Origin of the sequence: Myxosarcina sp. GI1 (assembly GCF_000756305.1) — a bacterium.
Taxonomy (GTDB): Bacteria; Cyanobacteriota; Cyanobacteriia; order Cyanobacteriales; family Xenococcaceae; genus Myxosarcina.
This window is the reverse complement of sequence record NZ_JRFE01000034.1, coordinates 1-57,671: the sequence shown is the minus strand read 5'-3', so window position 1 is coordinate 57,671 and position 57,671 is coordinate 1. Positions and strand designations below refer to the sequence as shown.

Below are 57,671 nucleotides of genomic sequence, written 5' to 3'. Positions count from 1 at the left end.
CCTGATGTTGTCAAAAAGCCAGTAGCTACCAAACCTCCACAACCTAAAAATACTCTAGTTACTTCATTAGGTGAAGCTACTCCCGAAGATATTAGATTGGGTTTAGAAACTAAGTTAGAGCGAGGTGCTATAGCAGCCGACGATCCTCTAGTTTTGGCTGTAGCTGAATGTATTGCTTTAAGCTTGAACGATACTCCTTTAAAAGAAGCTGCCCGTTCCTTCGAGCTTCCACTTTCACTATTAAGCGAACTGGGAAAAATTGGTTTACAAGAAGAAACCAGACGCAGATTGATGCCCTTAGAAACTGAAGATTTTAACTCTAGACAATACTAATAGTGTAAGGAGTTAACTATTATGTCCAGCTTTACCTATGTCTTTGGCGATCTCCTCGAACAGCTAAAAGATCCCAATCTACTGTTATTAATAGGCTTGCTATTTATCTTAGCGGTCGCCAATCTCGGAGGAGAGAAGAAAAGTCAGTTAACCAGGGCTACTTTAGCTAACAACAGGGTAAAACTTCGCACCGTTAAAACTGCTATAGAGCAGCTAAAGAGTAATCATATCAATGAAATTTGTCTTTTTTCAGGCTCTTTTCGACGGTGGCAACTCGACTGGTTTATGCCTTTTTGTAAAATTTGGCTTACTGGATATCCACCTAGTTTATTTATTCCTAATGCCAATCAGTCAATGGAAGTTGTCGGTCGTCCCAACTGTGGAAAAACTTTTAGCGTAATCGATCGGGTATTAGGCAGCGCGATCGCACAAAATTATCCTATATTTCTTTACGACTATAAAGGTGGACCACATGGACTTGGAGGACAAATACCTTTTGTTGGTGCGTCTGCGGTACGCCGAGGATATAAATTACGAATCTTCGCTCCAGGTCGAGACTATAGCTGCGTAATCAATCCTTTAGATTTCATTACTGATGATGAGGATATGACTACTGCCGAAACTTTGGCTAAAAATTTTCATGCCAATCTCAGAGGCGATACTGGTAAAACGGATGGATTTTTTGGTCCTGCTGGTAAAAGAGTTTTATTTGCTTCCTTTCTTCTTGCCAAAAATACTATTTATCCCGATTTGGCTATGGCTTTTTGTCTGTTGCAACTGCCTGATTTTGCCAAACGTTTGAAGTATGCAGCAACTCAAAATCTGAAGTATTTTTCTAAATGGGTTCAGATTGGCTTCAAGCAAATAATATCAGTAGCCGAAGCTGAAGAAACTAGTAGTGGAATTTTAGCTGGCGCACAGGATATTATTACTACCTTTATGCAGCACGATCTATTAGCTAGTTTTTTAGGCGAGACTAACACTTCGTTAATTTTAGAGCGAAAAGAAATTTTAATCTTTCAAAGCGACATCTCGCGCCAGCAAGTCGTCAATCCTTTACTTGCTGCCACGATCGAAACTCTCATCAATCAAAATTTTGCTTTTCAAAGAGAAGTTCCTTTGATTTGTAGCTTTGACGAACTAACAACTATCAAAATTGAAAATCTGCCTACTTATGCTAACGAACATCGCTCTAAAGGTTATGTCGGTATTTATGGCTATCAATCTATCGAACAACTAGAAGACTCTTACGGTAAAGGTCGAGCCAGTATTTTACGCAGTCCACTAGGAACTCGCTTCTGGTTCAATCCAGGTAATTTACAAACTGCTCGTGATTTTTCAGCTTATATAGGTGATAAAGAAGTAGTTGTTAAAAACAAAACCACTTCTCGTAACTTAGGCAGCATTGGCGGACAGAGATCTATTAACGAACAAACTCAACTTACTCCTATTCTTAAATCCGATGACTTTACAAGTTTTCGCAAAGGTGAGTGCGTTTACATAAACAGTGCCTCTGAATCGGAAACAAGAGGAGATATTCCCTGGCATTTACGCCGCATAAAAATTCCCAGAAGAGATAAAAAAGATGAAACCAAGTGTAAAAAATTGTGGTCGGAGCAAATTATTCGTAATTTGACTAATCGAGAAATAGCTTCTCGAAAAAATCGCGATTTAGATTCAGAAATCGAAAAAAGAGAAGCTCTAGCAGAAAAACTTTTTCCTTTACCACCAAAATCAGAATCTAATTCTGCATCTGTACATAATGATAAAGAACGAGAGAAAGCAGAAGAATTTAGGTCTTTTATGTAATTAATACTACGAAATCATGAGTTTTGAAACATTACAACTATCAAAAGTAATTCGCAATTGGCAGCTTGCCGAATCGACTAAAAAATCGATTATTGCCAATCCTCCTATATTAGAATATTTAATAGAGCAAAAACAAAAATACCCTTTTCCCTGCAATTATCTACCCAATCTAATAGAAATATATTTTGATGAAATTTGCGTTTTGAAGTACCAAGACGAGCGAACAATTTATCTTAACCAAGACTCCTCAATTTTTTCAAATACACCTAAATTTACTGAATGGAAATTCGATTGCGAATGTGCCATTTTTCAATATGGTTCGGAGCTTATAGTAGACCGTACTAAGTATATTAGCCTAAATTTGAATATTCTTGAAAACTTAAAGTTTACTAATTAAAGGCACAATGAGCGAGCCTCAACAAACAGAACCAAAATTATCCCTTTTATCTACTGCTCGATATTTAAATCGTGAATATGCAACTTTGTTCGCCAAAGCAAGAGAAAACTTCGAGCAAACTAGCAATATTGAATTGAGAAAACCAGTTTTTAATAAAGAAATGTCAAATTCCCCAAATATTTTCGTTCCCGAACAAGAATCAAATATGTACTCGGCTTTTAAAGATCTGATTGCTACTTTAGACGATAAAGTCGAGGGAGTTGAAAATGTTGACTCTCTAAGTGAAGAAAAGTCGGCTAACGAACAGCAAAATGAGCTTGAGTATCTAAATAATGCCGTAGAGAAAAATATCGAACCAAAAATAACAACCGAAGATTTGGTAGTAGATCGACAACAAAACACATTGGTTGAAATCGCTCTAAATTTGACCGAACCCGCAAGAGAAGTTTTACAAGATACGGAGCTTAATGTTTCCCAAATTGGAGACTACCAACTCTGGCGCGATCGCGATGACATAGCCCTGATCGATGTCAAAAACAACGAGCTTATAGTTTATTCACAAACAAATGTAAATATTTTTCCCGAAACCGCTAACTCCGAACGTCTTCAAGAGTTAACTGGCAATTCTAATAGTCTCTGGCAAAAAATTAAAACCGAACATCCAACTCTCGACACTAATTATCGAGCAGAAGCAATATCTTCTGCTGCTAGCAAATTTCAACCTTTAGACCCTACTACTAAAACACGTTCTCAACTCGAATCCCAACAAGTTCCTTCGCTTTCTTCAAGCGAACGACGTTCCCTCGAACAAACGCTTTCACTAGTTAAAGAACAAGTCAATAAAATTCAGGAGCGATATTCTCAAACTAAAAATTGGCTTGGCAAGATATCGGAATCTATTTCACAAAATGTCGAACGCGATCGACATAAAGCTAAAACTTGGTTCGATACTCAAACCCAAAAAATAGCTGCCTACGTTACGACCAAACGTCTGATCGAACACGCTTACCATAAATACCAAACTGGCGAACGAAGACTTGGAGATAATAAGTATAGCGTTGGTGACTACAATATAGAACGAACCAAATCTGGAGAATATCAGATAAGAGATCGCCAGAATAAAACCATAGCAGCTTTTAAAGAACTAGAAGGTAGTATACTCTCAAAGAATCGCTTAACTTGCACTGCTTACAACTCAAATCTTGACGAGCTACAAGGAGCGATGAAGGCATTTAAAGATCCATCTTTAACGGCTAAAGGTACTCAAAAACAAGAAAATACCTACGAACTTCAACTAAACCAAATTATTAAACAAGTTGCAAACAACGACAGGGAAATTTCTCAAATTGGTATGAGTAAATACTCCATCGAGCTTCATAGCGATCGTTTGATTGTTAAAAAGGACAATAAAAATATTATTGAAGCTAATGCGACAGGCACTTTCAGCCAGATTGGTATTTCTGAAATAGATGAAATCAAACGAGAGTTAAATAAAGAAAAACAACAAAAAAGAGTAGATACTATTGCCCCAATACTCTCAAACTATCTAAATCTCAACCAAACTCACAAGGTTGATAAAGCGAGTGTTCTCGTAGAGTACCTGAGCGATACTAAAACTATTATTTTTAGAGACAAAAATAATCCAGAAGAATCTCTAGAAGCTACCTGGAGTAATGGTCGCTGGAACGATTCGGGGAACACCAAAATTAGCGAAGATAAAGAGATTTATTTTGTCTCTGAAGTAGCCCCAAAAGTTAACAAAGCTCTTTCCGAACAGCAACAGATACAAAACCACAGCCAGCAAAAGTCTCAACGTCGAGGAATTCGATGAATAACAATCTTCAAATTGCCGATACTGCCGAGCAACTGGTACAGTTTCTCAATCAAAGAAAAATTATTTCTCATTCGGGGAAGAATTTTACTATTGAGTGGGATGACGCTACAAATATAATTGCTGTATTTGACAATAGTACGGGAAAAAGAGCTTTTTCAGCTTTATGGAACTCTGAAAGCGCGGAGTGGCTAAACACGGGAACGGAATTGTCAGAAGAAATTTTGCAATATGCCGCGCAGCTTCAAACTCTAACAAGTGAATCAGAACCAATTGTTAACTCCCTTCATCAACAAAAACCCATTCGGCAAAATTGCCCGAAACTCCGTTTGAAACCCTAGCTACCATTTAAATTCATGTATACTAGAAAATCGACTTTTCTTGCCATCTTCACCTTTCTAGCTTTAGTAAGCTATGGTACGAATTTTCTTGCTGCTAAAGCTCAATCAAATTCTTCAGTCACCTATGAAATAGAACCTCCTCCCGATTGGCAGCAGCTTTCTTTTGCCGATTTACAAGGTGTAAATGAATCTGGTGCAGTTGGGGATGAATACAATGACTTAATCGGATATGATTTTGAACGAGTTTGGAATGCAGGTGATACACCAGATCGCTTTTTAAAGCTAGGAGATTTGGAAAACTTTCTCGCTCCACAATCTTTTACCTTAGAAGAAATAGCACAATCTACCAAATCCTCAGAAACAATCGATTTTGACAGTCTTCCTCTATCTGAACTCCCCTTATTAGGAGAACAAACTCTATCTTCTTTAATTGAAGCTATTCCAGATTTAAAAAGCTACAGTGCCGAAGAAATAGCTCCAATTGAAGAGCTATTGTCCCAAAATGGATTGTTTACCTCTCGCCAGCAACTAGGACAGTTACTTTTATTCAATCCTAATTTAGGAAAGTTAGAACTAAATAATATAGATCTGACTCAATACAGTGTTTCCTCCATCCCTAACTTAGAAAAAACGAATCTCTCAGAATTTGAAGGTTGGCAAAGTAGCTTTGTCGGCGAGATTCCAGGATTGAGTGAAGTCCCTTTAGACGATTATCCCAATTCCATATCCGACACTGGTTCGATTATTGCCAGGGCTGACTTTATTTGGGGAACTTCTGAAGTTAACCGTCAACACACTATTAGCGGTTCTTATTTAGAGGGTTTTTCCGTTCCCTGTGAAGTTAATTGCGCCAACATCGAATTAGACGATTTTGAAAACATGGGACAAAGCGTTCAGTTACCTTTTGAGGGCAGTCAGTGGATTTCAGGTAAATACCAACAAGTTCTTGGAGGTACGGGGTGTTCGATCGGATACGAACCTACTGGCATTCATCCGTTTGGCGATACTTTTAAAGTCGTCCTTTGGGAAACCTATGAAAATACCGATACCGCAGAAAACATGATTTTTTTCAATTTCCAAACACATTGCGGTGAATCACCCTACATTATTGGTCCTATTCCTAGTCCTTTAGGTTCGATAAAAGTTAATGATTGGATATTTGTAGGCAGTTAAATCAAAAAATTGGCTGGCAAACTTAGTTTATTTATCGAGATTAATTAGTTGAGGTGTAAAGCTATGACTGGTAAACGAAAAGGCAAACTTTCTTTTATGAATAAATACGATACTAATGGAACAAAACAAACTGAACTACAAGAACGTTCGACCATTTATTTGAAGTTTACAACTATAGCTTGTATCTTAGCTTCTATTCTAGCGAATCTAGCTATGATAATAATATTTGTCAATCAATTTAATAATTCTGATAAATTGCTCGATATAAATCTCAAAGAAGAATTACTTAAAATACAACTAGAAAAACAGGATAAAAATGCCGAGTAATAAGAGACTTTTTTCAAAGTCAAATAAAATTTCACCTCCTTCCAAACAAACGATGAAACTTGTCAACTACGCTCGTTTGGGATTAGGAGTTTTTGTCGCGATCGCTATGTTAATACGTTTGGGATTACAGTTTAAATCAATTATGTAAACAAAACGGCTATGTCCGAAATTTTCACCCAACAAGCACTCGAAAAACCAAAATTATGAAATACCGAAAGTATACTACAATCGAGTTTTAGAGCGAGTTTTTCTTTGATAAAGAATCTTTGATTCTTTTCTTTATCTTTTTGAATTCACAAAATATTTTAAAGTTTGCCAAGTGAGCGAAAAAATTCCCTATACTTTAAGAAATTATCAAAAAAAAGCAGTTTCAGATACTTACAATTTAATTCGCCAATCGGTAAAAAGAATATTATTAGTATCTGCTACGGGTTCGGGCAAAACGCTGATCGCAACTAAAGTGATCTTCGACGCGGTAAGTCGAAATAAACGAGTTTTGTTTGTGGTGCATCGAGATATCTTAATTGCTCAAACCTATAATAAGTTCGCTGCGGTCGGATTAAATTGTGGTTTTTTTAAGGCAGGTTGGGAAGAAAATATCGATGCGAACGTCCAGATTGCTTCAGTGCAAACCCTGCCAAATCGTCAGAAATGGAAAGAATGTAAATTCGATTTGATTATTTTTGACGAATGCCATCTTGTGGCGTTTAGCAGTATCTGTCAGCAAATAATGCAAATATTTTTTCCTGATGCTATTTATTTAGGTTTGACTGCTACGCCCTGGAGGTTATCAAAAAAAGAATCTTTGGGAGATATTTATTCAGCGTTAGTATGTACCCCCATGCCCAAAGAACTTATTCAGTCTAATTTTTTAGTTAAACCTTCTTATTATGGGTTAGATTTCGACGTATCTTTGGATGAGATGGAAGTAACCAACGGCGATTACAATGTTCCGCAGCTAAATACCGTTTGCGATCGCCCCGAACTAATACAGCAGCTTTGCCATAGCTGGTTTGATTTGGGCTACAAACGTCGTAGCGTTGCTTTTGCGGTGGGAGTAAAACACGCAGAAAATATCGCCAAAGCGTTTCTAGAACGAGGGATAGAAGCAGCGGTAGTGACGGGAAAAACGCCAATATCCGAACGAAATCAGCTTTACAAACAACTTGGTAGCGGCAAACTTTTAGTTTTAGCTTCCTGTGGAGCTTTATCAGAAGGATTTGACGTACCTGAAGTAAGTTGCGTTATGCTAGCACGTCCTACAAAATCAAAAGCTTTATATTTTCAACAGTTAGGTAGAGGGTTGCGTTTAGCACCTGCCAAACATGACTGTTTGGTATTAGATCAGTCTCAAAACGTTATCGAACATGGTTTTATTGAAGATTTAGAGGAAATTGAATTGAGTTTGAGTGAAGAAGAAAAAAATAAAATTCAAGGGAAAGCTCCTCTAAAAATCTGCCCGACACTTGATGGAGGTTGTGGAGTCTATATTTACGCGACCTGTTTACGCTGTCCTCACTGTGGATATAATTTCGATTTGAAAAAACTCGTAAGTGTTCTGGGTACAAACCGATTGGCAATTGCGACAGATAAAGAAAAGCTGGTTTTATATCGCGAGCTTTTAAGACACGCTTACAGTAACGGTTATGCCCCAACCTGGGCAGCAGTAAAATTCAAAGAAAAATATAATTTTTTTCCACCTTTTGATTGGGGTAGGGGAGCAGTTTTCAACCACCAAAAAACAGACTCTTTATTCGAGCTTTATCAAGATTATTTAGGCAATGCTGCTAAACGATTGAATAAAGACCTAGATTGGGTCAAAAAATATCTTTATTTGGAATTTGGTCACGATCTAACGTTAGAGATGTCGCTCGCTCGGTGAACTACCAAAGCGCGATTCAATTTAACAAAAATTTTTTCAAGTAGAAAATAGAATGAATAAAAAAAAAATCAACAGATATCTAGCAAGATCCGCTGTTTCACTAGAAGCAGCAGAAAAGTATTTGGCTTTGATGCACGAGCGATCGCTCCTTCAGAAGAGAACGATTTTCCCTTTTCTCTACGGGTTTTCGCCAAAATCTCGCAACAGTATTATTCGCTATTGCCAAATAGCGACCAACAATTCTCTTAATGCTTTACTACTAGATGCCAACTACTTAGTTGGGTGTGACTCTAGCAACACTCAAGAGCGAGAGCTTCCTGCCTGGGTAGCCGAACATATAGCAGAGATCGAGCAATTGTCTTTTATTTGCCAAAATTCAACTTCTCTTTCGGAAACTGCCGAACTTTTTGTTGCGGTGCAAAAGTTTTTTATCTTTGCAGTAAAGAAAGTCCGTTCTCTTCCTGGTTGGAAACCAGATTAATACATTAGCTCGCACTACTGACAATCTTAACTAGCAACTCCCATGCTCGACACAACACAGCGAAGCAGGGTGGGGTAATCATTTATTATTGTAAGAGATTTTTCAATGGCTTATGTCTCGACTAGAGCGAAGTTCCTTGATTAGCTTAGAAAATATTTCTTTTTCTCGGTTTTGAGAATTCATACATCTTACCATCGAAATTTTGCTAGAAAGAGCGATCGCCCGTAGGCAATCGCCCTTTTTTCCTCTAATATTGCCTAGATTGGCTAGATTCAATAATTAAATTTCTACATCAATACCAAGAGCGGGATTATTTTCGTGTTTTTCTAAAACATGGGCATAAATTGCCGTTGTCTTGGGATCGCTATGCCCCAAAAGTTCCTGCTTTCAATCCCAAATAAGTATTAGAAATAATTTACCCAGTAGCAGCTTGAAAATTAAGCACTAACTGAATTTCAGGTGCTGTTTGCGCGACACTGTTATTTTTTTGCCTTTTCTTTTTAGGTTTTGCTTTCAATCCCAAACTGCCCGAATTATCTGGGGCGCGGTTGTCCTCAGCTAAAAAATTAGTTGCCAATCCAGGTATGGTAAGAGTTTGAAAGGCATTGAAATAGAGATTGTTTTTACGTACCTCTCGTTTCGCGCACTGCTGGGTTTTTCTTCTATTTTTTCTATTAGTTTTTTCCTCATGGGAAGGGATTGTGAGCGCATCACGCCCAAGTTCTACAATTGTAGATTCCTCCTGCACTGAAGTGCTATGCACCTCCTTCAGAGGCTTAACATTCCCACCTAAAGGCAGGTAGTTTCCTAAGAAATCTGCTTTGGCTCTGATGCAGATTGCGGCTGCTACATCTCTTGGTGCAACATAATTGCACCCAATGTTACTGCATCTATGTGTACGCTGTGATAAGCTTTTTTTCTGGCGCGTGCCACACTTCGGGCAATCCTGACTGGTAAAGTTCGCTTTGACTTTGATAAATTCTCTCTGATGCGCTTTAGCTTTAGTTTCAATCATCGTCAGCAGTTGCCCTAGACCAGCATCGGCAAAGCTTTTATTCAAGCCCGATTTAGCTTTGGCGTTGTTTTTCTCCCATCCCTTACCATCTTCGCATTTTTTGGGTTTTGGTCGTCGATTGAGATTGGCTATTTTAATGTCCTCTACGGCAATCGCACCAAATGTTTTTACTAAATAGCTTGAGAGTTTGTGATTGTATGCTCGTCGCTGACGCTTGGTTCCAAATGTTTTTACTAAATAGCTTGAGAGTTTGTGATTGTATGCTCGTCGCTGACGCTTGGTTCCAAATGTTTTTACTAAATAGCTTGAGAGTTTGTGATTGTATGCTCGTCGCTGACGCTTGGTTTTTTCATGCAGTTTGGCGATTGCCTGTTTGGTTTTGATACTGTTTTTAGAATCTTTCTGTTGTCGGGTTAACTTTCTTTGAAACTTTCGCAATCTCTTTTGTGAGGCGCGATAATAGCGCGGTGGTTTTACTTGTTTACCGAGATCGTCAGAATATATATACTGTAAGCCAACATCTAAGCCACACGCTTTTTGGCTTGGTTTTTCGGTTTCTTCTGGTAAATTGCCGCTTAGCTGAAGATAGTATTCTGATGCCGTTTTAACTATCTGGAGGGTGCGTGGTTTGATTTCTTCTTGCCAACGCTTTTCGAGATTTTTGTTGAGTACTTTTAATTTGCCGAGAACGCTAACCCCAGGACAGGCAAAGGTATTGTGGTTAATGTGTAGGGTTATATTCTCAGGCTGTATACAATAGAGGCTCTTTAAACGGTCGCCTCTCAGTTTACTTTTGAATTTTGGTTGGTGAGCTATGGTACGTTTTTTATCTTTGTATGCTTGCCACGCTTCGGCTAAGTGTTTTAAAGTTCCCGCGATAAACTTGGCAGGAATTCCTTTTAAATGGGGACAATCGGCGTAATTGGTTTTAGTGATATACCCTATAAGTCCTTTAAAGTTGTCGTATTTCAGACGCGGTTGGGGAACGGGTAAAGGACATACAGGATGGGGAGTTTTGCCAACTGAAATCGGACAGCTAGCGGCATACGCATTGGTCTTAGAAAATTTTAAATAGCATTTTCTAAACTCTCGATCGCGTGAAATCACTGAACGGTCATCAGCGCGAAATGAATTCGCGCTTACGCCCACTAATTTTTTCTCTAGCCAATTGTAGTATTTTTGATGGTGAAATTCTAAAAGCAGTCCCAATCCTTCATTCCAGACCCAGCGCAAAGATTCAAGCCAGCTATCGATAGTCGCTCGCTGTATTTTATTAAGTTTTAGCTTGAACTCTACTGTTTTCACGATTTATTAGGCGATCGTTCTGAACGAATAGACGGCTGGTCTGATAATACATTAGATCTATATCAAAAATCAAGAGCTTTTATTATGGTGAATCGTATGTTAAGGTGCGATACAGCAGTATGAATCTCGTTACAGGGTGAAGTTTCGCGGTTAAAAATTTGCCTACGATAGATTTTGAGAAATATAAGAATTTCTGAGAAATTGAGCTTTTAGTTATAAAGATTTGGCAAAAATTTAGCGTAAAGAGCGCGTTCTAGCTCTTGTGGTTATTGCTGTAAATATAAGGCTGAGGTTATGACAAAGAATATATTTGTATTTTTTGTATGCTGCGATAACTTATGGCTACTTTTCAATACAAGCTATTAGACTGAGCGATCGCAAATCGGAGCTAAAATTCTTGCAAGAGATACTTTTTTGAAAATCAACTTTAAAAATATGGATTGTAATTACCAAACTAAGACAAAATTGAAATCAACCGAACCTACAAAAACCAAACAACTTGTTGTTGAAGCCGAACTATCTCCCACTCAAAAAATGCAGCAGCTTTCGTCAGAATTAGAAAGTTTACCAAAAATTGGTAAGCGATTGGCTATCCATCTCGAACAAAACGCCAGAACTAAATTGACTACCTGCTGTAACCAAAGAGAAATTACTCCAGAAACTTTTATTGAAGCAGCTATAGTATTGCTTGAAAATCATCCAAATTTAAAAGAAGCAATATTAAATGAAGCCGAATCTAGGTTGCGTTTGCGAAAACGAGCGGGGTACTTACGTCGAACTATTTCTATGATAGAAGGAGCGTAAGACTAAAGCTAATTCAATCAGACCAGAGAGCGGCAGGATTATGCTCCCAGCGATCGCCAACATGAACGTAGACAGCAGTAGTACGCAAATCGGCATGACCTAATAAATCTTGTACCTGACGCAGTTCTGCTCCCGCTCTGATAGCTAATGTTCCCGCAGTGTGTCTGAGACTATGAGTTGAAAGCGTTCTTCCCGCTTTAATTTTTAAACCACTTTTCTTGAGATAGCTCGTTACTAATGTCCGAATTTGAGAACGAGAAAGACGACTGCCACGACTACGATTGCCTACAGATACGAGTAATGGGGAATCAGTATCGAGCTTTTGTCCCACTAGTTTTCTAGCTACCAAATAATTTTTTAATAGCTCTGCCAGTGAGTGAGTTAGAGGTACGATTCTCAGGTTGCGCTTGCCAAAAACTTTAATTCCCAAATTGTCTCCCTGACGGACTATATCTCCTAAATTGGCACGATGCAGTTCTACCGTTCGCGGACCTTCACGCACCATAAATTCGACGATAAATAAATCTCGTGCTTGCTTGAGTGGGTTATCGATCGCTACCTTTCCTTGAGGTGCGCTCGAAGCTACTATCTCTAGTAATTCATCTACTTCAAATTTTTCTAAAAAAGCAATCGCCGAACACGGATCGGACTGCATCGACGGTGGTTTAATACCGATTGCGGGATTGTGCTTCAGCAACCCTGCCTCTATAGCAGCATCGTAAAATCGCCTTACTGTCGTTAGCTTTAGAGCAATGGTGCTACTTTTTAGCCCTCGTTCCCGATGCAAACTACGACGATAGGCTTTAATTTCTTTTCTACCTGCTAAAGCTGGATTGACTCCAACTCGCTCGCACCAGATTAAATATTGCTTTATCTGGGTAACATAAGTACGTATCGTGTCGTCTGCTGCCGCACCACTTCCCACATCGTGAATTAAAAAATCCGACCAAGCATCCATAAAAGAATTGGGAGCGAGATGGTTTGGGGTAGATGGTGGAGAAGCAACTAACATTACTCGATCTTTCAATTGACGATAAGCGTAATTATCGATTATTGAATTATTGTACTTCTTAACAGGTAACAATTTTCCTTTTTTCAAAAATGCACTTTTAATAAACTGCATTTTTACTCGTTATCGTTTATTTAGAGGCAAGGGCTTTTGCTTATAAAACCTTTTTGATAGCGATTGCCATCGGCAATAGGCTGCGCGACCAATTGCTCTGAAAAAAGAGCTAAAAACGGTACAATTACCACAACTATCTTATTCTTTCAAAAGGCGCAATCGTGGGTAAGTGGAGGAGCAAATACAGAAGAAAAAAATCTAGTTCCAGCAAAAATAATATTGTCGGGGTGAATAGTGCTTTTAGTTCCTTAAGTGCCGAAGAACTTGAACTACGCGCCACTTTGGAACATCAGGTAACAAGCAGCTTTCATACTTCGGGTATGGCACTAGCTAAACTCAACGAACTCCGTCTCTATCGTAACACCCACTCTAATTTTGAAGAGTTTTGTCTTGATGTTTTTGGCTACAGTAGCGATTACGCCTACCTTAAAATGGCGGCAGCTAGAATCTATCAAAATCTATCGGACAATTTACCGACCAATGGTCGGCATTTCCCACTTCCTACCCGACAGCGACAGCTAAGACCGATTGTTAAAGCTAAGTTAGATAAAGATGCCCAACTCGAAGTGTGGCTCGATGCCATAGCTTTAGCAGAAGGGAAAATACCGAGTTATGCTATTGTCGCTGAAGCCGTTCGTCTCTATCTTGCCAAAGATAGCGACAGAGAAAATCCTTTTGTCGAACGTGAGGTTTGTCGCATTGTAGTTAAAGGCAATTCCAAGCTCAAAGGTAAAGGAGACTGCTGGTGTATCGTCAGTCAGGTTCTGGCAAATAGCTGCATGGTAGATACTTGGGCTGAAGATAATATTGAAGTGCCGATTGAGAATTTAGAATCGATGGGCTTTAATAAACGCGAATACAAAAACCTTGAAGATATTGGCGTGCGGATGACCAAACTCCACCAAACGGGTTCTTTAGATGAGGCGGCTTTATGGGTTCTCAACGGACTCTCCAAACTCGATCGCTCCTATTTGACTCCTTTGGAAGAGAAGCTATTACAAGTACTAGAAGCATTCTACGTACAAAACTAACTATTAATAAAACCACACTCAACTAGTAAAGCTCTTTCAATCTGGCTCCAATATTTGTTTTCAATTGCACCAATTTTATTTCTAAATCTAGCCATAGATACAGAACGAATTTTGCTCAAATTTAATCCTCTTTGGCGATCTAGTCCATTTTGCTTGGAAGAAAAAACATTGACGATGAATGGATAGTCTCCCGAAGCCAAAAATGGAACTATGACAGTTGTATCTCCATACTTATTGCCAATGTCGTTTTGTAATACTAAGCAAGGTCTGGTCTTCTTGGTTTCCGAATCTTCAGCAGGATCGAGTCGAACAAACCAAATATCACCCCGTCTAATCGTCTTCGATACCATCCCCTAAAGTTATCTCCCATAAACGATCTTCTTCTTTCATTTGCGAATTATTTTTCTGAGCTAAATATCCTTCGCGCATTTTTTCCTCAAACTTAGTAGCACGATCTTTGGCAATTAAATCATTAATATACTTACTGCGATTGGATACTTGGGAGTTTAGATAACTCAAATTTTCATCATCAACGCTGATACTTATGTTGGACATGATAATATTTAGTATTATTATTACATAATATTATTTTATAATATAACAAACTAATAAAATAGTTCAAAACGAGTTGGCGCAAGCGTATCGAGTGTGCGAATAGGTATAACAACTTTTTTCCAATTTGCTAATGAATCATCGCAACTCGACAATCTGTAGTGTTATTTATTACTTTTTTAGGTAAAAACAATAGTAAGCAAAATGGTAGCAATTGGCGATTGTGTAGCAAGTTTTTGAACTCAGCCAGCACTATGCACCCCATAAGCTGATGCTGCCAGTATTAGCGAATCTAGAGAATCGCTTGAGCTTAAAATTTCTATCGAAGTTTTGCCTTCAAGTCGATAATCTGCCGTAACAAAAAACCTCAATTTATCCCAATTAGGAACTAAATTTTCATCTAAAATTGCTAAAACTTTCTCTAATTCAGGCAAACGCCAGATGAGCTACCAAACCTAAAACTTCAGTCTTTAGTTGCCAGTCATCGGGAGGCGAGAGTTCGGTAACTAATTGGTTGAGGAATGTAACACCCTATCGCCTTCCCGATTCGCTACGCCGACTAGCTTGAATAGTAGAAAAATTAAGTGCGACGCGCCCTTTTCTGCGGGCGATTGCGCTACCGCGCACAGGCTTGCGCCAATCGCTGCTGTAATTAGCGCATAGACAACTAACTTGCTAGCCCTCTTCATCAATATCGAACCTCATATCAGTGGGGCTTTCTCTAGTTCCATTGTTCCCAGGCAACTAAAATTTCTAATCGAGCGACATTTGAAGTCAGCCAGTAAAACGTCTCAAGTCATCAGCAGCGAAGGACTAACAACCAAACATGAAGCATTTTAATTGGCTGCATTTGAATTGTTAGACCGCATCGCCCTCTATAGTAAGTCGGATTAACTATCAAGCCCTACACCAACAATTGGACTTTGTTGCCCTTTCTTGAAAAGGTGTTGAACCGAGTGACCTCTATACTTTTGCCGAATAGCATCCCGTGCAAGATTCCCAATAAATTCCCAACGTTTAGCAGAATGCTGTTTCAACTCTTGTCGATCTCTAGTCTGGTAAAATGTTGAACCAGCCTGGTGCCAACTTTCTATTTCATAAACCTCTCTAATGATACCTGCATAGACAGCCATCGCATAACGCGCATTCTTTCTTCTCGAACCTATAACCCAAATTCCACGAGTTGATTCATATAGTTCTAGTTCACTTATTCCATACCAATACCTCTTATTGATACGAATTAACAGACATGGCTCCTGGATCTCAGCCTGAGTTGGAGCGAACTCCATAAGGAAATCATCTAGGGGTTTGCGGAAGTACTCAACCGCATCTTGCCCACGTATCTGATTTGTAAGATTTTTGATTCCAATTAATTCTATTAGAGCAGTCTCAACTCGCTTCGCTTCCATGTCATCACGTAGATTGTAGGCAATCATGTCGATACGCGGTTCCATGCCACATGCCTTAATATCTGCTATACGAGCAACTTTCTTGGTTTCTTCTCGGTCATTTAAGTGAGATGTTGCTCGCGATCCTGTACCCTTGCCAATATAAAAAATTTGACTATTTCTGGGATCTACATAAGCATAAACGTAATACCCAAGAGCGTTGGCAACATCTGGTGTAATTTCCATACTAACCTCTGCAAACTAGCTATTAACTATCCTTACTTCCAACGTACCCACCGCATATTGCTCTTTTAACAGTGCGTTGCGGAGCTATGCCGTAGGCAAGCTCGCCCTTTCAAGACCAACTATTAGCTATGATTTCCGAACTTACTAGCTCGTTTTCTACCCTTGAAAGAAGATAAAGAGTCGAGAAAGGCATAGAGTTCGTTACCTCGAACAATTTCGACGGCAAAGAAAAGAGACTGACGACAATTAGTACCGAGGTGAGGCATCATACCTTCAACTGCGTTTTTAATCTCTTCAATTCCCGAAGACATAAAATAGTTATCTTGTGAGTCGTGGTAGATAGTTATGGTGGGAAGAGTTTCTATATCAATGTCAGGATTTTGAAGAGTTCTGATTTCTACCATTAGTAATTTTTGAGTCATATTGAGGGTGAAGAATTAGGTTTCTCAAGCCCACGCTGTATTTCAGAGAAATTAGCGTTTGGTATTTGACGGTATTTAATTGACTGTGAGTTCCGAAAGGCGATCGCCCTTTGTCGCTTTGAATTCATCCTACCATTGAAGTCAATGGTAGTCAATGGATGTCTATGGTATAGTTATAGATAGATGTAAGCTAACCAAAGGAAAATCTATGGATGATTTTATTAGTGGAAAACAGACCAAGGGACGAACAGGGACGTTTTATGGAGTCCTCTAACTTAGATGAAAAGATAACCAGCGCAAGACTTCATAAAGGTTATAGACAAAAACTGACTGACATAGCTAAAAGCATGAACATAACTACAGCACAGTTGGTCAGACAAATATTAGAAGACTATGTTCGAGAGTATGAAAGAAATCGAAACCATAGCGATCGATCTTAAAAGCTCATTCCTGATTTATTAATTATTTATTCGTTCGAGTACCAAAAATGATTTCAGAAAATTTAGTATTCGTTCAACTAGCTCAAACTAATAGCTACATCTGTATCATTGAACTAGCGATTGCTTTGGAAGCTCCTGTTTCAGAAGTCCGACAGAGACTACACGATTTGGGCAATCGCGTCGAACAAAACGATAACGATGAATGGCGAGTAGTCAGACAAATCGTTCCAGATAATCTGCTTACAGAATCAGAAAGACAGGAAAGGAACAATCTCGAAATTACCGTTCAGCAAGCCTTTTTTGTTGCTGGTCAGGCTCTCAAACTACTACGCGACAAGAGACTCTATCGGGAAACTCATGCTACTTTTGAAGCTTATGTGCGCGATCGCTTCGACTATACCAGACGTGCTGTCGATTATTTAATTCTTGCTGCTGAAGTAGTTGAAAATCTCAAACGAGAACAAATTGTTCTCAAAACTAATGTACTACCTACAAAAGAATCACAATGTAGACCGTTAGCTAAGTTATCTCCCGAACAACAGAGAGAAGTCTGGCTTACTGCTGTTGAAAAAACTGGAGGTAAAGTACCTAGTGCCAGAATAGTTAAAGAGGTTGTCAATCAAAACAATTCCGATCTAGACATCGAACCTCAGCCAATGAGCAAAGAGATAATCTACAAGCCTGGAACTGGTATCGACTATGTGGTGCATTTGGATGAGGAAACCTACAGATTGCTAGAGGCTTATCAAGATAGAATAGGGACTGCAACGAAAAACGGAGCTATCAGAAGATTATTAGACGATGCGACATAGCACGAGCAAGCAAAAACAAAAAATAGCCCTAAATTTACTGCATCTACTCTTTATTAATAAACTGCGGTACAACGAGAAATGGGAATGCTGGACGGGATATATCGTTAAAAGCGAGGATAAATGGGGAGAAATTCCCTACAAGCAGTTGTTAGACATTGCCGCTCTAATTGCTTCGGGACTGACCAAACAGAGAGCTAGCATTGAGGAGACTAAGATTTTACTCCAGCAGATCGAACGTTGGGTAACTCAGTCTAATGGAAAATTAGTCGAGGTTAGAGAGTCGAAGCGTCGTACCAAATGGTATCCTGCCTGTCTGGTTGAAGCTGCTGTGGATAAGGAATTAAAGATAGCGTAAGAATTAAATATTGGGGCATCTTGTAAAGCCGATGCCGTGTTGACTAAAACCGAAATTGTCGAGAAAACTGTTTTGGTTAATGCTCAAGGTAGGGCGATCGCCAGCTACCAAGAAATCTCCAAAACCAAGCTAGCTTAACGTTATGGGATGAAAAAAAACCGCAGATGTCGTCGCTTGGTTACGTTCTATCGGCAAGGAAAATTTACTAGAATCGGGATTAACGGCAACACCATGTCAATATGTTTCAATAGAACATTTGTCCGAACTTGATATTTTATGGGCAAGCAGATGTGGTCCGCGCCAGTTCCTGCTTGGAGAGTGAAAAAACAAGTGCAATATCGCAACCTTAAATTGACCTTTTTTCTCAACTGATGTTAGTATTAAGAGTAACAACACCTCCCACGCCTCTCAATGAAGCGCACCCAGGGAGGTTACTATTTTTCAGGCTATACCGTGCGGTTTGATAAACCCCATAGAACCTTACAGCAACAATTATCTCTTCTGCAACATCGTGGTTTAATCGTACAAAACTTAGAAGTAGCCGAACGTTACTTAGGGCATCTTAACTACTATCGTTTGAGTGCTTACTGGATTCCTTTTTTAGAAAATCGTCAAACAAATCGCTTTAAAAAAGGCACGAAGTTTGAAGATGTTTTAAACTTATATATTTTCGACCGAGAACTTCGCTTACTAGTTCTTGATGCGATCGAACGAATTGAAGTTTCTATTCGTTCCAAATGGGCGTATTACTTGTCTCAACAGCATGGAGCGCACGCTCATCTTAATGGTGCGTTGTTTAAAAGCACTAAAAAATGGAAACACGAAACCGCAGTAAATTAACTGAAAAATAAAGTGTCGAAAAGTCAGGAAGATTTTATCGTTCATTTGCGTCATAAATATGATGAGCTTCTACCTCCTCTCTGGGCTATGGTAGAAATTATGACGTTTGGAGAACTTTCTCATTGGTATGAAAATTTGAAACATAGACAAGATCGTAACGCTATTTCTCGCCTATACGATATGGACGAGAAAAATTTAGTTTCTTTTTTGCACCATTTAAACTTTGTTAGAAATAAATGCGCTCATCATAATCGACTTTGGAATCATAATTTTACGATTACATTAAAGCTTCCAAAGCAACGTCCTCTTAAAGTAGTTGCTAGTTTGAATCCTAATGCCGAGCGTAAATTGTATAATACCTTGGTAATTTTAGAATACTTACTAGAGATCGTTAGTCCGAATAATCATTGGAAAAATCGTTTATTCAGCTTGCTTCACCAGCATCGAATTGACATTGCACAAATGGGTTTTCCTGAAAATCACCAGAGTTTGGCGGCATGGGTGTAACAAGTCAGATTTTGCTTGAGGAATGAATTATACGAACGGTGTGAAGCGGCAGCAAAAGCAAAGCTTATTGGTACGCGGAGACACCGTAATCTGTTTGTAACCCCTTACTATTTAACTAGCGAACCATTTTTTAGTTAAGTGATTGTGTCTGAGAAAACTTTTAAGAAAAAACTGCAACGAACTAAGGTAAGATTCGATTGGTAAATAGTTTATATAACTATTTTAAATAAGCGTCTCGGCGACACTACTATGGTAAATTCTTTATTTAGTCTTGGTAATATCGACGGTAGCAACGGTTTTGTAATTAACGGTATAGATAAATACGATCGCCTCGGTTCTTCCGTTAGCAATGCAGGAGATGTCAACGGCGATGGGTTTGACGACATAATTATTGGCGCACCTGGTAGCTATAACAACAAAACTGGTGGTTATGGAGAAAGCTATGTCGTGTTTGGCGGTAGCGAACTTGGCAGCGAAGGCAATGTCGATTTAGACTCCCTGAACGGCAGTAATGGTTTTGTTTTAAAAGGTGTTAATAAAATAGACTACTTAGGTAGCTCGGTCAGCAATGCAGGAGATATTAACGGCGATAGTATCGACGATTTAATCGTTGGCGCGCCTGCTGGCATCACTTATTACGGGGAATTTAGAGTAGGAAAAAGCTATGTGGTGTTTGGCGGAACAGAAATTGGCAGTGATGGTAATGTCAAACTAAATTCCATCGATGGTAGTAATGGCTTTGTAATAAACGGCACCGAGGGAAACGCTCGCTCTGGCAATTCTGTCAGCAATGCAGGAGATGTCAACGGCGATGGGTTTGACGACATAATTATTGGCGCACCTAATGCTGCTGGCGTACCAATTTACGACCCTTCTTACGTCGATCGCACTTACAAAAATGGAGAGGGTTATGTAGTATTTGGTAGCACTAATGTAGGCAGTGATGGTAGTTTTGAACTAAGCACGCTTAATGGCAGCAATGGCTTCGCACTCAAAGGTATTGGAGGAGATATCGCTTATCCCGACTTATATTTCGGTCTTGATTACGCTGTGGCTCGTTTTGGTTATTCAGTTGGCGGCGGGGGAGATATTAACGGCGATGGTTTTGATGACGTAGTTATTGGCGCACCTGGTAAAGTATCATATGAGGGGTTCGTTGGTAATCGCGGAGAAACTTATGCGGTATTTGGAGGCAGCGAAGTCGGCAGCAGTGGCGCAATTACTGTAGACACGCTCAATGGCAGTAAGGGTTTTGTGGTAGACGACTCTTCTGAAAAAGATTTTGGTATTTCTGTAAGCAATGCGGGAGATGTCAATGGAGATGGCTTTGAAGATCTGTTTATTGGAGCGGCTTTTAGAGAAGTTTCACGATATGTTCTAATAGAGTCGGGATTAGGCTATGTAGTCTTTGGCGGCAATGAAGTTGGAGATAGAGGTAGTATAAATCCTAATGCGCTCGATGGCAGCAACGGTTTTATTCTAAAAAGTAGCGAAGAAGGAGATCTTTTAGGTCGTTCGGTAAGCAGTGCAGGGGATGTTAATGGCGACGGCTTTGACGATTTGATTATCGGTGCGCCTAGTGATGGCGGAAATTATTATTATTATGAGCCTGGTTTGAGTAAGAGCTATCTTGTGTTCGGTGGCGAGAAAATTGGCAAAGATGGCACGATAGAGGTAGACAAAATTGATGGTAGTAATGGCGTAGTTTTAGAAGGCATCAACAATTTTAATGGTACTGGTTTTTCAGTTAGTGGCGCGGGAGATGTTAACAACGATGGCATTGACGATCTGATAGTCGGTGCGCCTGATGCTGGTAATCCAACTTCTCTTTCTGGTCGTACCTATACCGACCGTCAAGGAGAAAGCTATATCATCTTTGGCAACGCTGCACCCCAGTTAGACATCAACGGCGAAGATGCAGGCATCGACTTGACTACTACCTTTAGCGACAGTTCCGTTTCAATTGTCGATCGCGACAACCTAATTCTTACTGACTCAAATTCTAATACTCTCTCTCAAGCGACAGTAGAAATTGCCAATCCTCTCAATGGCGAGAATGAGTTTCTTGCTGCCGATACGGCTAATACTAAAATTGTGGCTGATTACGATGCCGTTACTGGTACGCTCTCTCTTACGGGCAAAGACAGCATCGCTAACTATCGTCAAGTTTTAGAAACCCTTACTTATAACAACAACGCTGAAGTTGTCTATAGGAGCGATCGCACCATTGAATTTACAGTAGATGATGGCGCGGCTTTTAATAACACCAATGCTGTGGCTACAACTAAGATAGACTTTGACTTCAATACCAATATTTCAGATCGTGGCGGTCAAAATACTTTTACCATCAAAGCTGGTAGTGGCGAGATTACTATTGCCGACTTTGGCGGCGTGGGTACTGGTATTCGTTCTTCTAAGGCAGTTGTTGAAGAAGTCGATACCCTAAAGTTTGCTGGTTCGCAATTAACTGCCGATAATCTGATTCTCACTCAGAAAGAGCGCGATTTAGAACTTACTTTTGATGGGGTAGCCGATACTAAAATTATTCTGTCGGATTTCAACTTAGAACAACTAGATAACTTACCATCTGGTATCGGTAATATCTTATTTAACCGACAACAGACAATTAAAGATAGCTTTGATGTATTTGATGCCGAACAAATTCGCTCTCGCGTGTTTAATTTCAATACGGCTACTTTTTTAAACGATTTAGATAATACGCTCCAAGGATTTAACAACTCTGACGATGTTATTAATAGTCAAAGAGGCAATGATGTCTTGCTCGGACGTTCGGGTAATGATACCCTGCGGGGTAATGGTGGGGATGACCTATTGCTCGATGGCGGTAAGGGTAAGGATCGCCTTGACGGTGGTAAAGGGAATGATGGCTTGTTTGGGGGTGCTGGTGTTGATGGGTTTGTGTTGAGAAAAGGTCATGGAACGGACACGATTTTTGATTACGATAGATTTAATGATTCGCTGGTGTTGGCTGACGGTTTGGAGTTTGAAGATCTGGCAATTACGGGAAATCGCGATCGAACGGAAATCAATTTGAGTGAGACTGAGGAGGTTTTGGCGATTTTGATTGGGGTCAATGCTAACTATATCAACGAGTTTGTTTTTTCGTAACTAATTGCTCGTTTGGATTTGTAGCAGCAAATAGTTCATAAACAAAACTACTCGAAACGACAGAGAAAGTGCCAGTAATCGTCGGATACTGGTTCGCTAGTCAGAGTTAAAAGAAAAAAAACGCCAGATGAACCGCCAAACCTAAAACTTCTATCTTTAGTTGCCAGTCGTCGAGAGGCGAGGGTTCGCGCTTTTTAACGGTCGATCGTTCAAACATCCTATCGCTCTCCCGATTCGCTACGCCGACTAGCTTGGAAAGGAGAAAAGTTGAGGGCGACGCGCCCTTCTTTGCGGGCGATCGCTGTTGATAGTCATGATAAACTTGCCAAATAGTATCGTAGTTCTCTGTTTCTTGTAAGAAATGATTATTTAATTAGTGTTTTTCAACTTAATATCGGCTAACCTCAAACAAAGGTAAAAGCAGGATCGCTCAGTTTCAAATCGACAGAAACGTTTTCTAATAGAGCGATATTTTCCGAACCAGCAGTAGTGTTAGCGTCATAAACTAGCTTGGCATCAACATTACTCGAACCGTTGGGTAGAAAGAAAAGAAGATATTCATCTACAGAACCTGATAGCTGCACCTTATCTTGTTGGGGATTGAAATCTTTCAGACGCGCAAAATTGGCATCTCCCGATGTAAAGTTATCGCGATCGTCGTAAAAGACACTAGATTTGTTACCCAAAACAAAAATATCGCTACCCGCACCACCAGTTAGAGTATCTTGTTCGCCAGCACCCAAATTACTATTAAGCGCGACACCAATTAATCTGTCGTTGTCATCGCCGCCGTCAAGCAAATCGCTATTCTTACCACCGACTAAAGTATCGTCACTATCACCACCGTTAAGAGTGTCGTTGCCATTGCCGCCATAGATACTATCTTTGCCTAAATCTCCCAACAGGCGATCGCTTTCCGACTCGCCGCTAAGGGTATCGGCACCAGTACCGCCAACGAGAGTATCATTACCAGCACCGCCATTGAGACGATCCGAGCCATCATTGCCGTTAAGAATGTCTCGATCCGCACCAGCGATAAGAGTATCTCGACCTTTTCCACCAACAAGTTCGTCATCACCGCCAAGACTTGATAGGCTATCGTTGCCAGCCAGACCAATAATAAGATCGTCTTTTTCAGTACCTGTAAGGCGATCGTCTTTTTCGGTACCAGTAAGTATCGATGGCTTAAAACCATAGATAACATAGGCATCATCTACAAATTGAGAATAATCTGAAGGTGCGCCAACTATTAAATCGCTCAGACCATCGCCATTGATATCGCCTGCATTGCTAACCTCTCTACCGAATAAATGGGAGGGTTTAACACCTTGGAACGTAAAACCTTCAGTGACATCGAGATCGGCTATATCGAGCGCGGGGTCGAAACCCTTGTCACTACCAAAAACTATGTAAGCTGCACCGAAGTTATTAGAATCGTCACCATAAGTATAATTATCAAAAAAAGGCGCGCTCACAATTATATCGTCAAAGCCATCGCCATTGACATCACCCGCACTGCTTACCGCACTACCCAATTCATCTGAAATATCTATGCCTTGAAGTTTGAAGCCATTACTACCGTCGAGTTTGTTGAGATCGAAACTTACATCAAAACCACTTTTCCGACCAAAAATGACATAGGCTTCACCGCGATAACTATTACTATTGCTAGAAAAACCATCTCCATCAGGTGCGCCAATGATTATGTCATCGAAGCCATCACCATTAACGTCACCCGCGTTACTTATAGCACTACCTAAAAAATCACGTTCGTTTCGACCACTTACCGTAAAACCATTATTGCCGTTAAAATTGTTTAGATCGAAGTTGGCACTAAAACCATCTTTACCAAAAATGATATAGGCTTCTCCTTTATAACTATATTTACGACCAGCTTCAGCATTAGGTGCGCCAATAACTAGGTCGTCAAAACCATCGCTATTGATATCCCCTGCATTACTTACCGCTTGACCCAAACTATCGCGTCCGTTTAGACCTCGAACTGTAAAACCGTTGTTGCCATTAAGATTGTTTAGATCGAAATTGGCATCAAAACCTTCTTCGCGACCAAAAATTACGTAGACCTCTCCCGCACTCACATTATCGCCAACCTTGACATTAAATGCTCCAACAATCAGGTCGTCAAAACCATCACCATTAACATCACCTGCATTGCTTATTGCGAAACCCAAGCGATCGTTTTTATTAATGCCTTGAATTGTAAAACCGTTTTTACCGTCAAGACTTGCTAGATCGAAATTAAGATTAAAACCATTGGCTCGACCGAAAATGACATGGGCTTCGCCGCGACTGTCGTTAATATAAGAGGTGCTAACGATAAAGTCGTCAAAGCCATCACCATTGATATCTCCCGCACCGCTTACTTCTTGTCCTAAGAGATCGCGTTCGTTTAGACCTCGAACTATAAAACCATTATTGCCATTGAGTTTGTTTAGGTCGAATTCGGCACCAAAACCTCCTTCTCGACCAAAAGCGACATAGGCTTCACCGCGACCATCGCTAAGATAATAGATCTGACCATATTCGTCGTAACTTTTTAAAGCTAATCCCGCACCAGGTGCGCCGATAATAAAGTCATCTAAACCGTCACCGTTGATATCGCCTGCATTGCTAACGGCTTCACCCAAACCATCGGAATTAAAAAGTCTGTCTAAACCAGCGAGCGCAAAACCATTGTCGCCGTTTAAGTCATTTACATCAAATAAAGTATCTACCAAGTTATTTTCTCCGATTGCTATTAGATAATTAACAAACGCTGCTCTTTTTAGAGTTTCATCGGTAAATACCGACCGTACTTAGCTTAGCCTTCAAATTTCAAATTGACACTCAATAATTCTCTTTTGTTCGACCAAACTACATTGGGGTATATCGCCTCAAACCGAGGCAAAATCTATTTAAAAAAGTGACCAAATTAGTTTGGTAAAGATTCTAAATGAAAAATGCGATTAAAAAATCATGCTGTTTGTTAAAGCACAATCAGCAATAGCTGGTTGCAAAGCTAAGGAATTTAAAGCCAGAATTTTTAGGGAGGCAGAATCTAGCTGTGGTTTTGCTCTTTCATAGAGAGCAATTGAGTCTTCGCTGTTATGTGCATTACTAAAAATCAAGCCATCAATTGTCCCGTAGATTTCTGTTTCTTCGTAAAAATATTTTCCCCACAATTGAGACAAATTACGCTCCGCTATTTGACTTACCGAGCTTAGGGTTCCAGCTTTCATAGCGGCTGCACCTCTTAAATCTAATAATTTAATTGACTGATTTAAAGTAAGTAGAGCAACTTCATATTCATCTACTTCAATGACTCTAGTATCTCCAAAAACTTCTACTAAACAACAACTAAGAGTAAAACCCCAATAGTTAATTCCTCTATCTAGATCGTCTTGAGGTTCTTGATAACTACATCGATGATGATCGAATCTCGACCTCGGACCATTAAATCGAAAACTAATTGCTGTTGTCTTGTATCTATTGGGATTGTAGATTCTTCTAAGAATAGTTCCTACTTCTAGTGTTTCAAATTTGGGAGAAATAGGAAATGTTGGATCTGGAGGCGGAGAATTTATCTTTACCACTACTGAGCTATTCCTACTCCTCTTGCCTCGGTCAAAACTTTTTCTACTTCTCGATTTTCGAGCATTTCGAGGGGAGTTTTGCCTTCAAATACAGGATTATGACGGGTTAACCAGCTAATTTTGGCAAGGTTTGAGACATTTAATGCAGCAAGTACTAATGGTAATCCTTCTATTACTCTATCTGGACCATTAATATCAAATTGCCATAGTGGGTACTTCCATTGACCATTATCTTTAACTGCCAGCAGAGTTTTATTTTTTACTCGATCTAGTGGAGTCTGTCTGGAACTGCAATCTAGTAAGGTAGCTACCTCCGCTCCCGAAATACTATTTTTCAATAACGAATTTCTGATAGTAAACGAGTTAATCAAATTACTCAATAGAAGTTCTTTTACTTCTTCTTTTGTATAAGATTTTCCTGATATTTCATCTGCTAAAAGCTGCTCCTCAATTGGAGGACAAGGTCGAACAGCAATACTTTCAAACCTTTTCTTTAGAAGCTTCTTGGTTTTGGGAGACATATCTGAGATTAAGTGTTTAACAGAAGACAGTATTTCGCGATCGCTATCGTCGGTAACAGTAATAGTACTCATTTTTAAACTCCAGCGTAAGAGATGTCCATTAACTATAGCTAATTTGCTCGATTTCTGCAAGAGATGTCCAATATAGCTTTACCCTAACGGTGTGAAGCGGCAGCAAAAGCGAAGCTTATTGGTACGCGGAGACACCGTAACTCTCTAGCTGTAGACAAATTTACTATCGCATTGCATATATATTTAAGTATTCTGAATTACTTAAATATGTCTCCTGTTCTATGATAATTTTGCCAAAATTATGAGTCGATAGTAATGCTTTAATCTTATCAACTCTGCCTCCAAGATCGTGAACTTCAATCACGATTTGCTTGATTTTACTCCAGTCTTGATTTTTAATTCCGAGTAACACATCCAATTCGCTTTTTTCTACGTCAATTTTTAGCAGATCTATCTGTTGAATATTATGTTCGCTAATGATTTGTGAAATTGTTTTTACCTGACAGACAACTTTTTTCGACTTTAATTTTCTATTAAGCTCAAAATCAACAACCCAAGTCTGCAAAAAAGAAGGTAATATGCGAATCAAACGTATTTCATTTATAAAAGTAGCTAAAGCTTCAATATTATGAAGTATAACTGATTTAATAGAATTTCTAAACTCTTCAAGATTTTCTGAATACATTGTTGAAAATCCGCTGGCACCAGGAAAATATTCAAAAATAACTTCATTTCTAGTCTGATTCGATATGCCATAATTGTATATTTTTATTCGATCTGAATCGAGACGTTGCACGTTGAGTTGGAGAACTTCAAATATTTGCGGAATAGGTTCAAAAGCGTAAATTTCAGGATTTCTGCTACAAAGTTCGCAACAATAAAGGCAAAACATACCAATATTAGCTCCTACATCAAAAACTACGCTATTTTCAGTCAAAACAATTCCATGCTTAACATAGTTTTCCATTTGGTTATCTAAAAATTCAATTTCTTCTTTATTTAGATAAAAAACTTTCTTCTTGTTAGCTAACTGCATTTCACGAATAGATTTATTCATAACATTTAGTTGTATAATTAATCACTTGTTAAATATAAACTATTTTGTTTACTCAAGAGCAAAACATTTGTAGTTTAGTATGCTATTTTAACTTTTTATTTTTGTTTACAAAAGTTAAATTTTGTATATTGTACATTAAAACTTTTTTTTTATTGTACACAATATAAGTAGTATTTTTGTGAGGCTTTTTTGATGATTTGTATAAATTGAAACTTAATAAGTCGCAAAATTTTATCTGTGATAAGATTAAAATTAATTAAGTCTCTCGTGAAAAAGGTATTTTTTTATTATTAAGCTGTACTATATATTAGAGCTTTTAAGACTGCGTTTTCTTTCGGCTCTGCATTTGTGAAGATTTAAAAAGCAATTTTGAAAGTTTTAAAATATATTTTTATATTTTGTTAGTCGTGAAGAAACTAATTAACTATTTTTTTATTTGCCTTTCTTTAACTATTCCTTCTTCCGTAGTTGCTCAGATTGTTCCAGATACGTCTTTGAATACCGAAAGTTCCACGATCGACTCGATTAATGAATTACGCCAGCGCATAGAAGGCGGAGCGATTAGAGGAGAAAACCTGTTTCATAGCTTTCAAGAATTTAATGTTGGTGAAGGTTTGGAAGTTTATTTTGCAAATCCCGCAGGGATTGAAAACATCTTTTCTCGTATTACAGGTAGCAATGTTTCCAAGATATTTGGGACATTAGGAGTAGAGGGTACTGCTAATCTGTTTTTGATGAATCCCAATGGCATTGTTTTTGGACAGAATGCGGCGATCGATGTTGGTGGTTCTTTCATAGCAACAACGGCTGAAAGTATTAAGTTTAAAGATGGTATTGGCTTTTCGGCAACAAAACCTTTGGCAAAACCTGTTTTAACAGTTGAAATTCCTGTTGGCTTGGGTTTTGGAACAAACTCTAGTCCAATTCAGGTAAAAGGATCTGGTCACTCCATAGTTGATACATTCACTTTTTTACCGTATCAAAACATATTAAGTAGTGATGGGTTAAAAGTAAAGCCGAAACAAACCATAGCTTTACTTGGAGGAGACATCATTTTAGACGGCGGAAATATTACAGCCGAATCTGGACAGATAGAACTTGCCTCTGTAGCCAACGGTGAAGTTAAATTAAATAAAAATAACACAAGCTGGAATTTTAATTATGAAAATATAAACAGTTTTGGAGATATACAAATAACAAACCGTTCATCAGTCAATACAAGTGGTTTTGGTGATGGAAAAATTAGTTTTCATGGAGATGAAATTGAAGTTTCATTTGGTTCGATTGTCATGAATCAAAATCAAGGTTCCAAGCCATCTCAAGCCATTAGCGTAAATTCAAGAAAACTCGATATTAACGGCGTTTCAGAAAATGGTGACTTTCGCACTTCTTTCGGTAGTATAGCAGCAGCGCGAGGAAAGAGTAGCACAATCAAGATAAATACAGAAGAATTTTTTCTTCGCAATGGGGCAACATTGGGAACTGCAACTTACGGAATTGCAGATGGAGGAAATGTAGTAATCAACGCTATAGTGTCTGTAAACTTATATGGGGCGTGGTTATCACCTCTTGCACCAACTGCAAGCTTCTTAACTGCACAGTCAAAAGGTCAGGGAAACGCGGGAAACATTTCTATAGCCACAAAAACTATGAACGTTAGTTTTGGAGCTGCGGTAGGATCGCTTGCTTTAGGCTCTGGAAATAGCGGAAACCTTACGATTAATGCTACCGATTCGATATCCATCGTAGGAGATACAGATCCAAATGCTCTCATGAATAACAGTGATGTTTTTGTCGCCACTACTGCATCTGGAAATGCAGGGTTTTTGCAAATAGATACAGCCCGTTTAAGGATCGTAGATGGAGGAAGAATTAATGCTGCTAGCTTGTCAAGCGGAAGTAGTGGAAAGGTTGTTATAGATGCAGTTGAATCAATCGAACTTATAGGTGGTAGTACGGATTTTAATATAACTGGTCAAATTTCTTCTTCGGCTAGTCGTGCTGAAGGTTTTTCTAGAACTTTAGCGATACTTGAAAGTCTAGAGTCTCCAACAGGAAACGCTGGAGGTGTCGAAATTAATACTCCTAAACTAAGCGTTAGCGATAATGGAGAAATAAACGTTCGTAATGGTGGGATTGGTGATGCTGGAAGTCTTCAAATAAATTCTGATTTAGTCAGTTTTGACAATAGTACTGTTGCTGCGAGTACCATTTCAGGTGATGGTGGCAACATTAATCTCAACACAGATCGCCTTTCCCTATCAAATAACAGCCAAATCTCAGCTACAGCAGGAGGTGTGGGAGATAGCGGTAATATTGACATCACTGCCGACACCATCCTGGGATTCAACAATAGCGACATTACTGCTAACGCCTTTGAGGGAAGCGGTGGCAATATTGAAATTACTACCGATACAATCATCGGACTCGAAGCACGACCTTCACTGACTCCAGATAACGATATTACTGCCGATTCGGAATTAGGTATTGACGGGACAGTAACGATAAACTCTCCCGAAAGTAATGCCGAGGAGGATGTGATAGTCTCGGCTAGAGAACTAAATCTCGAATCCTATCGAGAGCTATTAAAGGGAAGCTGTTTAGATCCCAATCGTCCCGAACGCTCGGAGTTAGTTTATCTAGGTGGTGGAGTTCCAGAATCACCCTATAACTTTTTTGACGATGAAGACCCTATAGTGACGGCAGACGAAGTACCTTCAGAACCAAAACCAAATTCCAAGCCGAGCAATCGACAAACAAATAACAATGTACCTCCAATCTGGCAGGAGGGAGATCCCTTAATCGAACCTAATGCGGTACAAACTAACGCAGATGGCAGAACCTTTCTGGTTGCAGTTCAAGAACGAGAAATTAGTCAGCCTCAAGTTTGTACGAGGGAAGCTGCCGATTTGAAGTGATTTGGTAGGCGATCGCCACATCACCAATCGCCAATGAGATTAAGTGCTGCCCAAGTTTGGGGAAGAGCGAGTTGGCGAATTTCATTTATTTGAATTTTTTGGAGAGCGATCGCCTTATTGACGTTATTTTCCTTTATTTGAGTGTAAAAGCTTTCGATCATTTTTGATTGGTCTTCGTCCTCTACCTCCCAGAGACTGCCCAGAGTAGATGCCACACCGCTCCTGGCGGCTACACCTGCCAGTCCCAACAAAGCGCGATCGCTGCCGACTGCGGTTTCACAGGCACTCAAAACTAAAAGCTCGATCGCTTCAGGACTGGAAAGTAAAATATTTTCTAGCTGGGCTGTCGAAATTTTTTGGTCGTAAGCCAAAATGAATGAGGTTTCAGCAGTTCCGCCGAAATAACCGTGTGTTGCCAAATGAAGTACAGAATAGTTATTTCGTTCTAGTTGATGGGATAATTTTTCGACAGTAAATTGGTCATTGAGAAACTTGTCTCCACCAATGAGATCTCGAACAAAAGTAGTTTCTGCTTCGACATTTTCCAGTCGCGACCAACCAGAACGAGCGGCTTCTAAGCCAAAAACCAGGGCTTCTAAATTTTTTCGTTCGCTAGTCGAAGTAAAATTCAAACCAATTGAGGAGACACTTGCCCATTTTTCTGCCAAAAACTTCTTTCTCTCTCTATCGTATAAAGCTGCCATCGGTAGATTTCGCAAAATCCCATCGTGGATAAAAACCAAAACCTGAGTGTTGGTTTGTTCGAGTTCGGTTGCAAAAGACTTAATAATTAGGTCGTAGAAAAAGCTAGAACCATAACGAAATTCCCAATTATTGCCATCAGTCAAGTTTTGATGCCACTGTTTGGCTAGTCGGACTAGTTGCTTCTTGGAAATTTTTCTACTACTTTTTAGTATCCTGCCATCTTTAAGCTGAAGAATAAAAAATACTTCGTCTTCTAAAATAATCGAATTTATTAAAGCGGCATTTTTGTTTTTTAATAAGGTTTGACTCGTTAAGTCTTTTTGAGAAACTTCAAAGCAATTGTCACCAAAATAACTGCGTAGTTGTGCCAATCTCAACTTGTCATAAACTAAGAGAGCTTCAATAAGACTAGCAGAAGTCGCTGGAGCGGCTAAAAGTAATTTTAAAGTTTCACGATAAATTGTTTCGATTTCTCGATTGAATTTAGCTATCTGCTGCGATTGCTCCGCTCGCTCACTAACTAGATTCTGAGAAATAATATCGATTGAAGCAATAGCCCCTCGATAAGCTTCTAGTGCTGCATTCTTATTGCCAATTTCTCGATAAATTCTTCCCGCCAAACGTTGGGAGCGATAGAGGCTGTCATAGGCAAATGCCGATTGCGATAAAATTTGAGCCTTACGAGCAAAATCAATTGCCGTTTCAAAATCTTGAGTTTCTTCGTAAGCATAACCCAATTCCAAAAGCACATAGCTAGTAGCTGCCTCGTCGCCAATCGCTCTAGCTACAGTATCGGCTTTTTCCAACCAACTAACCCTACGAGCGCGATCTATTTTCGCCCAATTGAGCATTAAATAAACACTCGATCGCGATGGCGGTAAATTGTCTAAGATATTTCTCCCTCTTTCTAAGTATCTAGGACTGAGTTGTTGCTGCCACAGACGACTCCATTCGATTAAAGCGCGAACGGCAGAGGTTGAAAATTCGTTTTGACTCAAATCGACAGCGCGTTTGGCATATTTTAGAGCTAAGGTGCGATCTTCTCTGGCAAAAGCGCGATATTTGTCGGCTTCATTTAAAGAGCGAATTTCTCGCGCCTTATTTAGATAGTTTTTTTGACGCTCTTGTAAAGTCTTAACTAAATTATTCAGGGTCGATAATTGCGATAGAGAAGTTGTTTCTTTTAAGCTGCTAGAGTATGCTGATATAGCTTTATTGTATTTTCCCATACCGCTATAGGCGTTACCAAGTCTTTTTTGAGCTAGTACCGAATAATGAGTTGGAGGCGATAAGGCTAAAACTCGTTCTAATTCGTTTATAGCAGGTTGATATCGTCCCAATTCTATATATCCTTGAGAAAGTTCGAGCAAAGTTTCCATTTCTTCTTTGACTTGGTTTTGGGCGCGATACATCGTTGCCCGCTCTTGTAGTTGTTCTACTGCTCGAACTAAATTACCCTGTTGCCAAAGCGAGTAAGTATTTTCGTTTGATTCGCTTTCGAGTGAGGCTGCTGTAGGCTCGGCAGAAACAGGAGCTTGAAAGCCCAATCCTGCAACTACTGCAATAGAGCCAAAACTCAACAAACAATTGCTATTTTGCCAACTGCTCGACATAATAAATTAGTCTTTATTAAAACCTTTAATTGTAATATTATCAGAAAGTAAATGTACCTAATACATTTGCCTCACTTATCAATAATTTATAATTTTTTAAATAATTTCTTAAGGGGAAAATGATGTTTAAAACCAAAAATTTGCTATTTTGTTTGATTTTTTTGGGTTCCATTTTTTCGTTTGAGCTAAAACTCAAGGCTAACTGGCTACAAGGCTATGTTCCAGCTTCTGATTCACGGGAAGTAGAACAGCGACGAACCGTAGGTAGTGGTTCTCGCTCAAACTGCCGAAGCAATATCGCCAAAAATTCGGTAACTTTATTAGTTCCCGAACTTGAAGTAGTTCATCAAACTTCTGTTGAAAGACCAACTTTATATCTTTCTGCCGATAAAATTTCTTCAAAAAAAACGTTTGTGTTTACGCTGGTAGATCCTCAATCTGCCAAAACACTAGTTGAGAAAAATTTTCCTGTTTCGGAGGGAATCAATCGGATCGAGCTACCCGAATCTACGCAACTCGAACCTAACAAAACTTATCTCTGGTATGTCGCTATACCCTGCGAGAATAATTTAAATGAATATCGAGAAGTCCTCGGAGCGGCGATCGAACGTAGACAGACCTCATCGAAAGTAGCAACGCAACTTCGTACCGCTCAAAATGAATTGCAAAGCGCAGCTATTTATGCTCAAAATGGTTTCTGGTATGATGCCTTAAATTTAGCAGTTGAAGAACGCAATCGCTCTAATTATTTAGAGCAACTACTTAACAGTGCAAAAGTTTCTCAAAACAATTAAACAAAACATTTGTTGCCATTCATGTTGGTTAGTTTTTTTTCGCAATCCTCTAGAAAAATAGTTAAATACGTTTTATTGACAGTTGTTTTGCCAATAGCGTTTCTTAGCTTGAGCGGTATTTTAAGAATTTTAGATCTAGCAGTATACGATCTTGGTTTTCACCTTCGTCCGTCAGAACCAATGGACGAAAGGATTGTCATAGTCGAATGGACTGAAGAAAATCTTCAGACTTATGAAGAAACTACGTTTTCTGACGAGAATCTGGCTGCATTAGTTGAAAAAATTCAAGCGCAGCAACCGAGCTTAATTGCTTTTGATATTTATCGAGACATACCCGTATACTCGCCGCGCCTCAGCGACGAAGAAAATAGTCAAGCCTACAAACGTTTGCAAGAATTATTTCGCTCTACTCCCAATTTATTCGGCATTGAAAAAATATTAGAACCAAAAATTAATCCTCCAAAAGTGCTTAAAGAGAAAGAGCAGATTGCCGCAAGCGACCTACCTAGCGACCGTGACGGTTTTATTCGTCGCTCCTACATCTTTCCTATTTTGAGTAAAGAAGGAGAACCAAGAGATGTACCTTATATTGGTTCGCGATTAGCAGGTGAATATTTAGTAAGAAAAGGATTAAAAACGGATCTACTCGATAATAATTCTTTAATATTTTATGACGATGACGAGCAAAATTTAGTAATTCTAAACCCTTTGAAAAATTTTGCAGGTGCTTATAATGACGATCGACAAGGTTTAGATTTTTTGATTAATTGGCGAAAGGGAGAAACGCTTTTTAGAAGAGTATCTGCGGGAGAAATAACTAGCAATCAAATTCCGCCCGACCTATTTAGCGATCGCTTAGTAATAATTGGCAACGTATCTTCCGCTACTGGCGACCGTCATCCCATACCTCTAAACCGTTGGCGAAGAACCGATAAGATAGGAACTTATGGTGTAGAAACATTTGGCGTAGAGATAGTCGCTCAGGTTGCTAGTTCGATAATTAGTGCTGCTTTAGATGGGCGACCTTTGATGAAACCCGCACCAAAAATAATTGAAATACTTTTGTTTTTGGCTTCTGTAGGAGCGATAATTAAATTTATCGCTAAATCTAGCTATTCTCGTAAAAACCTGTACTTAGCTACTTTGCTACCTGCTTTATCAATAACGGGAATCTTACTTTTGTGCTGCTTTGTCGCTCACAATTTAGGTTGGTGGCTACCCGTTGCTATCTCAATAGCCAGCGTTTGGGTTGTTTATCTGGCAATTATCTATTATCTAAACAGAAAGCAAGAACTAGATAAGTTTTTAAGTTTGGACTTGTTAGCTGGCGATTTAAAGCACCGTCTGGGAAATAAGCTGCACTCATTCAAGAGTAGCAGTCGTCTAATCAAAACTAGCTTTAAAAAATTTGAAAGCATTTTACCAAAAGACGAACAAGAGGTTTTAGAAGCTGAAGAAAATTTTAATAAAGCAGTCTTAAATATTGATAAAGAAGTTTCAATCTTAACCCGATATAATATGCAGCTCGATCGTTTTCTAAAATATTCTCACTTAAATATAATTGAGCTTACAAATTCGCTTGATGCCAACCAAACAGTTGAAACAATAGTTAATAGATTTTTTGCTGAAAATGATGATGGTAATCCAATTTGTGTTTTAAAGCAGTATGATGGCAAAATTCCGACCGAGACTGAAATAAGTACAGTTGTTTTAGAAATAGTTTTGAATAATTTGCTAGAAAACGCTGTTTGGGCAGTCAGTGCTAAAGCTAGAACTGCCCACGAATACTTTCCTACGATATGTGTTAAAACGAGATTATCAAAAAATCGAAAAATTGAATTTATTGTAGAAGATAACGGAATTGGCATTCGTCGTGCTTATCTCAAGGAAATTTTTCAACCGTTTGAAAGTTTCAGAAGCGAGAAGAGTTCTGGACTCGGACTTTATATAGCCAAAAAACTTGTCACCTCTTACGGAGGAACGATCGGGGTTGAAAGTACCTTAAGAAAAGGTAGTAAGTTTATTTTTAGTTTACCGCTAATAAATAGAAACCATCCCCGCTTTTTCGACAATTTTTTGTCCTTCTTGAGAAAGGAGTAAATTGATGTAAGCAATAGCCGCTCGTTCCTGGGGAGTTCCATCTCTACGAAACACTACGGATAAAGGTCTAGTCAGAGGATAGTAATTTTTCTCAAATGCCGTTAAATTAACGCTACCGTCTGCTAATAAACCTGAAATTGCTGGAGAGCTTTTGTCGGGAGCCAAGCCAATCGGCTCGATCGATCGCTGACCTTTGAGAATTGCTGCCGAAGCATAAGAAATTGCTCCAGGGGTAGTAGAAGTTTTTCTGATTGCCGAGGTATAGTCTCGCACGATAATTACATCTTCATCGAGCGCAGGAGCGGTTTTAGTTTCCATTAATAACCGCAAAATACTATCAATTTGGGGATCTAAACTGATAGGAACAACAGGTACATTGTTTCCCCCAACTTCTTGCCAATTAGTTATTTTGCCCGTATAGATATCTCTAACTTCGTCAAGAGAAAGTGATTTTATTCCCAACGATTTATTTACATAAAATACAACCCCATCGATCGCTACGGGTACTGACTCTAGCTCGAATCCTCGCCTTTTAGCTGCTGCTAGTTCGGCTTCTGTTAGCGGACGGCTATTTTGGGCGACGCTTAACTCGCGATCGAGCAGCATCTGTATGCCTGTAGTGCAACCTGGATTACTATGTATTGGCTCTACATACCGCAATAAAAATTGCGGATGTGCATGAGCGATCGCCGCATTCATGCCATCACGCTGTAATGCCGCAAAGCAAATCGCTCCACCGTAATTGAAAATCCCCGCAGGAACATTCGGTACGGCTTCCATTGTCTCGTACAGTTTGATGTCTCCACGCTTATTAAGAGATTCTTGTCGAGCTAAAAACGAAGTATTAAAATTGTTTAAAACGATTTTTCCTACACCAACACTGCTAATCGCTAGAGCTAACAATAGAAAAAATGTCCCCGTTATGGAATTTCCCCACTCGGTCTTTTTCTTTTTCCCTGTGAAATTATTTAAAGAAAAATCATAATTGTCTCTGACAGTGAGCTTTGCCAAATCTCTCTTTTCCAAAGAATAATGACAAATTTCACATTCTGAGCGTGAAGAAGGATTGTGAAAAGTACAGTTAGGACAAATTAGCTCTGGCTCGACTTGATAAGTTGGCATCAAATAAACCCGTAAATATACTTGGATTTACTCTACCATTACTAGTTCTTGCCAAACAACAAATTTTTAAGGCTGGATTAGAAGTTGAAAAGTTATTCTCTCTTCAGTAGAAAAATCTTCAGGAGCTTCGGCATCAATTAAAGGAATACCGTAGTCTATTCTCGCTTCAATGGTGTTTCCTAATTCGTAGCCCAATCCCAACCCGACTGAAGCTAAAGTATTGAAATTTACGATTTCGTTAGAGTTATTCCAAAGCGTTCCCGCATTGACAAAAGGAATCAATTTAAAATTCCAGTTTCTTTTATTAATCAAAGGCATTTGTAGTTCCAGGCTACCTATAATTCCATTATCGCCAATTGCTAAGTTTTGCCGATAGCCCCCAACGCTACCCGTTCCACCCAAAGAAATTTGTTCTACTGGAAGGAGCTTGTCTTCGCTAAACTGCATATTCAAGCGCGATACCAATAAGAAATTGTCGAGTTTTCTCAACCACTGTCCCTGTCCTTGCCAACTCCAAAAAAGACCGTCTATTCCCACTTCCGTTACGGTAGGATCGAAAAGATCTAGTCCGACGCTAAATTGCGATCTCAACACTAAAGAACTTTTATCTCCTCTATTGAAATATTCTTGAATTAAACGTAAAGCACTTATTTTACTCTTGCCATCGGGCAATCCATCGACAAAAGCAAAAGAAAAATCCTCTCTGACAAATGTTTCACTTGCAATCAGTTCAAACTGTAATTCAAACGCTAGATCGCTATTGTCATTGATAATCACAGGCTGTCTGGCACTTAACTGAAAAGCTTCGTAGTTTGCTTGAATATCCAATACGGATATAGGTTTTTCAATTATTCTCGTATTGGCATTAATATAACTCAACCCAATCGTACCGTTTGAGCTATTAACTGGAAATAAATAACTTCCATCGTATCGAGTTAACCCCTCGGTTCGAGTATATTCAAGTCCAAGCCGATCGCCAAATCCAAATAAATGATAATTAGCACTGAGCGTACCGCCAAAAGTACCCACACTAGGAGAATAGCTGTTAGTTAGAGCAAACTCGCTTGTTAGCGGCTCGTTCTCCTCAATATTTATGGTCAAAAGATTTTTTCCAGGGCTAATCTCACTTATACCACCTTCTATATTCTTAATAAAAGGATCTTTTCTCAGCTTCCCTAACGCCCGTTCTACCTCGGCTTGTTTTGTGGGTTTTTCTAAATCTGGAAGGCGAGCGACAATATAGTTACGATTGAGGTGCGTTAAACCTTCAATATTTACTTTTGTCAGTCTTCCTTCAATTACACGAACCTTTACTTTTCCATCGGTAATTTCTTGCACTGGTATAAATGCCCCACTTTGCAAATAACCCTGCTGTTCATAATGTTTGGTAATTTGAATTCTTAACTGTACTAGTCTTTCTAAAGAAATCTCCTCTGTACCAGGAAAATCGATCGCTCTTTTCAACTCCGTATCCGAAAATACTGTATTTCCCTCAAGCTCTATTTGTTCTACTTCAATCGGTGCTTCTCGCCCGTCATTTATAGCCTTTATCTGAGCTTGTACGGGGTCTACTGTCAAAAATATTGTGCTTGTAATGCTCGTAGTTAAACTCCAGAAAACTACTTGCCATCTCGACTCGCTCGATTTCTTTCTAAAGAACATAATTGTAGTTATTGTGCCGCACAAAAGTACGCTTAATTAAAATAGTTAATTTGTAGAGTTGTCTAAAATGTAGCTCGGAAATTGTATCATTGTATTGTAGTCCGCAGTGAAGAATAAGTAACCTATGTTCGCCAACGCCTTTAACAATTCTTCAAATAGTACAGATTTTGACGCAAAGTGTTTGATTGTAGACGATGAAATAACGACAAATGATGTCAGAAGAAGTGACGTTTTTTCAGAATTAAAACTCCCAAAAGAAAAGGTTATTTTCGCGGCTAATTATGAAGATGCTTTTCAAATTATTCTGAAAGAACAAAATATTGCTACTTGTTTTCTCGATTCGAGAATTCCTAGAAATAGCTACGAGCCTTGTGATTATTCTAATTCAGATAGAAGGGGAATTGATTTAATACCTGCTATAAATAAGTACCTCAAATATACTTCAATTTATATCTATTCGGCTTACGTAACTGAAGATTTTTTAAGAGAAGAGGCACAAGAATTTAATAATATAGTAGCTTTTTTTGGAAAAGCTAACTCAAAATTAGATAAATATCAATTACGCTTAAGTGGAACTCAAAGGTGGTTAGCCCTTCAAAAATTTGAATATCTTTTGCCAAATGATAAGCTATCCATTTTTTTATTTGAGGAGACTAATAAACTCAATAAGTTATTTACTAGAACAACTGAAGATATTATTAATATTGGCAAAACCTTAAATAAAGTTAAGGAGAGATTAGAACACGGTCAATTTTTAACATGGCTCGAAACAGAATTTAAAATGAGCGATAGAACCGCTGCAAGAATGATGAAAGTAGCTCAAAAGTTCGAGTTAGACACTGTGTCGAATTTGAGCATCTTACCTAGTGCTTTATACGAACTTTCAACTATCTCTGCAACTGATGCAGCAGTTGATGAAGCTATGGCTAGAGCTAAACAAGGAGAGACAATCACCAAGAAACTTGCTAAAGCTATTAAGAATAAGCATCTTCAAAAAAAAGAAAATTTACCAACAACTACAAAACGTACCAGGGAAAGTAAAACATCACAAAATTTATCAGAGTCAGAAACAACGGTTCGAGAAACTTCAGCTTCTAAGCCTCAAACCGAACCTAATACTCGTCTTTCTTCCCAAAAAGAACAAATTGTTAAAGTCGTTCGCCAACAAAACCTATGGCAGCTTGGAGAGCATTTGCTTTTTTGTGGCGATCCCAATTCACGGGATTTTTTAAAGCAATTGCCTAACAAAATATCTCTAAATCTGGCTTTTCCACCCAACATAGATTGGAAATTCTCCTATTCCCATCAAATAGAGTCGCATTTAAGTTTTTACAGTAAGTATCAAGAAGATATGGATTTGCTGCTTGTAGAAAAAGCCATCGAGCAAATTATTAAAGGTACTACTAATGCCGAGGAAATAGTTTCAATTTGCTATCTTCCCTATCCAAATCTTTTGCAGGTAGTTCATAAATTAGGCTGTTGCTGTTTTATTGCCGAAAGCGATCGCGATAAATGTAAAGCCATTGTCACGCATTGGGAAGATTTAAAGCAAAAATAGAGCAATTTAGATAAGATGTTTTTTAGTTGAAGCAATGAAGTTAACCGTTTCAAAAAGGCTACTTTTCCAGCGTCAAAATTTAACTTTGTCATTTTAAACCCTGTGTTAATGCTTCGTTGATGTAACAATTTGTTTTATAGCTTTTGGTAATTAATACTACATGAATAATTCCAAATTTTTAGATAACTTGGTTATTCCTGATGCGATCGCTCTCGAACTAGAATCAGAAGACGAGTACTTTGACTGGTCTTCTGATGGAACGTATTTAATTTCACAAGATGGAAAAAAAACTATTCCCGCGCAAAAATCAAAGCAGACAACATTTACAGAGCGCGAGCGAGCCAGAGAAGTAAAACACAAGCTCGCCAAACAGCATAAAATTGCTTCACAACTACGCTTTGTAAAGTTTTTAACTTTTGATAAAAATTCTTTGGGGATTTTTTTGTCAATAGTAAATCTACTCTTGTTGGTAGGATTTTGGATTTTACGTTAGTTGGAGTACGATTGCGACATATTTTATTGGGTGACAATAATATTATGTCGGAAGAACAATCTCAAAAAAATTCTCAAGTTGTCAGGACTAGCATTGGGCTAGGTAAAGAAGTGGTAGAAACTTTAGAGCATTTAGCGGAAATAGAAAAAACCAATCGAACTACAATTGTCAATCAGATTTTATCTGTAGTTTGCGCCTCTTCAGTTTCTGAAGGGTTTGAGACTGAAAAAGAAAAGGCTGACTTAAATACGGCACAAATGCTGGAAAAGATTATCAAGTTGTATTTAGACCTTGTTAATTCTCCCGAAGTCGAACGCTTGGCTAAGAAAACTTTTAGGACTCATGACCTAATGATTCGGCAGTTGGTTCAAAAAGGAATTCAACTTTACGAGGATTAATCAAGCAAATTTTTTAGAAATAAAATTTCATGACTAAACTTGTAATCATCGAGAGTACGGGCAAAATCAAAAAAATTAGCCAAATTTTGTCTGGCTCGGACTGGACTGTAATGGCTAGCAAAGGTCATGTGCGGCAACTGGCACACGATGGAGAGGACAATTTAGGTTTTGATATTGTAGGAAATCGCGTCAACTGCCGCTATCAATTGACTGATTCTAAAGCCAAACGAACTGTAGCCGAATTAAAAAAGGCAGTTCGTGCAGCCGAGATTGTCTATTTAGCTACCGACCCCGATCGCGAAGGCGAAACAATTAGTTGGCATTTAGCTCAAATCCTCAATTTAAAAAACTCCCGTCGCATTAGTTTTGACGAAATTAGCCAAAAAGCTATAACGAACGCGATCGCCAATTCTCGCGATATCGATATGAATCTAGTCGAAGCGGGGTTAGCTAGAGCCTGTTTCGATAAATGCGTTGGATTTAAAGGCTCTCCCTTACTTTGGGCGCAGAATATTGGAGCTAAAAGCATGGGTCGAGTGCAGTCGGCGGTACTACACTTAGTTTGTGAATTAGAACGAGAAATAGTTAATTTCAAGCCCGTAGTTTATTTCTCGGTTTTTGTAGACTACGCCGAAGGATTTCGAGCTTTTTACTGCGGTCGTAATGCCTCTCCAACCAATGAAGAGGATAACTCCAATTGTTCAGAATCCAAGCGCATTTTTCAGCAGGAAGAGGCAGCAAACTTGGTTCGAGTTGCCACTTCAGCGCAGCATTCTCTTGTCAAATTAGAACGCACAAAAGTTGCTAAGAAGCCTCCTCCCCCTTTTACCACTTCAACGCTACAGCAAGCAGCAGAACCATTATTAGGTTTAAGCCCCGAACGAACTATGCAGCTTGCACAAACCCTCTACGAGCAAGGATATATCACCTATATGCGTACCGATTCGGTTAACCTCAGCGAAGATTTTTGTACTGCCGCTCGTAACTGGCTGACGAGTAAAGACCCCAGGAATATTCCCGATAAAGTTACCAAACATCGCAATAACAAAAATGCCCAGGAAGGTCATGAGGCGATTCGTCCTACTAATATCGAGCTTCCTTCTTCGAGGTTAAAAACATTAGTAGAAGCAGATGCTTTTAATCTCTACGTTATGATTTGGAAGCGATCGCTTGCCTCCCAATGTCGTAGCGCGGAGATTGACAAAACTATAGTTGTCTCTCAATGTGAAGAGACTTTTTGGCAAGCAAAAGGACAAACAGTTAGCTTTTTAGGATACGCTAGATATTGGCATGACCTTAGTGCCGAGCTTAAATTGCCCAATTTGGCAGAAGGACAAATTCTCAATCCCGATAATGCCCAATTTGAGAAAAAACAGACGAGTCCCCCCTCTCGTCTAATTGAATCAAAACTCACCAAAGTGATGGAGACAAAGGGGATTGGCAGACCTAGTACTTATTCTTCCTTGATTGGCATCTTAAAAACTCGAAACTATATAAGATTATCTAAAAAGAAGCTTTGCCCGACCGATTTGGGAATACAAGTAGATATTTTTATGCAAAAGTTTTTTCCCGAATTAATTGATGCCGATTACACGGCGAGAATGAACGCGGCTCTAGACGAAATTGCTGCTGGCGAACTAAATTGGCAAAGCTATCTCAGCAACTGGTATCATTCTTACTTCGCTCCTGCGATCGCCCGCGCCCGACAACAACTTCCGAATTTTACATCTCCTAAAGCTCAGGGAAAAGTTTCTGCTACCGAACATATATGTCCAGTTTGTAAAAAACCTTTAGAGCGGTATGATTATATTAAAGATGGGGAGAACAAAATTATGCTTCGATGTTCCGATCCCCAGGCAAAAAAACGAGCCGATCACAAACAAGCTGTCTATTATTTAACCAAATTAAATAAACTTTGGAGTCCCAAGTTTGGGGAGTTAGGTTCTGATTTTAAAACTCCGTCGAACGTTAAATCTTTGCCTTCAAAGCCCATTAAAAAAGCTCAAATTGTTAAAAAATGCGATCGTATCACTGGCAAAAGAGCCATAATTCGCCGAAAAAAATAGCTAACTATAGCTCTACTGCTTTCTTCAGGTTACAATGCTAACCAAGCAGATTGCGGATATTTATTCGGATGTGCTTAAAAAAGGCGAACACCGACTCTTTTGGCGAAGTGCATCGGCGTTCAAATTTAGAAAACCCCATAGTAAGGAGGCTGATATTTAATTTTAATTTTGTGTCCCAACTGTATAAATCAGGAGGTTTGATTATGTCCTACTAATTTATGAGCTAGAAAAAACACTTTCTGGGTTGATTGTATCAACTGAGCGTTCTGTTTGACAAGGTTTTGACAGAAATTTTGTGCTGCAATTAATTATCTGACCCAGAAATGAGCTACGACAAGCAATCCTCATAGCCGTTCTAGATTAAGAATTATCAAGTAGCTCTTAGCTCTTAGCTTTTGGCTTTTAGCTTTTTTTGAGTAAGTATAAGCAACTTTCTATTTTAGAAGAAGCCAATTACCTCTCTAGAGACTAGCTAAGAGCGCAGAGCGTACCCGCTCAACGGCGCGAATGCGCCTTGGGGCGTTAGCCCCGCGCTAAAGGCTAATAGCTCGATTATTTAGTTTGGTCGTAAGAGGAAAGTGCTGTTATTTGCTTGGCATCGCTCGAACTCAACTAGACCTATCTCTAAGCTAACTAAGTCCAAAATTTCGACTGACAATCGAAATTCAAAGCTGTTGTAAAACAAACAAAACAGCAAGTTCAAGGATCTTTATTATGACTTAGTTCGCGCTACAGGGAGTAGTGTTTACCGCAAAAAAGTTAGGTTTTGTTCAGTTCGAGTAGCTAAGTACGTAACAGCCAGAGAAAACCCTACATATTTTCTGGAGTTACAAATGTATTTAGAAACCCACGCGCTCGAATGGCAGCAGAGCGGTATCGATCGCTTTTTGACTAATTTAAATCTTTGATGAGGTGTTGGCATGATAAAGACTCAACATCTCAACGAACTGGTTGATGGCTCGAATATCGCTCCAGAGATAGCCGCTCTCAACTTCTTCTCACTTCAGGGTTACGAACCACACGAACGTCTTTTTTACGGATTGCCAGACAGCGATCGCCGTAATGATGGTAGAATAAGGGACAGTTGGCTGAAAAAATATGCCCACTGCGAATCAGGAGGTTGGTGGGTTTCGTCCGTAAATCTTCTCAGCGAAAATCTAGACGAAGACGATAACTTCGGACAATTTAAACCTAATTGTCCTAGAACACCAACCGAATATACCAAGCAGGGACATTTTAAAAAGCAGAAATTAATTAAGTATGAAACGCCGCCCAAAGCTGAGGCGGGTGTTATTGCCCTACGAAGTAAATTTTTAAATAGTTGGAAAATTGCTAGAAAATTAAATGAAAAAGCTCAAGAGGAATGGGTTCAAAGGTTTTGGGAAGCAATCGAGCAAAAAGCCCCTGAAGTTAAAAGTTGGCAAACGAAATCCGACTTTATTAGAGCCGAGGGAGTACGAGGCAGTAAAAAGCTTCAATTTTCCGAAGAACAGAGATACGGAGATTTTGAAGAATGTCGAGCGACAAACAGAGAAGCTGAAAAGCCAGCCGCAAGCTGTAGAAAACTTCAAGAAGCTTGTCAGAGAAGGGAATACGAAGAAATTGATATTATACTTCAACAAGAACTACGGAATAGATCGACAGCTTGCGAGTTCAAATCTAAAAATTCTGATAGCAGAGGAATTGAAAGACTTATCAGTCTAGTCGATCGAGGTTTTTGGAAGTGGGTTAAAGAAAACCCTGAAGTTCCAATTATTATTACAGAAGGAGGGAAGAAAGCTGCTTCGCTACTTACGGCGGGGTATGTGGTAGTCGCTCTCCCTGGTATCAACATGGGATATCGTACTTCCAAAGACGAATTCGGGAAGAAATTCGGTAGACCCTATCTGATTCCACAGCTTCAAAGATTAGCTCGGAAAAATAGAGAGTTTACCTTCTGTTTCGATCGAGACAGCAAACCCAAGACTGTTAGAAACGTCAACGCAGCAATCGCTCGAACTGGAAGATTACTTGAAAAAGAAGGTTGCAAGGTATCTGTAGTCACCTGGGATTTTCCCGATAAAGGTGTAGACGACCTAATTGTCAATCGTGGGGTAGATGCTTTTCAGGCGGCATATAATGCCCGTGTCAGCCTGTCTACTTTTAAACTGAGGTGGGAGACATCTTTACAAAAGTACGACCCTTTAATAGTCTGCGAGCAGTATTTAAACTCCAACAAAATAACCATACCCGAAGCTCCCCGTCTTATTGGCTTAAAGTCAGCTAAGGGTACTAACAAAACGGGATTTATAGCCACAACCGCCGTCAAAGAAGCCCTGGACAGAGGAGAAAGGGTAATCGTACTGACTCACCGACAGGCTTTAGAGAAAGAACTAGCCGAGCGATTTGGGGTAGACTGCCGTAGCGAAATTAGAACCAGCGATGTGGGGGGAGCTTTGGGCTATGCCTTATGTTTTGATTCGCTTCATCCCCACGCCAATCCGTCATTTAACCCCGATGAATGGCGCGGGGCGACAATTATCATTGACGAAGCCGAACAAGCGATTTGGCATCTGCTCGATAGTTCTACCTGCCAATCTAATCGAACGGCGATTATTCAGTGCTTTAAGCAGCTTTTGGTAACGGCGGTAGCAACGGGTGGTAAAGTCTGGCTAGCCGATGCCGATTTAACTCCAATTGCGATTGAGTACATTCGTGCCTTAATTGGTTTTCCCATTGAAACCTGGATGCTGGAAAATGAATACCAACCAAGCAAAAGGCGAAAATTAATCGCCTACGACGGTAACGATCCAAGCCGAATGGTAGTCAAACTGGACGGGGCGATAAGACAGGGTGAAAAAGTGCTAATTCACTGTTCGGGGCAAAAGTGGAAGTCTAAATGGGGGACGAGCAACCTACATTCGCGTTACCGTAAGATGTTCCCTAATAAGAAAATACTGGTCTTAGATCGAGAGACAGTAGCCGATCCCGAACATCCTGCCTACGGCTGTATGGGACATCTCAACGATACTCTCAAAGATTACGACATTGTAATTTGTTCCCCTGTAATCGAAACTGGTGTCAGCATCGATCTTAAGGGACACTTTAATTCTGTCTGGTGCATTGCCTGGGGCAATCAGCCCGTCGATAGTGTCGCTCAGGCGATCGCCAGACTGCGCGATGATGTAATTCGCCACGTCTGGTTGAAATCGTCGGCTAAGAATATGACCATTGGTAATGGGGCGATTAGTTCTAAAGCTTTAAAATATTCCCAACATAAACTAAGTCAGACGCACTTAATGAGTTTGCGTAGTGTTGACGACGAAGAATTTAGAGAACCTGGGGAGTATAGGCTTACAGATTATCCTTCCGAGGAAACTTGGGCTAAACGCGCTGCTTTAATTAATCTGGGCAAACTTAACTATCGGGGGGCAATTCTTAACAAACTTAAAGAAGAGGGCTACGAAATCGAAGATTTAGCCGATTTATCTAAATTACAAGCCAAAGAAACAGAGGAGCTTGCAGATAAGATAAAAGCAGAGACTAATCTAAAACAAAAACAGAAGCTTGAAAAAGAGCTTGCTGCAAAAATGACAACCGAGGAAGAAGCCAAGCAAGAAATTAAACAAGCCTCCGACTATCAAAAAGAGATTCGTAAAGAAAATCATCGAGTTTACTGCGAGGAAGTATCGGCAGTAGAAATTCCTACAGATACCGAGTTAGAACATCTGAAAAAGAAACGGGCTAAAACTAAAATCGAACGGCTCAAAGAGCGCAATGGTAGTTTAGCCAAGAGCTACGAAGTAGCAGTAACGGCGAAGCTGGTAGAGCGAGACGATAACGGTTGGTACTCTCAGCTACGGCTTAACTATTACTTTACTGTTGGTCGAGAGCATTTTCTAGAACGAGATCGCCGTTCGCTTAAATCCCTGGCAGGTGAGAATCAAAAAGCATTTACCCCCGACATCAACAAACGGTTAATCGCCACGCAAATTAGCGCGATGGAAGTCTTGGGAATTGGTCAGTATTTAAATTACGGTTTAGAACTGACTCACAAAGATTTAGCAGAATTTGAAGCTCGATGTAAAGCGATGCGGTGGGACATAAAATCAATCTTGGGCGTGGGAATCAATGACCGTGATAAGGGCGTAAAGATTCTCAACAGAATACTCAAGAAGCTCGACCACAAATTTAAATCTGTAGGCTGGACGGGGACGGGCAATGATAGGCGACGAGTTTATAAGCTAGCTCCCTTAGCTGAAGATGATAACCGCGAGGAAATCTTTAGTAAGTGGTTAGAACGCGATTGCGCCCTTGCCGAACGGGAAAACTTAGTTACCGTTTAATAGATCACACCAAAGTCTAAATAATAATCTTTATTCTCGAACTGTTAAGTTATTTGTCCGTTCCAATTTCTGTCGGTAATATTACGCATAAAAAGAAAGTTTTGCATTATAATTTCAGGCAAGAGCATAAGCAGTTAAATCAGCCTTTATACTTGCACTCCTGTTTTTACAAGTTTTCCAAAATTTCGAGAAACCTGTAATTTTTACTACTTTTATCATGTAATCATGACCAAGCTTACCAAAATCATTTGGTTTTTGGCAGTCGTACTGTTAATTAGCTTTTTTGCTACCAGTTATTGGCAAAACTCCTCATCAGTATCGGTTACAGCTTCAACTAATTCGGTTGCCAATACTCCCATTACTATCGGCTACAGCAATTGGGCTGGCTGGTGGATTTGGGCAGTAGCCGAAGAAGAAGGGTTGTTTGCCAAAAATGGTGTTGATGTAAAGATGCTGTGGTACGACAGTTATTTAGAATCGCTCGAAGCACTAGCCGCAGGACAAATAGACGGTAATTCTCAAACCCTTAACGACACCATTTCTTTTGCAGGTAATGCTGTAAACGGTGAAGTAGTAGTTTTGGTAAACGATAACTCCGCAGGTAACGACAAGATTATCGTCGCCGACCGAATCGAGCGCGTAGAGGATTTAAAAGGTAAAGACGTAGCTGTAGAAGCAGGTGTAGTTGACGATTTTTTATTAACTCTGGCATTAGAAAAAAACGGAATGAAGCGGGAGGATGTGAATATTGTAGATATCGAAACGGGGGCGGCGGTAGAAGCCTTTGCTGCGGGACAGACCGATGCGGTGGGAGCTTTTCCTCCCTTTTGGCTGACGGCACTAAAGCGTGAGGGAGCTAGGGAACTAGTCAGTTCTAGAGATTTTCCAGGTAGTATCCCCGATTTATTAGTGGTCAGTCAAAAGCTAGTTAAAGAAAAACCTAAAGAGGTGGGAGCTTTAATAGATACTTGGTTCGATACTTTAGATTTTATTCAGCAAAATTCTCAACGCGCCGATGCAATCATGGCTCGACGAGCGGGGGTAAATACAGAGCAACTACAGCTATTCAAAGAAGGAACGAAAATATTTTCCGTTGCCGATAATTTAAAAGCCTTTTCCAAGGGCAACGATATGGCGCATCTCAATTTTGCTGCCGAAAAAATTACCGAATTTCTAGAAAACAACCTCAAAGCTCTGGATAAAAAGCCCAATTTTTCCAAATTATTTAACTCTAAATTTGTAGATCGTTATGCCCTCAACCAGCAGTAATAGCCGACAATCGCTAACATCGAAAACTTGTTCGCAGTGTGGGACGGAAAATCTAGCTACGGCTGACAAATGCTACATTTGCCATACTTCATTAAATGAGCGACCAAAAAATAAAAATTATATCAAATCTTATCATCAAGAATTACTTAATTTTGGTGGGAATTATCTAAGGGCGTTTAAAAAAGATCTGCAAAAACCTAGTGCCTGGTTGGGAGTGGTTGTTTTTGCCTTAGCTGTTACTCTCTGGGGCAATTACTTTATTAATTCTAACCGCTCTGAGGTGGAGTTAGAACAACCCAGGCTGCAAACTTACTCTACTATCGAACGAGTAAACAACGTTCCACAGGGTCTATTTAGTTATGGTGGAGGAGCGTTTTTTGCTCCTTTAGTAGCGCAGGGACTAAATGATGCGATCGCTGATGCCCACCCAGAATTTCAGTTGCGCTACACCGAACCAATGACTCCTTATTCTAGCTTCAGCGAAGGAATAAGAATGTTGACCGATGGTGAAATCAGCTTTGCTTTTAATGGTCGTCCCTTAACTGCTGAAGAATATGCCACAGCTAAAGCACGAGGAATAAGTTTAAAACAGGTTCCAATTGCTCTAGATGGAGTGGTTGTGTTTGCTAATAGTGGAGTTGGCGTTTCGGCTTTAAGTTTGGATAAAGTCAGAGATATTTTTGCAGGAGCGATTACTAACTGGAATCAGCTTGGTGGTATCGATTTACCAGTTGTTCCCGTCCTGCTTAGTGATGAAGAGTTAGAAGTTTTAGACGTTAAGGAGGCAACAGAAACTACTCAATACGCAACCAACAATACTCAAGTTTTGAGAAAAGTCATCGGAACTCCTGGAGCGATATCTCTGGCTTCAGCATCTTTAGTTGCCAATCAAAAATTGATTGCGCCTCTAGATTTAGCCGCTCCTCATTCAAATAATTTTGTCCGACCGTTTATTAATGGAGAACCAAATTTAGAAGCGTTTAAATACGGCACATATCCTCTAACTAAAAGACAATTTTTGGTAATTCGCGAAGACGACACTCTCGATGAATGGGCGGGTTATGCTTACGCCAATATTTTAATTTCCCGACAGGGACAGGGATACGTTCAAGATGCTGGTTCTGTTTCTATTTATTGATTAAAGCTATTAGCTATTAGCTCTTGGCTATTAGCTAATTGGTTTCAGACTAAGTCCCCCGATAAAAATTGATTCTTATTAGTCAACTAAGCTAACAGCTAACAGCTAACAGCCAACAGCTATTATGGTTACACTACAACAGCAATTATCTATAATCTCACTCGATAAACCTGAAGATATTCCGCAAATAGTCAGGTTATTGGAAAATCCACAAAGTCCAGTTGCGTTGCCTGGAGCAATAACTTTGTACAATCATGATTGTCTGCACGTACTTTTAGAGCAAAAAAACTCTCCAGAAGAGGAAGCCTTTATAGTAGGTTTTTGTATGGGTAACGATCCAGCTACCAAACGAATTCACGTTTTTATTTTAAAATTCTTTGCCAGATATATTTATCCCAAACATCCCAAAAATTATCGTTTTAATAAAGATTGTTTGTTGGAATTTGACCGAGGGTTTTATTACGGCAAAACGTTTAAAGAGTTTAGGTTCAATCGAATTAACTTTTTTAGATATGCCAATAACTCAGTAGATAAGCTGCAAGAACATTTTGGAATATCTAAACAAAATTTGCTTCAATTGCGTTTACAAAGAGTTCTAGAGGCAAAAGCTAGAATCAAAAAGACTAGAATAATTCCCAAACAAACTAGACTAAACCGCTCGATAAACTTCTTTAAATGGTCTAGCAGTATTTGTGCTTTAGTTGGTGGAGGATTGTTAGCCTCGAACATTTCTTATAGCAAGTTTGGATTTGTTGGTTTGGCAATGAGTTCTAGTCAATTGCTGGTTGCTTCATTGCTAGCGAAAGACAAAACTATGATTATTTATTCAGCTTCGGTCTTTTTGGGAGTCGATCTTCTGGGCATCTATCGCTGGGTATTTAGTTGAGAAAAGCTTTTAGCTCTTAGCTCTTAGCTCTTAGCTGTTTTAGAATATAAGCAAATGCAAAACTTCACCAATTTACAAGTCTGGCGATCGGCATACGCCGATCCGACGTTCTCCGAACGGCGGCAGTCTCCAGACTGCGCTCATGCTTTTACTATAGACATCTATAAAATAACCAAGGATTTTCCTTCTGAAGAAAAGTTTGGTTTGACCAGTCAGCTACGGAGAGCTTCCATTTCGATTGAGTCAAATTTAGCAGAGGGGTGTGGCAGAAACAGTGATAAAGAATTTGCTCGGTTTGTTTCAATTGCTCAGGGAAGTGCATTGCACCAAGCAAAGCTTGGAAAGTCGTCGAAGACGACGACATGGGCGCGTACGCCCTGCGCTCGTTGCCAATTAATTTTGGCAAAAGATTTAGGTTATGTATCTGAAGACAAGTTTAGTCTTCTAGAGCAAAAAATTCTTGAAATAAATCGAATGTTAAATGCTTTCGAGCGAAAGCTAAGAGCTAAGAGCTAAAAGCTAATAGCTGTGTCTACAGCAATCACGTTATTTAACAAACTTAAAATCAAATCATGAACGAGGATAAACCCCCAAAAATTAAGGTATTGATTGCCGAAGACCAGCAGGTGTTTCGGTATGGACTAGAGAAAGCGATCGAACAGTCACCAGCGATTTCCATAGTAGGTGTTGTTAGCAATGGCAGAGAGGTTTTAGAGCAAGTCGAAGCTTTGATGCCAGACGTAGCAATTTTAGATTCGGTTATGCCTGTTATGGATGGATTGGAAACTGCCAAGCAGTTAGTCGAAGCTTATCCCAACGTGAAAATAATTTTTGTAAGTGCCAGTGTGGAATACGAGCGAATAGCATCGGCATTAAAAGCTGGAGCTTCTGGATATCTTAAAAAGGATAGCCTTGAATTCGACCTGATACCAGCAATAATGGCGGTTAATCGAGACAATGTTTATTTTAGTCCTGAAATTGTCCCGATAATTCAAGAAAGCAACCATTCAGTCGAGGGAAAAAAATCTTATTTTCAGCAAATTTCATTACTGTCAAACGAACGAGAACAATCCTGGTTCGAGACTTGGGAGCTTTGTCTGGCTAAAGAAATAATCTCAAAATGGAGAAGCGAATCAAAACTTGACACTACAGCTAAAAAAGTTCTCGAATCTCTGGCAATTACCAAGCTCGAACTCAAACTGATTGAGATTCCCAATGCAATTAAGTTCGAGGGTCAATTAAATACCTTACCCACAAAACTCAAGAGAGTGGTCGGAGAAACCCAACGAGAATATTTAAGAAGAAATACTTATTCGGGATATTCACTTCGTAGAGCCAAGCAAACCATCGAAGAATGGTTTGAAGAAACCTTACAGCAGATAACTGCYAAATCTTCATCGCTGAGAATAACTAAAGTAAATGAGCTTAACGCCTTACTCGCTCCCTACTGGCAACAAGCAAGTCCAGAACCATTACTTGTTTTTTTAAACGAATTATCAAAGCTACTGTTAGCTTTAAGGCAAAAATACGAGCAGCTTAGATTAAAGAATTTGTCAGAAATTGACAATGCTTGGCGAGCTTTTGCCAATTTGCAAAATTTAGTAGACGAGCGAGATAGTTTAATCGAACAAAAAGAGCTTTTTGAGGGCGCGTTCAGGGCAATTGCTTTGGGATTCGAGTCTCAATTAAAAGTGCGAGTTTATGAAGCGATCGCGCAAATTTTGAATAGTTTAATTAATTCGTGCCAATTCTATTGCGATTCGGCAATAAAAACCAACAATCTCTTACAGGAGGTTGAAAATTCCTTATTAAAAGAGCTTGAGCCTACTTTAACTACTTTTGACTCGAAGACAGAAATAGAGGTCTGGGTCGGACATCGCTTGAATCAGTGGGGTTCGTCACTTTCGCTTTCTCCAGAAGTAATCAGGGAAAAATTGTTGTCAAAGATCGCTCTTGCCCGTCTCGATTGGGACGATCGGCATTGGGAACGAGAAACAGAGCCGAACTTTAAATTATAGTTAAAATACAAAGATGAACGACATAGAAACCAATTTTTCTACTTCTGCCGAATGGTATTCGGGGTTTACAGGCAAGCTAGACATCACCAATAGGAGCGAAAATCTTGATGGTTGGACGCTAGAGTTTGAAGCTCCGTTTGAAATTACCGAAATTTGGGATGCCAAAATTCTTAGCAAGGATGGTAACAAATATGTCATTGGCAACCTCGACTACAACAAAGATTTAGCTAGTGGTGAAACCGAAACTATTACTTTTAACGCCGATAAAGTTGATGGCGAAATAGTCGCTCCCGAAAATTATGCTTTAAGTAGCAATGAAGCAGAATTTTCGTCAGCAGCAGAAAATATAAAAACAAATAATAATGAGGATTTCCCTGCCGCTCCTACCAATTTTTCTACTTCTGCCGAATGGTATTCTGGATTTACGGGCAAGCTCGATGTTACCAATACTAGTGAAAATCTCGATGGTTGGACGGTAGAGTTTGAAGCCCCGTTTGAAATTACCGAAATTTGGGATGCCAAAATTATCAGCAAAGAAGGCAATAAATATGTCATTGGCAATCTCGACTACAACAAAGATTTAGCTAGCGGTGAAACCGAAACTATTACCTTTAATGCCAATAAAGTTGATGGCGAAATAGTTGCTCTCGAAAATTATGCTTTAAGTAGTAATGGTGCGGCGAACGAACCCGTAGCCTCAGAAAATATTCCAGAGCCAGAGTCTTCTATTGATGCTGGAAATTATCCTTCTGAAGACGCGACGAATGAGCCTATTGCTTCAGAAACTACAACGATTGATAATAACGAAAATTCCCGTATCGAAGAAAACACGTTTGTTGACGACTCTATAGATACTTCATCCGACAATGCTAAACAAGAAGATTATCTCGACGGCTCGGAAAATGACTCGGATGACTCACACCTTCAGGTAAAAGGAAGATTTCTCTACGATGCCAATGGCGATAAGGTGATAATGAGAGGAATTGAAAATGTCGTTCGCTATGGTGAGTATCAGGGTTCGGGTGAATGGAATGACCCTTACGAAAATGGTTCGCTAATCGATGGCAATGGCGATTGTGTTGACGAACTCGCTAAAACGGGAGCTAATGCCACGCGCTTGATAGGTGGACGACCAGAAGAGTTTGAGAATGCCCTTGAAAAAGCAGTAGATAATAATCTTTGGGTTTCAGTAGGACACGTTGATTTTAGGGACAGAAAGGTCATAGAAACGATTCAAGATAACGAAGCTTACGTTACGCTTCACGCTCAGGGTGAAGTAGTTCATGAAGATGAAAATAAGTGGCGAGAAGATTCTATTCAAGCAATTAAAGAAATTAGATCCCTTGGATATAAAGCCCCAATTGAAATCACTGCTGGTTTTTATGGGCAAAGATTTGAAATGATTCTGAATCAAGGTAAGGAGATTTTAAATGCCGATCCCTTTAAAAATGTAGTTTTCGTAACCCAAGCCTATTCAGAGATTGAAAATAGGGGAGGAGTGAGTGCCAATCTCGATAAACTGGCAAACTTTCCCGCACCAGTTTTAGTGGGAGCGTCTAACTTCGGTATTGGGACGCAGAACGGCTACGGTAATGACTCCGATACTTACAAAGAAGTCTGGGATGAAACTTATAAAAGAGATCTTGGTAGCTTCTATTGGGCATGGTCGGATGCTGGATATGGTGATGTAGTCAGTTCCAATCGGAGATTTGATGGTCTTACACCCGTAGGCGACTACATAGTAAACGATAGCCCTGCTAACCTAAGCTCTCATGCTCCAAAAACCGACTTTCTTTTAGATGCAGATTTTAAATAAAAATTAAAATGAAACCACCTCTTATCAAAGTATTGATTGCCGACGATCAAAGATTTTTTCTAGAAGTAATAAAATCTTGTATTAAATCGGAAGATATGGATATAGTTGGCTCTGCTATTGATGGAGAGCAGGTTCTTRACGCAGTTAGAAATAAAACTCCCGATGTTTTAATTCTCGATTTGGAAATGCCGAAAATAGACGGGTATGAATTGATTGAAAAACTTTCAAACTATTCTAATTTGAAAATAGTTGTTTTCAGCGCACATGAGGAAAAAAGCTACGTTACGCGGGCTATTAGAGCGGGAGTGCATGGCTATCTTTCCAAACTCATACTCGACGAAGGGAGCGAGCTTGAATCTACAATTAGATTGGTTCATCGAGGCTATTGCGCGTTTAACTATAAGTTTTTGAGACAAACGTTATCGTTAATGAATTTGGCAGATAAAACTAATACTACTGCCGTAAATTTTGTACCGCAGGCTAAAAAACGAGTTCGTAAGAGAAAATTGAAACCTTACTTAAAGAAGCAACTATTAAATTATCCTCTTTGGCAGAAGCTAAAAAAAGTAACTTCAATAAAAATAGAGCAAATTAGCCAAATAATTAGCAGGTTTAATAATTTTACTCGTAGTTTTCAGTTTTCGATAAAACTCAAATTTGTTCATTTTGTCTTGTTTTTTTGCTGCACCCTATCTCTAACAATTTTTATCAGTACGATTGTTATCGCTCTCGATTAAGAAATCTCAACCAAAATTAAATTAAGTAAAATTATGTCTGTAAACCAAGTTCTCGACCTGACCAATGCCGAACGTACCAAAGCAGGGTTACAACCCTTAAAACTCAATTCTCAATTAGCCRATGCCGCTCAAGACCATAGTAACGATATGGCAGAAGATGATTTTTTTAGTCATACAGGAATTGATGGCTCAGATGTAGGCAATCGCGCTACTGATAGTGGCTATCAATATTCGACTGTAGGCGAAAATATTGCTGCGGGACAAACCACCGCCGAAGAAGTGGTAGCAGGGTGGATGAATAGCCCCGATCATCGTGCYAACATCCTCAATCCCAACTATACAGAAATTGGGATTGGCTATGAATATGCAGCCGAAGATACGGGAGCGGTCAACTACAATCATTATTGGACGCAGGTTTTTGGTAGCCCTTTAAACGGCAATAATAGTACTAGTTATGTTGGAGAAAATTTAGATAATCTTGATAATGCTCCGCCAGAAACAGATAACTCTTTAAACTTTGAAGAATCAGCAATGCCAGATGAGGATGATTTGTTTGGTTCAAATTCAATGCTCACTGGTACTGATGATGCGCTCGATTTTTCCGAAGATAGTACTAAGGCAATAAACTCCGAGGCTGATTACAGTAGTAACTGGTATAGCTTTGCTGATGGCTTTGATAATTTTTGGTTTGGTGGTACGGGGATAGATACAGAGCGAGAGAGCGAGCGAGAACAAATCTCTGAACTCGTTGAAGATATATATGTTCGGGATCTTTTATCGGATTCTAAAACCTTCAATACTTCGTTTTGGTTATCGGCACAAGAAAGTTAAAAATTTAGATTTTATGAGTAAAAAAATAATCGAACAACCAATATCAGAACTGATTCTGGCAATCAGGAAAGTTAATAAACTTACTCAAACCGAATTTGGCAAATTCTTCGAGCCTTCGCTATCACAATCTACTGTAGCCAGGTGGGAAGTCGGGGATCTTTTRCCCGATCGTAAGCATTTACCAAAAATAGCCTCATTTAAGAATTTGAGTTTTCAAGAATTTTGGGAGATCGTGGGCGAACAATATAGGGAAGAAACTTGTACTATTGCTGGATTTAATGATGAAGAATTCATTTTTTGCCAACGTCATTCGGTGGTTTTAAATAGAGGTGTAAAAATTTGGAATCGCTGGAGGAAAAACAATARTTCTACTGTACCTCAGTTGGAMGGAGCAAGTCCAAARGAAGTTTTTTTTGATGAGATTGATTTGAATCATTCTTTGCTCAGAAAAATAGACTTTCGAGCTAAATCTTTGAGACGAGCAAATCTGCAAGGAGCAGATCTGAGCGAAGCCAATCTCAGTTATGCCAATCTTAGTTATGCCGATCTAACGAACGCCAATTTAAAAAAAGCCAATCTAAAAAAAGCTAATTTAACTAGAGCAAATTTGTGGGGAGCAGATCTGAGCGAGGCATTGTTAAATGACGCATATTTGTGTGGGGCAAATTTCAAAGAAGCGAATTTAAGCCATGCTGATTTGAGCCATGCCGATTTAAGGAGCGCAAATCTCAGTCATGCAAATCTTCAATATGCGCTCCTTAAGTGTTGCTCTATTTATGGCATATCGGTATGGAACGTAAAATTAAAAGGAGCAGTTCAAGAAAAGTTGTTTGTTAGTCCATACAATACAGATAGCACTYATGTAAATTTCCTCTATAATGCTATTCTCAAGTCTTGGGAAATTGAGTTAGATCTAGATCCCGACTTAGTGAATCAAATTAGAAATTTGCAAAATTCCTTTGAAAAAAGCCGAATAACAAAATAGTAATATTACCAAAAATTGTTAGTTGAGTTTTTWAAAACTTAGTAATATTACCYGACCAAATCTACAAAAAAAATTTGTTATTTTAACTGTTTTTTTATAGTATTAACTTGAGTTTAGTTGGCAAAATAATAGCAATTGTGTAAACMGTTATACGGTTAGCTTTTGRTCTTTAGAAATAAGCAATTTGCAATGCTTGGTTTGTAAATTTTGTTRTAACGCTTTGATATTTCAATATTTTTACATTTTTGGRAGTTTTTCATGTATACATCGTCGTTTGACTTTAGCAGTTTAATAGAACAACTGGAAAATTTGTTCGATCGCACYAACAATTTATATRRCAGTGGGGAWKGGGAAAGTAATTCTTCTTCTGACGTAGCTGCCGACAATTGGAAATTGATGGATGATAGCGATGGCAAAGATTACGAAATGATGGACGACATGAAAATGGATGGAGGTGATGATAATAGTGATGGCGAAGATTATGAAATGATGGACGACATGAAAATGGATG

At 39.3% G+C, this 57,671-nt stretch carries 47 protein-coding genes and 1 pseudogene (1 of these 48 running past the window's edge); 34 read left to right on the top strand and 14 right to left on the bottom strand.

The features are described from left to right. The 9 genes from KV40_RS24375 to KV40_RS24335 all read left to right on the top strand — a co-directional run. A protein-coding gene (locus KV40_RS24375) for a hypothetical protein (protein WP_036486846.1) crosses the window boundary here: on the top strand, nt 1-333 show its end. 435 nt of this gene lie to the left of the window's left edge; only the last 333 of its 768 coding nucleotides appear in the window; its start codon lies beyond the left edge, outside the window; it ends in the stop codon at nt 331-333. A 21-nt stretch (nt 334-354) separates the two neighbouring features. Continuing rightward, the gene (locus KV40_RS24370) at nt 355-2,142 is read left to right on the top strand and encodes a type IV secretory system conjugative DNA transfer family protein (RefSeq protein ID WP_052055918.1); all 1,788 of its coding nucleotides are present in this window, start codon (nt 355-357) and stop codon (nt 2,140-2,142) included. A gap of 16 nt (nt 2,143-2,158) precedes the next feature. Next, nucleotides 2,159-2,539, top strand: coding sequence for a hypothetical protein (locus KV40_RS24365; protein WP_036486845.1), 381 nt, complete (start codon nt 2,159-2,161; stop codon nt 2,537-2,539). 7 nt (nt 2,540-2,546) lie between these two features. Beyond that, nucleotides 2,547-4,370 (top strand): hypothetical protein, encoded by a 1,824-nt coding sequence (locus KV40_RS24360; protein ID WP_036486844.1) that lies wholly within the window; start codon nt 2,547-2,549, stop codon nt 4,368-4,370. After that, complete coding sequence (locus tag KV40_RS24355; protein WP_036486843.1) at nt 4,367-4,711, top strand: hypothetical protein; 345 nt, start codon at nt 4,367-4,369, stop codon at nt 4,709-4,711. Before KV40_RS24360 ends, KV40_RS24355 begins: the two co-directional genes overlap by 4 nt. Before the next feature lie 15 nt (nt 4,712-4,726). Continuing rightward, nucleotides 4,727-5,884, top strand: coding sequence for a hypothetical protein (locus KV40_RS24350; RefSeq protein ID WP_036486956.1), 1,158 nt, complete (start codon nt 4,727-4,729; stop codon nt 5,882-5,884). Nucleotides 5,885-5,947: 63 nt separating this feature from the next. Further along, the gene (locus tag KV40_RS24345; RefSeq protein WP_036486841.1) at nt 5,948-6,211 is read left to right on the top strand and encodes a hypothetical protein; all 264 of its coding nucleotides are present in this window, start codon (nt 5,948-5,950) and stop codon (nt 6,209-6,211) included. Between the two features lie 319 nt (nt 6,212-6,530). Next, entirely contained in the window at nt 6,531-8,093 is a 1,563-nt protein-coding gene (locus tag KV40_RS24340; protein ID WP_036486839.1) for a DEAD/DEAH box helicase, read from the top strand. A gap of 52 nt (nt 8,094-8,145) precedes the next feature. Further along, on the top strand, nt 8,146-8,574 hold the full coding sequence (locus KV40_RS24335; RefSeq protein ID WP_036486837.1) for a hypothetical protein: 429 nt from the start codon (nt 8,146-8,148) through the stop codon (nt 8,572-8,574). Between the two features lie 415 nt (nt 8,575-8,989). On the opposite strand, the gene c2c8 is transcribed toward KV40_RS24335, so the two are convergent. Next, nucleotides 8,990-10,894 (bottom strand): type V CRISPR-associated protein C2c8, encoded by a 1,905-nt coding sequence (gene c2c8 / locus KV40_RS24330; protein WP_036486834.1) that lies wholly within the window; start codon nt 10,892-10,894, stop codon nt 8,990-8,992. Nucleotides 10,895-11,359: 465 nt separating this feature from the next. On the opposite strand from c2c8, the gene KV40_RS24325 reads away from it, so the two are divergent. Beyond that, on the top strand, nt 11,360-11,698 hold the full coding sequence (locus tag KV40_RS24325; RefSeq protein ID WP_156114160.1) for a hypothetical protein: 339 nt from the start codon (nt 11,360-11,362) through the stop codon (nt 11,696-11,698). A 13-nt stretch (nt 11,699-11,711) separates the two neighbouring features. Here KV40_RS24325 and KV40_RS24320 read toward each other — a convergent pair whose 3' ends face one another. After that, on the bottom strand, nt 11,712-12,821 hold the full coding sequence (locus KV40_RS24320) for a tyrosine-type recombinase/integrase (RefSeq protein WP_253274376.1): 1,110 nt from the start codon (nt 12,819-12,821) through the stop codon (nt 11,712-11,714). 227 nt (nt 12,822-13,048) lie between these two features. Between KV40_RS24320 and KV40_RS24315 the strand changes: the two genes are divergently transcribed. Then, the gene (locus KV40_RS24315) at nt 13,049-13,852 is read left to right on the top strand and encodes a hypothetical protein (RefSeq protein ID WP_052055916.1); all 804 of its coding nucleotides are present in this window, start codon (nt 13,049-13,051) and stop codon (nt 13,850-13,852) included. On the opposite strand, the gene KV40_RS24310 is transcribed toward KV40_RS24315, so the two are convergent. The 5 genes from KV40_RS24310 to KV40_RS24285 form a co-directional block, all read right to left on the bottom strand. Then, nucleotides 13,849-14,202 carry a type II toxin-antitoxin system PemK/MazF family toxin gene (locus KV40_RS24310; protein WP_036486830.1) on the bottom strand — a complete coding sequence of 118 codons (354 nt, stop codon included), beginning with the start codon at nt 14,200-14,202 and terminating at the stop codon, nt 13,849-13,851. The two genes, KV40_RS24315 and KV40_RS24310, sit on opposite strands and share 4 nt — an antisense overlap. Then, a complete protein-coding gene (locus KV40_RS24305) occupies nt 14,183-14,407 on the bottom strand; it encodes a hypothetical protein (RefSeq protein WP_036486825.1) in 225 nt (74 codons plus the stop codon). Before KV40_RS24305 ends, KV40_RS24310 begins: the two co-directional genes overlap by 20 nt. Nucleotides 14,408-14,646: 239 nt before the next feature. Continuing rightward, on the bottom strand, nt 14,647-14,838 hold the full coding sequence (locus KV40_RS24300) for a hypothetical protein (RefSeq protein WP_036486824.1): 192 nt from the start codon (nt 14,836-14,838) through the stop codon (nt 14,647-14,649). Between the two features lie 456 nt (nt 14,839-15,294). Then, nucleotides 15,295-16,038, bottom strand: coding sequence for a hypothetical protein (locus KV40_RS24290; protein ID WP_036486822.1), 744 nt, complete (start codon nt 16,036-16,038; stop codon nt 15,295-15,297). A 122-nt stretch (nt 16,039-16,160) separates the two neighbouring features. Next, nucleotides 16,161-16,460 carry a hypothetical protein gene (locus KV40_RS24285; RefSeq protein ID WP_036486820.1) on the bottom strand — a complete coding sequence of 100 codons (300 nt, stop codon included), beginning with the start codon at nt 16,458-16,460 and terminating at the stop codon, nt 16,161-16,163. Nucleotides 16,461-16,672: 212 nt separating this feature from the next. Between KV40_RS24285 and KV40_RS24280 the strand changes: the two genes are divergently transcribed. The 5 genes and pseudogenes from KV40_RS24280 (at nt 16,673) to KV40_RS24260 (ending at nt 22,543) form a co-directional block, all read left to right on the top strand. Next, complete coding sequence (locus KV40_RS24280; RefSeq protein WP_036486818.1) at nt 16,673-16,900, top strand: hypothetical protein; 228 nt, start codon at nt 16,673-16,675, stop codon at nt 16,898-16,900. A 47-nt stretch (nt 16,901-16,947) separates the two neighbouring features. Beyond that, entirely contained in the window at nt 16,948-17,712 is a 765-nt protein-coding gene (locus KV40_RS32550; protein WP_052055915.1) for a hypothetical protein, read from the top strand. Continuing rightward, on the top strand, nt 17,702-18,067 hold the full coding sequence (locus KV40_RS24270; protein WP_036486814.1) for a hypothetical protein: 366 nt from the start codon (nt 17,702-17,704) through the stop codon (nt 18,065-18,067). Before KV40_RS32550 ends, KV40_RS24270 begins: the two co-directional genes overlap by 11 nt. A gap of 411 nt (nt 18,068-18,478) precedes the next feature. Then, nucleotides 18,479-19,414: pseudogene (locus KV40_RS36805) on the top strand (Abi family protein). A 249-nt stretch (nt 19,415-19,663) separates the two neighbouring features. Beyond that, nucleotides 19,664-22,543, top strand: a complete 2,880-nt coding sequence (locus KV40_RS24260; protein ID WP_052055914.1) for an integrin alpha — start codon at nt 19,664-19,666, stop codon at nt 22,541-22,543. 404 nt (nt 22,544-22,947) lie between these two features. On the opposite strand, the gene KV40_RS24255 is transcribed toward KV40_RS24260, so the two are convergent. From KV40_RS24255 to KV40_RS24240, 4 genes are all read right to left on the bottom strand, one after another. Then, nucleotides 22,948-25,281, bottom strand: a complete 2,334-nt coding sequence (locus tag KV40_RS24255; protein WP_052055913.1) for an FG-GAP repeat protein — start codon at nt 25,279-25,281, stop codon at nt 22,948-22,950. Between the two features lie 228 nt (nt 25,282-25,509). Further along, nucleotides 25,510-26,136, bottom strand: coding sequence for an RES domain-containing protein (locus tag KV40_RS24250; RefSeq protein ID WP_036486812.1), 627 nt, complete (start codon nt 26,134-26,136; stop codon nt 25,510-25,512). Then, nucleotides 26,136-26,729: an antitoxin Xre/MbcA/ParS toxin-binding domain-containing protein gene (locus tag KV40_RS24245; protein ID WP_156114158.1), complete on the bottom strand. Its 594-nt coding sequence runs from the start codon at nt 26,727-26,729 to the stop codon at nt 26,136-26,138. The genes KV40_RS24250 and KV40_RS24245 overlap by 1 nt, the downstream gene beginning before the upstream one ends. A gap of 163 nt (nt 26,730-26,892) precedes the next feature. Beyond that, entirely contained in the window at nt 26,893-27,726 is an 834-nt protein-coding gene (locus KV40_RS24240; RefSeq protein WP_036486811.1) for an FkbM family methyltransferase, read from the bottom strand. A 407-nt stretch (nt 27,727-28,133) separates the two neighbouring features. On the opposite strand from KV40_RS24240, the gene KV40_RS24235 reads away from it, so the two are divergent. After that, nucleotides 28,134-30,644 carry a filamentous hemagglutinin N-terminal domain-containing protein gene (locus tag KV40_RS24235; RefSeq protein ID WP_172657334.1) on the top strand — a complete coding sequence of 837 codons (2,511 nt, stop codon included), beginning with the start codon at nt 28,134-28,136 and terminating at the stop codon, nt 30,642-30,644. 20 nt (nt 30,645-30,664) lie between these two features. Here KV40_RS24235 and KV40_RS24230 read toward each other — a convergent pair whose 3' ends face one another. Then, nucleotides 30,665-32,962, bottom strand: a complete 2,298-nt coding sequence (locus KV40_RS24230; protein WP_036486810.1) for a CHAT domain-containing protein — start codon at nt 32,960-32,962, stop codon at nt 30,665-30,667. A 119-nt stretch (nt 32,963-33,081) separates the two neighbouring features. Here KV40_RS24230 and KV40_RS32545 point away from each other — a divergent pair, with 119 nt between their 5' ends. Together KV40_RS32545 and KV40_RS24220 are read left to right on the top strand one after the other, a co-directional pair. Further along, nucleotides 33,082-33,756: a DUF928 domain-containing protein gene (locus KV40_RS32545; protein ID WP_081942926.1), complete on the top strand. Its 675-nt coding sequence runs from the start codon at nt 33,082-33,084 to the stop codon at nt 33,754-33,756. A gap of 87 nt (nt 33,757-33,843) precedes the next feature. Further along, entirely contained in the window at nt 33,844-35,856 is a 2,013-nt protein-coding gene (locus tag KV40_RS24220; RefSeq protein ID WP_216595702.1) for a CHASE2 domain-containing protein, read from the top strand. On the opposite strand, the gene KV40_RS24215 is transcribed toward KV40_RS24220, so the two are convergent. Together KV40_RS24215 and KV40_RS24210 are read right to left on the bottom strand one after the other, a co-directional pair. Next, nucleotides 35,794-36,978 carry a substrate-binding domain-containing protein gene (locus tag KV40_RS24215; protein ID WP_052055909.1) on the bottom strand — a complete coding sequence of 395 codons (1,185 nt, stop codon included), beginning with the start codon at nt 36,976-36,978 and terminating at the stop codon, nt 35,794-35,796. The genes KV40_RS24220 and KV40_RS24215 overlap by 63 nt on opposite strands. A 66-nt stretch (nt 36,979-37,044) precedes the next feature. Continuing rightward, nucleotides 37,045-38,556 carry a ShlB/FhaC/HecB family hemolysin secretion/activation protein gene (locus KV40_RS24210; protein WP_172657332.1) on the bottom strand — a complete coding sequence of 504 codons (1,512 nt, stop codon included), beginning with the start codon at nt 38,554-38,556 and terminating at the stop codon, nt 37,045-37,047. 265 nt (nt 38,557-38,821) lie between these two features. Here KV40_RS24210 and KV40_RS32540 point away from each other — a divergent pair, with 265 nt between their 5' ends. The 15 genes from KV40_RS32540 to KV40_RS24130 all read left to right on the top strand — a co-directional run. Continuing rightward, nucleotides 38,822-40,198, top strand: a complete 1,377-nt coding sequence (locus KV40_RS32540; RefSeq protein WP_216595701.1) for a DUF3102 domain-containing protein — start codon at nt 38,822-38,824, stop codon at nt 40,196-40,198. A 160-nt stretch (nt 40,199-40,358) separates the two neighbouring features. Further along, nucleotides 40,359-40,691, top strand: coding sequence for a hypothetical protein (locus KV40_RS24200; protein WP_036486806.1), 333 nt, complete (start codon nt 40,359-40,361; stop codon nt 40,689-40,691). Between the two features lie 44 nt (nt 40,692-40,735). Continuing rightward, nucleotides 40,736-41,089, top strand: a complete 354-nt coding sequence (locus KV40_RS24195) for a hypothetical protein (protein WP_156114157.1) — start codon at nt 40,736-40,738, stop codon at nt 41,087-41,089. A 29-nt stretch (nt 41,090-41,118) separates the two neighbouring features. After that, a complete protein-coding gene (gene topA / locus KV40_RS24190; RefSeq protein WP_072013894.1) occupies nt 41,119-43,155 on the top strand; it encodes a type I DNA topoisomerase in 2,037 nt (678 codons plus the stop codon). Nucleotides 43,156-44,075: 920 nt separating this feature from the next. Beyond that, a complete protein-coding gene (locus KV40_RS24185; protein ID WP_052055906.1) occupies nt 44,076-47,480 on the top strand; it encodes a plasmid replication protein, CyRepA1 family in 3,405 nt (1,134 codons plus the stop codon). A 225-nt stretch (nt 47,481-47,705) separates the two neighbouring features. After that, nucleotides 47,706-48,749, top strand: a complete 1,044-nt coding sequence (locus KV40_RS24180) for an ABC transporter substrate-binding protein (RefSeq protein ID WP_036486802.1) — start codon at nt 47,706-47,708, stop codon at nt 48,747-48,749. Then, complete coding sequence (locus KV40_RS24175) at nt 48,730-49,887, top strand: substrate-binding domain-containing protein (RefSeq protein WP_052055905.1); 1,158 nt, start codon at nt 48,730-48,732, stop codon at nt 49,885-49,887. Before KV40_RS24180 ends, KV40_RS24175 begins: the two co-directional genes overlap by 20 nt. A 124-nt stretch (nt 49,888-50,011) precedes the next feature. Next, entirely contained in the window at nt 50,012-50,773 is a 762-nt protein-coding gene (locus tag KV40_RS36360; RefSeq protein WP_216595700.1) for a hypothetical protein, read from the top strand. A gap of 54 nt (nt 50,774-50,827) precedes the next feature. Further along, nucleotides 50,828-51,289 carry a four helix bundle protein gene (locus KV40_RS24160; protein WP_081942925.1) on the top strand — a complete coding sequence of 154 codons (462 nt, stop codon included), beginning with the start codon at nt 50,828-50,830 and terminating at the stop codon, nt 51,287-51,289. Nucleotides 51,290-51,345: 56 nt separating this feature from the next. Continuing rightward, nucleotides 51,346-52,791 (top strand): response regulator transcription factor, encoded by a 1,446-nt coding sequence (locus tag KV40_RS32535; RefSeq protein WP_052055904.1) that lies wholly within the window; start codon nt 51,346-51,348, stop codon nt 52,789-52,791. A 13-nt stretch (nt 52,792-52,804) separates the two neighbouring features. Continuing rightward, on the top strand, nt 52,805-54,607 hold the full coding sequence (locus KV40_RS24150; protein WP_036486800.1) for a cellulose binding domain-containing protein: 1,803 nt from the start codon (nt 52,805-52,807) through the stop codon (nt 54,605-54,607). An 8-nt stretch (nt 54,608-54,615) separates the two neighbouring features. Next, nucleotides 54,616-55,344, top strand: a complete 729-nt coding sequence (locus KV40_RS32530) for a response regulator transcription factor (protein ID WP_052055903.1) — start codon at nt 54,616-54,618, stop codon at nt 55,342-55,344. Nucleotides 55,345-55,377: 33 nt separating this feature from the next. Next, nucleotides 55,378-56,175 carry a CAP domain-containing protein gene (locus KV40_RS33680; protein ID WP_072013893.1) on the top strand — a complete coding sequence of 266 codons (798 nt, stop codon included), beginning with the start codon at nt 55,378-55,380 and terminating at the stop codon, nt 56,173-56,175. Between the two features lie 13 nt (nt 56,176-56,188). Further along, nucleotides 56,189-57,160, top strand: a complete 972-nt coding sequence (locus KV40_RS32525) for a pentapeptide repeat-containing protein (RefSeq protein ID WP_052055902.1) — start codon at nt 56,189-56,191, stop codon at nt 57,158-57,160. Between the two features lie 258 nt (nt 57,161-57,418). Next, nucleotides 57,419-57,671, top strand: a 253-nt coding sequence (locus KV40_RS24130; RefSeq protein ID WP_036486795.1) for a hypothetical protein, incomplete at its 3' end; no start/stop codon positions are given.

Excerpts from the sequence above, each read along its gene's own strand:
- KV40_RS24355 (WP_036486843.1), top strand. The coding sequence starts at position 4,367 with ATGAATAACAATCTTCAAATTGCCGATACTGCCGAGCAACTGGTACAG.
- KV40_RS24290 (WP_036486822.1), bottom strand. The coding sequence starts at position 16,038 with ATGGAAATTACACCAGATGTTGCCAACGCTCTTGGGTATTACGTTTAT.
- KV40_RS24245 (WP_156114158.1), bottom strand. The coding sequence starts at position 26,729 with ATGAGTACTATTACTGTTACCGACGATAGCGATCGCGAAATACTGTCT.
- KV40_RS24360 (WP_036486844.1), top strand. The coding sequence starts at position 2,547 with ATGAGCGAGCCTCAACAAACAGAACCAAAATTATCCCTTTTATCTACT.
- KV40_RS24270 (WP_036486814.1), top strand. The coding sequence starts at position 17,702 with ATGCGACATAGCACGAGCAAGCAAAAACAAAAAATAGCCCTAAATTTA.
- KV40_RS24285 (WP_036486820.1), bottom strand. The coding sequence starts at position 16,460 with ATGACTCAAAAATTACTAATGGTAGAAATCAGAACTCTTCAAAATCCT.
- topA (WP_072013894.1), top strand. The coding sequence starts at position 41,119 with ATGACTAAACTTGTAATCATCGAGAGTACGGGCAAAATCAAAAAAATT.
- KV40_RS24175 (WP_052055905.1), top strand. The coding sequence starts at position 48,730 with ATGCCCTCAACCAGCAGTAATAGCCGACAATCGCTAACATCGAAAACT.
- KV40_RS24240 (WP_036486811.1), bottom strand. The coding sequence starts at position 27,726 with ATGAATAAATCTATTCGTGAAATGCAGTTAGCTAACAAGAAGAAAGTT.
- KV40_RS24305 (WP_036486825.1), bottom strand. The coding sequence starts at position 14,407 with ATGTCCAACATAAGTATCAGCGTTGATGATGAAAATTTGAGTTATCTA.
- KV40_RS32550 (WP_052055915.1), top strand. The coding sequence starts at position 16,948 with ATGATTTCAGAAAATTTAGTATTCGTTCAACTAGCTCAAACTAATAGC.
- KV40_RS24280 (WP_036486818.1), top strand. The coding sequence starts at position 16,673 with ATGATTTTATTAGTGGAAAACAGACCAAGGGACGAACAGGGACGTTTT.
- KV40_RS24200 (WP_036486806.1), top strand. The coding sequence starts at position 40,359 with ATGAATAATTCCAAATTTTTAGATAACTTGGTTATTCCTGATGCGATC.
- KV40_RS24230 (WP_036486810.1), bottom strand. The coding sequence starts at position 32,962 with ATGTCGAGCAGTTGGCAAAATAGCAATTGTTTGTTGAGTTTTGGCTCT.
- KV40_RS24310 (WP_036486830.1), bottom strand. The coding sequence starts at position 14,202 with ATGGTATCGAAGACGATTAGACGGGGTGATATTTGGTTTGTTCGACTC.
- KV40_RS24350 (WP_036486956.1), top strand. The coding sequence starts at position 4,727 with ATGTATACTAGAAAATCGACTTTTCTTGCCATCTTCACCTTTCTAGCT.
- KV40_RS24185 (WP_052055906.1), top strand. The coding sequence starts at position 44,076 with ATGATAAAGACTCAACATCTCAACGAACTGGTTGATGGCTCGAATATC.
- KV40_RS24260 (WP_052055914.1), top strand. The coding sequence starts at position 19,664 with ATGGTAAATTCTTTATTTAGTCTTGGTAATATCGACGGTAGCAACGGT.
- KV40_RS24370 (WP_052055918.1), top strand. The coding sequence starts at position 355 with ATGTCCAGCTTTACCTATGTCTTTGGCGATCTCCTCGAACAGCTAAAA.
- KV40_RS24180 (WP_036486802.1), top strand. The coding sequence starts at position 47,706 with ATGACCAAGCTTACCAAAATCATTTGGTTTTTGGCAGTCGTACTGTTA.
- KV40_RS24160 (WP_081942925.1), top strand. The coding sequence starts at position 50,828 with ATGCAAAACTTCACCAATTTACAAGTCTGGCGATCGGCATACGCCGAT.
- KV40_RS24195 (WP_156114157.1), top strand. The coding sequence starts at position 40,736 with ATGTCGGAAGAACAATCTCAAAAAAATTCTCAAGTTGTCAGGACTAGC.
- KV40_RS32545 (WP_081942926.1), top strand. The coding sequence starts at position 33,082 with ATGATGTTTAAAACCAAAAATTTGCTATTTTGTTTGATTTTTTTGGGT.
- KV40_RS24335 (WP_036486837.1), top strand. The coding sequence starts at position 8,146 with ATGAATAAAAAAAAAATCAACAGATATCTAGCAAGATCCGCTGTTTCA.
- KV40_RS36360 (WP_216595700.1), top strand. The coding sequence starts at position 50,012 with ATGGTTACACTACAACAGCAATTATCTATAATCTCACTCGATAAACCT.
- KV40_RS24215 (WP_052055909.1), bottom strand. The coding sequence starts at position 36,978 with ATGCCAACTTATCAAGTCGAGCCAGAGCTAATTTGTCCTAACTGTACT.
- KV40_RS24345 (WP_036486841.1), top strand. The coding sequence starts at position 5,948 with ATGACTGGTAAACGAAAAGGCAAACTTTCTTTTATGAATAAATACGAT.
- KV40_RS24150 (WP_036486800.1), top strand. The coding sequence starts at position 52,805 with ATGAACGACATAGAAACCAATTTTTCTACTTCTGCCGAATGGTATTCG.
- KV40_RS24320 (WP_253274376.1), bottom strand. The coding sequence starts at position 12,821 with ATGCAGTTTATTAAAAGTGCATTTTTGAAAAAAGGAAAATTGTTACCT.
- KV40_RS24365 (WP_036486845.1), top strand. The coding sequence starts at position 2,159 with ATGAGTTTTGAAACATTACAACTATCAAAAGTAATTCGCAATTGGCAG.